The 57671-nt window shown below is 70.0% G+C and carries 40 protein-coding genes and 1 pseudogene (2 of these 41 only partly in view); 26 read left to right on the top strand and 15 right to left on the bottom strand.

All coding sequences use genetic code 11. From position 1 onward, the window contains the following. Positions 1-783, top strand: partial view of a prephenate dehydratase gene (gene pheA / locus CX1_RS07065; protein ID WP_060925474.1) — the 3' portion only. The gene continues 153 nt to the left of window position 1, outside the view; only the last 783 of its 936 coding nucleotides appear in the window; the start codon falls outside the window, past its left edge; the stop codon is at positions 781-783. Next, positions 780-1652, top strand: a complete 873-nt coding sequence (locus tag CX1_RS12820) for a histidine phosphatase family protein (RefSeq protein ID WP_052753071.1) — start codon at positions 780-782, stop codon at positions 1650-1652. Before pheA ends, CX1_RS12820 begins: the two co-directional genes overlap by 4 nt. Positions 1653-2294: 642 nt before the next feature. On the opposite strand, the gene CX1_RS07055 is transcribed toward CX1_RS12820, so the two are convergent. Beyond that, positions 2295-2639 carry a metallopeptidase family protein gene (locus tag CX1_RS07055; protein WP_046649781.1) on the bottom strand — a complete coding sequence of 115 codons (345 nt, stop codon included), beginning with the start codon at positions 2637-2639 and terminating at the stop codon, positions 2295-2297. A 17-nt stretch (positions 2640-2656) separates the two neighbouring features. Next, positions 2657-3742, bottom strand: coding sequence for a septum formation family protein (locus CX1_RS07050; protein WP_046649786.1), 1086 nt, complete (start codon positions 3740-3742; stop codon positions 2657-2659). A 168-nt stretch (positions 3743-3910) separates the two neighbouring features. On the opposite strand from CX1_RS07050, the gene CX1_RS07045 reads away from it, so the two are divergent. From CX1_RS07045 to CX1_RS07030, 4 genes and pseudogenes are all read left to right on the top strand, one after another. Then, positions 3911-4561 carry a LysE family translocator gene (locus tag CX1_RS07045; RefSeq protein ID WP_046649780.1) on the top strand — a complete coding sequence of 217 codons (651 nt, stop codon included), beginning with the start codon at positions 3911-3913 and terminating at the stop codon, positions 4559-4561. A gap of 128 nt (positions 4562-4689) precedes the next feature. After that, positions 4690-5943 (top strand): annotated as a pseudogene (gene serS, locus CX1_RS07040) (serine--tRNA ligase); the annotation flags it as partial. Between the two features lie 80 nt (positions 5944-6023). After that, a complete protein-coding gene (locus tag CX1_RS07035; protein ID WP_082719191.1) occupies positions 6024-7058 on the top strand; it encodes a lysophospholipid acyltransferase family protein in 1035 nt (344 codons plus the stop codon). Positions 7059-7142: 84 nt separating this feature from the next. Continuing rightward, a complete protein-coding gene (locus CX1_RS07030) occupies positions 7143-7964 on the top strand; it encodes a Cof-type HAD-IIB family hydrolase (protein WP_046649784.1) in 822 nt (273 codons plus the stop codon). A 404-nt stretch (positions 7965-8368) separates the two neighbouring features. On the opposite strand, the gene CX1_RS07025 is transcribed toward CX1_RS07030, so the two are convergent. Further along, positions 8369-10798, bottom strand: a complete 2430-nt coding sequence (locus CX1_RS07025; RefSeq protein ID WP_046649783.1) for an N-acetylmuramoyl-L-alanine amidase — start codon at positions 10796-10798, stop codon at positions 8369-8371. Positions 10799-11125: 327 nt separating this feature from the next. Between CX1_RS07025 and glf the strand changes: the two genes are divergently transcribed. Continuing rightward, positions 11126-12328: a UDP-galactopyranose mutase gene (gene glf, locus CX1_RS07020; RefSeq protein ID WP_046651096.1), complete on the top strand. Its 1203-nt coding sequence runs from the start codon at positions 11126-11128 to the stop codon at positions 12326-12328. A gap of 293 nt (positions 12329-12621) precedes the next feature. On the opposite strand, the gene CX1_RS07015 is transcribed toward glf, so the two are convergent. Then, positions 12622-14616, bottom strand: coding sequence for an N-acetylmuramoyl-L-alanine amidase (locus tag CX1_RS07015; protein ID WP_082719190.1), 1995 nt, complete (start codon positions 14614-14616; stop codon positions 12622-12624). A gap of 322 nt (positions 14617-14938) precedes the next feature. Here CX1_RS07015 and CX1_RS07010 point away from each other — a divergent pair, with 322 nt between their 5' ends. The 11 genes from CX1_RS07010 (at position 14939) to CX1_RS12815 (ending at position 33819) form a co-directional block, all read left to right on the top strand. Next, positions 14939-16945 (top strand): glycosyltransferase, encoded by a 2007-nt coding sequence (locus CX1_RS07010; protein ID WP_060925459.1) that lies wholly within the window; start codon positions 14939-14941, stop codon positions 16943-16945. Between the two features lie 106 nt (positions 16946-17051). After that, positions 17052-17576 (top strand): phosphatase PAP2 family protein, encoded by a 525-nt coding sequence (locus tag CX1_RS07005; protein ID WP_046651100.1) that lies wholly within the window; start codon positions 17052-17054, stop codon positions 17574-17576. Between the two features lie 101 nt (positions 17577-17677). Next, the gene (locus tag CX1_RS07000) at positions 17678-18646 is read left to right on the top strand and encodes a decaprenyl-phosphate phosphoribosyltransferase (protein WP_174520156.1); all 969 of its coding nucleotides are present in this window, start codon (positions 17678-17680) and stop codon (positions 18644-18646) included. A gap of 362 nt (positions 18647-19008) precedes the next feature. Then, a complete protein-coding gene (locus tag CX1_RS06995) occupies positions 19009-20043 on the top strand; it encodes an alpha/beta hydrolase (protein ID WP_046651095.1) in 1035 nt (344 codons plus the stop codon). A gap of 828 nt (positions 20044-20871) precedes the next feature. Further along, positions 20872-22941: an alpha/beta hydrolase-fold protein gene (locus tag CX1_RS06990; protein WP_046651094.1), complete on the top strand. Its 2070-nt coding sequence runs from the start codon at positions 20872-20874 to the stop codon at positions 22939-22941. Continuing rightward, positions 22938-23525, top strand: a complete 588-nt coding sequence (locus CX1_RS06985; protein ID WP_052753295.1) for a DUF732 domain-containing protein — start codon at positions 22938-22940, stop codon at positions 23523-23525. Before CX1_RS06990 ends, CX1_RS06985 begins: the two co-directional genes overlap by 4 nt. A gap of 5 nt (positions 23526-23530) precedes the next feature. Further along, on the top strand, positions 23531-24454 hold the full coding sequence (locus CX1_RS06980; protein WP_060925458.1) for a cutinase family protein: 924 nt from the start codon (positions 23531-23533) through the stop codon (positions 24452-24454). A 308-nt stretch (positions 24455-24762) separates the two neighbouring features. Then, complete coding sequence (locus CX1_RS06975) at positions 24763-26598, top strand: FadD32-like long-chain-fatty-acid--AMP ligase (RefSeq protein ID WP_046651093.1); 1836 nt, start codon at positions 24763-24765, stop codon at positions 26596-26598. A gap of 30 nt (positions 26599-26628) precedes the next feature. Continuing rightward, a complete protein-coding gene (gene pks13 / locus CX1_RS06970) occupies positions 26629-31605 on the top strand; it encodes a polyketide synthase Pks13 (protein ID WP_060925457.1) in 4977 nt (1658 codons plus the stop codon). Beyond that, entirely contained in the window at positions 31602-33152 is a 1551-nt protein-coding gene (locus CX1_RS06965) for an acyl-CoA carboxylase subunit beta (RefSeq protein WP_046650509.1), read from the top strand. Before pks13 ends, CX1_RS06965 begins: the two co-directional genes overlap by 4 nt. A gap of 154 nt (positions 33153-33306) precedes the next feature. Continuing rightward, positions 33307-33819 carry a TM2 domain-containing protein gene (locus tag CX1_RS12815; RefSeq protein ID WP_046650512.1) on the top strand — a complete coding sequence of 171 codons (513 nt, stop codon included), beginning with the start codon at positions 33307-33309 and terminating at the stop codon, positions 33817-33819. 120 nt (positions 33820-33939) lie between these two features. Here the strand turns inward: CX1_RS12815 and CX1_RS06955 are convergent, their stop codons facing one another. From CX1_RS06955 to trmB, 6 genes are all read right to left on the bottom strand, one after another. Continuing rightward, positions 33940-35541, bottom strand: coding sequence for a peptide MFS transporter (locus CX1_RS06955; protein ID WP_082719188.1), 1602 nt, complete (start codon positions 35539-35541; stop codon positions 33940-33942). A 178-nt stretch (positions 35542-35719) separates the two neighbouring features. Then, positions 35720-36112, bottom strand: a complete 393-nt coding sequence (locus tag CX1_RS06950; RefSeq protein WP_046650508.1) for a DUF3054 domain-containing protein — start codon at positions 36110-36112, stop codon at positions 35720-35722. 36 nt (positions 36113-36148) lie between these two features. Next, entirely contained in the window at positions 36149-37222 is a 1074-nt protein-coding gene (locus CX1_RS06945; protein WP_046650510.1) for a lysylphosphatidylglycerol synthase transmembrane domain-containing protein, read from the bottom strand. Positions 37223-37227: 5 nt separating this feature from the next. Next, positions 37228-39825, bottom strand: coding sequence for an MMPL family transporter (locus tag CX1_RS06940; protein ID WP_060925456.1), 2598 nt, complete (start codon positions 39823-39825; stop codon positions 37228-37230). A gap of 7 nt (positions 39826-39832) precedes the next feature. Beyond that, positions 39833-40489: an NYN domain-containing protein gene (locus CX1_RS06935; protein WP_046651294.1), complete on the bottom strand. Its 657-nt coding sequence runs from the start codon at positions 40487-40489 to the stop codon at positions 39833-39835. Then, entirely contained in the window at positions 40486-41388 is a 903-nt protein-coding gene (gene trmB / locus CX1_RS06930) for a tRNA (guanosine(46)-N7)-methyltransferase TrmB (RefSeq protein WP_082719186.1), read from the bottom strand. The genes CX1_RS06935 and trmB overlap by 4 nt, the downstream gene beginning before the upstream one ends. A gap of 176 nt (positions 41389-41564) precedes the next feature. On the opposite strand from trmB, the gene CX1_RS06925 reads away from it, so the two are divergent. The 7 genes from CX1_RS06925 to CX1_RS06895 all read left to right on the top strand — a co-directional run bounded on the left by CX1_RS06925 (position 41565) and on the right by CX1_RS06895 (position 48649). Continuing rightward, positions 41565-42095: a hypothetical protein gene (locus tag CX1_RS06925; protein WP_060925455.1), complete on the top strand. Its 531-nt coding sequence runs from the start codon at positions 41565-41567 to the stop codon at positions 42093-42095. Further along, positions 42092-43159, top strand: a complete 1068-nt coding sequence (locus tag CX1_RS06920) for a hypothetical protein (RefSeq protein WP_146780725.1) — start codon at positions 42092-42094, stop codon at positions 43157-43159. Before CX1_RS06925 ends, CX1_RS06920 begins: the two co-directional genes overlap by 4 nt. A 76-nt stretch (positions 43160-43235) precedes the next feature. Next, positions 43236-43769 carry a DUF6802 family protein gene (locus CX1_RS12920; protein WP_052753186.1) on the top strand — a complete coding sequence of 178 codons (534 nt, stop codon included), beginning with the start codon at positions 43236-43238 and terminating at the stop codon, positions 43767-43769. Between the two features lie 110 nt (positions 43770-43879). Further along, complete coding sequence (locus tag CX1_RS06910) at positions 43880-45718, top strand: phosphoenolpyruvate carboxykinase (GTP) (RefSeq protein WP_046650399.1); 1839 nt, start codon at positions 43880-43882, stop codon at positions 45716-45718. Between the two features lie 321 nt (positions 45719-46039). Beyond that, positions 46040-46483 (top strand): Rrf2 family transcriptional regulator, encoded by a 444-nt coding sequence (locus CX1_RS06905; RefSeq protein WP_046650422.1) that lies wholly within the window; start codon positions 46040-46042, stop codon positions 46481-46483. A gap of 197 nt (positions 46484-46680) precedes the next feature. Further along, positions 46681-47895 (top strand): globin domain-containing protein, encoded by a 1215-nt coding sequence (locus CX1_RS06900; protein WP_046650400.1) that lies wholly within the window; start codon positions 46681-46683, stop codon positions 47893-47895. A 316-nt stretch (positions 47896-48211) separates the two neighbouring features. Then, positions 48212-48649: a carboxymuconolactone decarboxylase family protein gene (locus CX1_RS06895; RefSeq protein WP_046650401.1), complete on the top strand. Its 438-nt coding sequence runs from the start codon at positions 48212-48214 to the stop codon at positions 48647-48649. A gap of 219 nt (positions 48650-48868) precedes the next feature. On the opposite strand, the gene CX1_RS06890 is transcribed toward CX1_RS06895, so the two are convergent. The 4 genes from CX1_RS06890 to CX1_RS06875 all read right to left on the bottom strand — a co-directional run bounded on the left by CX1_RS06890 (position 48869) and on the right by CX1_RS06875 (position 54654). Next, the gene (locus CX1_RS06890) at positions 48869-49687 is read right to left on the bottom strand and encodes a GDSL-type esterase/lipase family protein (RefSeq protein ID WP_060925454.1); all 819 of its coding nucleotides are present in this window, start codon (positions 49685-49687) and stop codon (positions 48869-48871) included. A gap of 410 nt (positions 49688-50097) precedes the next feature. Continuing rightward, positions 50098-52302 carry a 3-hydroxyacyl-CoA dehydrogenase NAD-binding domain-containing protein gene (locus tag CX1_RS06885; RefSeq protein ID WP_060925453.1) on the bottom strand — a complete coding sequence of 735 codons (2205 nt, stop codon included), beginning with the start codon at positions 52300-52302 and terminating at the stop codon, positions 50098-50100. 92 nt (positions 52303-52394) lie between these two features. Beyond that, the gene (locus CX1_RS06880) at positions 52395-53630 is read right to left on the bottom strand and encodes an acetyl-CoA C-acetyltransferase (protein ID WP_046650402.1); all 1236 of its coding nucleotides are present in this window, start codon (positions 53628-53630) and stop codon (positions 52395-52397) included. 154 nt (positions 53631-53784) lie between these two features. Then, positions 53785-54654 carry a class I SAM-dependent methyltransferase gene (locus tag CX1_RS06875; RefSeq protein WP_046650423.1) on the bottom strand — a complete coding sequence of 290 codons (870 nt, stop codon included), beginning with the start codon at positions 54652-54654 and terminating at the stop codon, positions 53785-53787. Positions 54655-54753: 99 nt separating this feature from the next. Between CX1_RS06875 and CX1_RS06870 the strand changes: the two genes are divergently transcribed. Beyond that, positions 54754-55926 (top strand): glycosyltransferase family 4 protein, encoded by a 1173-nt coding sequence (locus CX1_RS06870; protein ID WP_046650403.1) that lies wholly within the window; start codon positions 54754-54756, stop codon positions 55924-55926. A 248-nt stretch (positions 55927-56174) separates the two neighbouring features. Here CX1_RS06870 and CX1_RS06865 read toward each other — a convergent pair whose 3' ends face one another. Beyond that, a protein-coding gene (locus tag CX1_RS06865) for an MmpA family trehalose lipid delivery protein (RefSeq protein ID WP_060925452.1) crosses the window boundary here: on the bottom strand, positions 56175-57671 show its 3' portion. It continues 234 nt past the right edge of the window; 1497 of the gene's 1731 nt are visible here — the last part of the coding sequence; its start codon lies off the right edge, out of view — the gene reads right to left on this strand; its stop codon occupies positions 56175-56177.

Genomic DNA, 57671 nt, shown 5'->3' with positions numbered 1-57671 from the left:
AAGGGCGAGGCCGACTTCGCGTGCGTGGCCATCGAAAACAGCGTCGACGGGCCGGTGACGCCGACGTTCGACGCGCTGACCATGGGCCCCGAGCTGCAGATCTACCGCGAGGCCGAGATCGGCGTGGAGTTCTCGATCCTGGTGCGGCCGGGCACGGATCCGGCGTCGGTGCGCAGCTTTACCACGCATCCCGTCGCGTATCCGCAGGTCAAGCAGTGGGTCGACGCGAACCTGCCCGGGGTGGACTTCCACTCGGCGACGTCGAACGCGGCGGCCGCGCACTTGGTCGCCGACGGCGTGCATGACGCGTGCGCCGCGCCCGCGCGGGCCGGTGAGCTGCTGGGGCTCGAGGCGATCGCGGAGGGCGTCGCCGACGTCCGCGGCGCGCGCACCCGGTTCGTGCTGGTCGGGCGGCCGGGCACCCCGACGCCGCGCACCGGCGTCGATCGCACCAGCGTCTCCTTCACCCTGCGCAACGAGCCGGGCACGCTGATGCGCTCGATGAACGAGTTCGCCGTGCGCGACATCAACCTCACCCGCATCGAGTCGCGGCCGACGCGCGAATCGATGGGCGCCTACCGGTTCCACATCGACGTCGCCGGGCACATCGACGACCCTGCGGTGTCGTCGGCGCTGGCGGCGTTGCACCTGCGGGCCGCGGACCTGCGGTTCCTCGGGTCGTGGCCCGCGACGCCGGGGTCGGTGACCATCGACGCCGGGCCGCCGGACGTCACCGACGCGCTGAACTGGGTGGCCGAGCTGAAGGAAGGGAAGCGACGATGACCATGTTCGACGGCAACTTCGCCGCAGGCGAGGACCATTCGCTGGAGGAGTCGGTGGGCCGCGCCCACCGCGGCGAGGATCGGCTGATCCTCATCCGCCACGGCCAGACCCACGCGAACATCGCGCGGATCCTGGACACCGCGTTGCCGGGTGCGCCGCTGACGGATCAGGGAATCATCCAGGCCCGGCGGCTGGGGCGGGTGCTGTTGCCGTCGCGGGAGCGGATGACGGAGATCGTGACCTCCCATGCGCTGCGCGCCCGCCAGACCGGTGCCGGAGCGGTGGCGGGGCTGCATCATCTGGTCGGGCCGGGCGTGCGCCTGCGCCACGAGGCCGGGTTGCACGAGGTCCAGGCCGGCGAAATCGAGGGCCGCAGCGACTTCGACGCCCACCGCCGCTTCATGGAGATCTTCCACGGCTGGTTGCACGGCGATTTCGGCGCGAAGGTGCCGGGCGGCGAGTCCGCCGACGACGTCCTGGCCCGCTACCTGCCGGTTTTGCGCGCGCTGGTCGCGGAGGATTCCGCTTTCCCGCTTGACGACGCCCACGCCTCCTCCGATTCGGCCTCCACGCGCGGCCCGGCGGACGCCACTGGCTCGGCCTCCACGCGCGGCTCGGCGGACGCCCTCGATTCGTCTAATTCCCGCGATGGCGGCCGCAACATCGTCGTCGTGAGCCACGGAGCGGCGATTCGCCTGATCGCGCAGCATTTGGCGAACATCGAGGGCCAGTTCATCTTCGACAATCCGCTGCCCAATGCCGCGCGCGTCGAGCTGGTGCGCGATGTCGATGCCGGCGACGGCGACAAGGCGGGGTCCTGGAAGTTGGCGCGCTGGGGCGAGAAGAGCAACGAGCCCGAGGCCGAATAGCCCGGGCGTCCCCTGACCCGATCCGCCGGGCCGCCTTCAACCGGTCTCCCCTCATCCTGATCTCTTCTGTCGGGCCCACTTCAACCGGTCTCCCCTCACCCCGATTTCTTCTATCGGGCCCCCTTCAACCGAGCTCCCCCGCCCCGATCCGCAAGTACACGTCGAATGGACAGGTACACCTCGCAGGAGAGACGTGTACCTGTCCATTCGACGGGTATCTGTGTGAGCATGAGCCATCGGCGCGGTGATCGTGGCGGACGTGGGCCGTCGTAAAGCATGCCGCGTGACTGGCGCCGCGCGATCGGCATCGCACGACTGGCACCGTGCCTGCTCGCCGTCGCGCGATCGGATCTGCGCTCGCTCGCCCTGTCCGCAGCGCAGAAAGATGTCTGGCTGCCAGAAAGATGCGGTACACCACGTCTTTCTGTCCGCACCACATCTTTCTGCGGGGAGGGGGCGCGCCGGGGCGGCGAGATGGCGGGAGACGGTGCGGGTGCGGGGAGGGGGCGCGCCGGGGCGGGGAGATGGCGGGAGACGGTGCGGGGACGGGACGGGACGGAGCTACGGGGGCCTAGTCGGGAGGGGACGAGGGCCGGGTCGGGAGGAGGCGCGGCGGAAGGTGAGGGGAGAGCCCCGCCCGGGCTACCCGTAGCCGAGCCGGTCGAGGTCGTCCTCGTCCATGCCGAAGAAGTGCCCCACCTCGTGGAGCACGGTGACGCGGATCTGCTCCACCAGCATCGACTCCGACACGCAGTAGTCGCACAGGGCGTCGCGGTAGATGTGGATGCAATCCGGCGGGCCCCAATGGTCGGCGGTCCGCTCGGTCAGCGGCACCCCCTCGTACAGGCCCAACAGCGTGGGCACGTCGGGGTTGCGCGGGGCGACGAGGATCACCACGTTGCCCATCATGTCCAGGAACTCGTCGGGGATCAGGTCGATCGCCTCGTCGACGAGCTCGTCGAAACGCTCCTCGGAAACGTCGATCACGGTCGCTGCCCCCGTCCTCAGTAACCCGTCGCGTTCTGCCCGTCCACCGAACCGGTCGGCGCGCCCGCGCCCGGGGCGGTCTGCTGCGGCTGCGGCGCACCGTCCTCGCGCAGGGGGTTGCGCGGCGGCGGGTCGACCTTCGGCTCGCCGTTGATGGTGAACGGGCCCTTCGCCGACCCGGCCAGCGACGAGAATCCGCCGTAGCCGTTGTCCTTCATCAGCCAGCAGTTCACGGAGTGCGTGCCGGCGTCGTAGGACTCGGGGGAGATGGTCATCCAGAACGGCAGCAGCGTCGACTGGTACAAGGCCTCGTTGCCGCCGAGGTACTCCTCGGCGGCGGCGACGCACGCCTGGTTGAGGTGCTCGTTCTGTTCCTCGATCGTCGGGGTGCGGTCGGGGAACGTCGCGCGCAGGTCGACGAGCCCGACGGCCTCGAGCAGGTGCGGTTCGGCGCAGTCGATGGGCTGCAGGCCGCCGGAGTCGTCGAGCGCCACGCATTCGCCGACCTGCACGACGTTGGCCTGGTCCTGTTCGGCGGCGCGGCCGGTCGCCTGTGCCGGGGTGCCGTCGGGGGCGGTGGGCTGCAGGCCGCACAGCATGGTGCGGTCGCCGTCGGCCCACGATTTGCTGGGCGGCAGGATCGGCGCGGGCACGAATCGGCCCATCGGGTCGAGTTTGCCGTCCATGTATTCGAGCACGGGGTCCTGGCACACCCAGTCGCGCAGCTGCAGGAGGGTGTCCTGGTCGGGTTCGGGGGCGTCTTCGTCGAATTGGCCGACCCATTCCTCGACGTTGCGGAGGTCGACGCGGTCGGCGACTTCGTAGCGGTGCTCTTCGTCGCATCCGACGACGGTGAAGTTGCTGACGGCGCCGTCGTCGGCGATGTCCCACGTCAGGCAGTCGCCGACCTGCGCGCTGGTGAATGCCGCGGCGTCGACGTCCTTGACCTTGGTTTCGCGGGTCTGCTCGGTCGGTTCGGGTTCGGGTGCGTCGATGGGCCCTTGCCACCAGGCGGCCAGTCCGGCGCCGACGAGCATCGCCACGGAGGTGACCCGCAGGCCCCATCCGTCGCGCATGCCGTTTTTGATCCGTCGCTCAGCCATCGCCACCATTGTGCATCACGTGGGGTGGCGGGCATGCACGGCTATGATTCCGGCTATGCCCATTTCGCCGCTGATGCCCCGTCCGACCCCCATTTTCGGGGTGGCTTCGGGTCCCGGCGGCGGCTTTGGCTTTGCGACGGCCCGCCTCTCCTCCGTTGGGTGCGCCCGATGAACTGGGCGGCTTTCACGGCGATGCTGGGCATCCACGTCGTCGGCATGACGTCGCCGGGGCCGGACATTTTCCTGATCCTGCGCATGGCCACGCGGTCGCGCAAGCATGCGTTGGCGGCGGTGGCGGGCATCGTCACGGGGTCGACGGTGTGGGTGACGTTGACGGTGGTGGGCGTCGCGGCGGTGTTGTCGACGCATCCGACGTTGATGGGCGCGATCCAGCTGCTCGGCGGCGCGTATCTGACGTACATGGGTGCGCGGATGCTGCTCGGCGCGGTCCGCGGCATCCGCGAGCTGAACGCCGGCGGGTCCCCCGCGGTGGGGGCGGCGGCGCTGGGCAGCTTGGGCGGGGCGTTTCGCCAGGGGTTGCTGACCAACTTGTCGAACCCGAAGATCGTCCTCTTTTTCGCGGCGGTGTTGTCGCAGTTCATGCCGGTCGGCGCGCCGGCGTGGGTGCAGCTGGTCTACATCGCCGCGCTGCTGGTCACGTCGGTGCTGTGGTTCGGGTTCATCGCGATTACGGTGTCCACGGAGATCGTCGTGCGCCGGGTGGTGTCGGCGGGGCCGTGGATCGATCTGGTGGCCGGCGTCGTCTTCGCGGCGCTGGGCGTTTCCTTCGTGTGGCAGGGCGTGGCGACGCTGACCTGATCGCCGTCCGCCGAATGCCCCGCGGGCGCGCGCGGGGAAAAGGCCGCGGGAGGTGCGGCGGGCCGTCGTCAAGCGCGGATCCCCCGGTTGCCGCGTAGACGCCGGCCCCCTGCGGGTACCCTGGGCACGTGATCGATCTGAAATTCCTCCGCGACCACCCCGACGTCGTCCGCGAATCGCAGCGCACCCGCGGCGAGGACCCGACCCTCGTCGACCAGCTGCTCGACGCCGATGCGCGCCGGCGCGACGCCATCGCCTCCGCCGATGCGCTGCGCGCCGAGCACAAGGGCTTCGGCAAGAAGATCGGCGCGGCCTCCAAGGAGGAGCGCCCCGCCCTGCTGGAAGAGGCCAAGGCCTTCTCCGGCCGCGTCAAGGACGCCGAGAACGAACAGCGCGAGGCCGAGGCCGCGGTGCACGAGCTGCAGATGAAGCTCGGCAACGTCGTCGCCGGGGCGCCCGCCGGCGGCGAGGACGACTACGTGGTCCTCGAGCATGTCGGCGAGGTCCCCGAGTTCGACTTCGAGCCGAAGGACCACCTGGACCTGGGCGAATCGCTCGGCCTGATCGACATGGAACGCGGCGCGAAGGTCTCCGGATCGCGCTTCTACTTCCTCACCGGCGCCGGCGCGATGCTGCAGCTCGGCCTGCTCAACCTCGCCGCGCAGAAGGCGACGCAGCACGGCTTCCAGCTGATGATCCCCCCGGTGCTCGTCCGCCCCGAGACCATGGCCGGCACCGGCTTCCTCGGCGCGCACGCCGACGAGATCTACCACCTGGAGGAAGACGACCTGTACCTGGTCGGCACCTCCGAGGTCGCGCTGGCCGGCTACCACGCCGACGAGATCATCGACCTGTCCGACGGCCCCGTGCGCTACGCCGGCTGGTCGTCCTGCTTCCGCCGCGAAGCCGGCTCCTACGGCAAGGACACCCGCGGCATCCTCCGCGTCCACCAGTTCGACAAGGTGGAGATGTTCTCCTACTGCAAGCCGGAGGACGCCGCGGCCGAGCACGAGAAGCTGCTGGCCATGGAGCGCGACATGCTCGCCGCCGTCGAGGTGCCCTACCGCATCATCGACGTGGCCGGCGGCGACCTCGGCTCGTCGGCCGCCCGCAAGTTCGACACCGAGGCGTGGGTGCCGACGCAGAACACGTACCGCGAGCTGACGTCGACGTCGAACTGCACCACCTTCCAGGCCCGCCGCCTGAAGACCCGCTACCGCGACGACAACGGCGGCACCCAGTTCTGCGCCACCCTCAACGGCACGCTGGCGACGACCCGCTGGCTCGTGGCGATCCTGGAGAACAACCAGCGCGCCGACGGTTCCGTCGTCGTGCCCGAGGCGCTGCGCCCGTTCGTCGGCCGCGACGTCCTCGAGCCGGTGGCCAAGCCGAAGAACGCGGCCAAGAACTCCAAGAACGCCGCCAAGTCCGCGAACGCGAAGAAGAAGGGCTGATCCCGACGATGACCTTCGATGCCTCGAAGTACACGAAGATCAAGGGATTCACCGTCCCGAAGTCCTTCACCCCGGCGCCGCTGACCGCGGAGGCCAAGGAGTGGTTCTACGGCCGGACGATCCTGCCCGCCGCCATCGGCTACATGCGGTTCCAGGGCCTGGACATCACGGTCGAAGGCGCCGAGAACATGCCCGTCGACGGCGGCGCGATGGTCGCGGTGAACCACACCGGGTACTTCGACTTCGTCTACGGAGGCATCCCGGCGTTCCTCAACGGCCGCCGCCTGGTGCGGTTCATGGCCAAGAAGGAGATCTTCGACAACAAGATCGCCGGCCCGCTGATGCGCAAGATGAAGCACATCGAGGTCGACCGCTTCGCCGGCCGCGGCGCCTACGAGGAGGCCGTGCGCCGACTGCGCGCCGGCGCTCTGGTGGGCATCTTCCCGGAGGCGACGATTTCGCGGTCCTTCGAGATCAAGGAGCTCAAGACCGGCACCGCCCGCTTGGCCGGCGACGCCGGCGTGCCCATGGTCCCCGTGATCATGTTCGGCTCGCAGCGGGTGTGGACGAAGGGCCACAAGAAGCACCTCGGCCGCGTCAACGTGCCCGTGTGGATCCGCGTCGGCGAGCCGATCGCCACCACCGGCGATGCGGCCGCGGACACCAAGACGCTTCACGACGCCATGGCCGAGCAGCTCCACCAGCTGCGCCTGGACTACATCGACCGCTACGGCGACGCGCCCGGCGCCTACTGGATGCCGGCGTCGCTGGGCGGCTCGGCGCCGACGCTGGAGGAAGCCAACGTCATGGACGAGAAGCTGCGGCTGGAGCGCATCGCCAAGCGGGACGCCAAGCTGATCGCCGAAGGCAAGGAACCGCTGGGCGACACGAAGCTCAACGACGCGGCCGCCCGCGGCGGTGACGGTGACGGGGGTTTCGGCGACGGCGGGGGAAACGGCCGCGCCAAAGGAACCAATGGCTCCGACGGCACGACCGGTGATTCCGGCGCCGGCGATTCAACCGCCGGCTCCCCGGAGCGCTGACCCGACGTGACTTCCGAGGTTCCCCGCGCACCCGATGCGGACGCCGCACGGGGTGGCGGCGGGGCGTCGCAAAGCAAAGGGGGCCTGCCCCCGCTGCTGGTGGCCTCCGACATCGACGGCACTCTGCTCGATTCGCGTGACCGCGTGTCGCCGCGGCTGAAATCCGCGCTGAGCCGCATGATCCGGCGCGGTGTGCCGCTGACCCTGGCCACCGGTCGCCCCGCCCGCTGGCTGCAGCCCGTGCTGGAGCAGCTGCCCGTGCAGCCGGTGTGCGTGTGCGGCAACGGGGCGGTGCTGTACGACTCCGGCCGCGACGTGATCCTCGCCGACCATGGGCTGCCGTCGGACGTGCAGGCCGAGGTCGTCGCCATTGCGCGCTCCGCCATGGCCGACGTCGGGCCGGTGGGCGTGGCCGTCGAGCGCGCAGGCCGATCGGCGCTGGACCCGGCCGAGGAATTGTTCGTCGTTGGCCCGACCTACGCCCACGCGTGGGAGTCGACCGAGCACGGCATCTGCGAGGAGCTCGAGATGATGTCCGAGCCGGCGACGAAGATGCTGCTGAGCAACCCCGGAATGGCCAGCTCGGAGCTGCATGCGATCATCGCGCCGCACATCCCCGAGGATCTGGCGCACGTCACGTACTCCATGCCGGAGGGGCTGATCGAGGTGTCCGCCCCCGGCGTGACCAAGCGGGCGGGGCTGGAGGAGCTGGCCTCGCTGGTCGGGGCCGGGCCGGCCGACGTCGTCTGCTTCGGCGACATGCCCAACGACATCGAGATGCTGCGCTGGGCCGGCATCGGCGTGGCCATGGGCAACGCGGTCGACGAGGTGAAGGCCGTCGCCGACGAGGTCACCGCCACCAACGACGACGACGGCGTGGCGAGGGTCCTCGAGCGCTGGTTCTAGCCGCGCCGCCCCTCGCGCCCGGCCGCTTCCTCGCGCCCCGCGTTGCCCGCGCCGCCCACACTCGTGCAACTCCGCGCCTGTTCACTCCCATCGCGCCCCTCGCCCCCGCGTCGCCGGCTGATTGTCGGCCGGGAGTCGGCTGGCTATCCATCCCTGCACCTAACCCCGGACGCTTCGGCCGATTCATGCAACGAAATCGCCGAAGCGTCCGGGGTTAGGTGCAGTGGCGGGCCCGCCGTGTCGGGTTCGGCCCCTTCGGGAGGATTCGCCCGTGGTGGGGGAGCGGGTGGGCGTCGTGAAGCAGCTTTGCGACGCCGACGCCACCCGCCCACCAGGTGCGAAATGCGAAGGAGCGCGCACCGGATTGAACCGGTGCGCGCTCCGTCGTCGTGCAGGTGACGCCGCTACTTCAGGTCGACCGTGACCTCGCCGGTGGCGGGATCGAAGGTGATGGTGCCGTTCTGGAACTCGGCCTTCTCCACGCCGTCGACCGTGGTCTGGGACTTGGTCGGGGCGCCGAGCTTGCCGATCTCGAAGCCCTGCTTCGCCCACGCGTCGGCGATCTCGTTCCAGAGGGCGACCGAGCCGGTCGTCTCCGAATCGGTGATGATGCCGTTCTCGAACTTCACGTAGCGCAGCGTGTCCGCGCGGCCCTGCGGGTTCGCGACGGTCGCGCCGGTCTGGATGCCGGTCTGCGCCTCGCCCAGGACATCGCCGAACTGCTCGACGACGCTGGCCCACTCGGCGGCGAGGTCGTTCTCCTCGTCGATCTCGAGGATCTTCTCCGCCAGCACCGGGATGTCGTCGATGGACGGGCCGTCCTCGATGGACTTGCCCAGCGCGTCGAAGATCGCGTCGGCCGACTGGCCCAGGCCCGGGGTGCCCAGCACGCCGAACGCCGCCGCCAGAATGGAACGCGCGCCGGAGATCACGGTCATGGCGTCCTCCTCGGACACCGAGCCCGAGACGTCGGTGCCGCCGGTGCCAGTGCCGGTTCCGCCCGTGCCGGTACCAGTGCCGCCGGTGTTGTTACCGCCGGTCGTGCCGCCGGTGTTGCCAGTGCCCGTGCCCGTTCCGGTGTTGGTGCCACCCGTGTTGCCGGTGCCCGTACCCGTGCCCGTCCCGGTGTTGGCGCCGCCGGTGTTGTTTCCGCCGGTGTTGCCCGTGCCCGGGGTGACCCCGGTGCCGATGCCGTCACGGCCCGGAATGTCGATGGTGATGCCGGTGTCGCCCGACGGCTTCTCGTTGTTGATCTTGCCGTTGGTCAGATCCTTGTACTTCGCGTCGGCGATGTTGCGGATGTTGTCCATCTGCGCGTAGCCGGCGTTGCCGGGGCAGGACGTGTTGCCGACGTCGCGGTGCGCGAAGATGTTCGGCAGCTTCACCTGGGTGCCGTAGGGGTACTTGGTGTACGACGAACCGCCCGAGGTCAGCGTGGTCGTGCCCTTGGGGGCGACGCCCGCGACCTTGTGGCGCCAGCCGAGCATCTCGCCGACCGACTTGATCATCGCCTGGGTCGGCTGGACGGACGAGTAGTCGCCCATCATCGAAATGCCCCAGGTGTTCTTGTTGAAGCCGCCGGCGTGGGCGCCCTGGACGTTCTTGTCCAGGCCGCCGTAACGGCCTTCGTAGATGTTGCCGTACTTGTCCACCATCGCGTTGTAGCCGACGTCGCACCAGCCCAGCGTCTGCGCGTGGTACTGGTACACGCCGCGGACGATGCCCGCCGCCTGCGCCTGCGTGTAATTGTTCGAGCCCGCCGTGTGGTGGACGGTGGTCGCCTTGACGGAATCGTCGTAGGTGGCGTTGCGGCAGCGTGCGCCCTCGTTGGCGCCCCAGCCCGCGCGGGTGATCACGCGCGGCATGCCGGTCAGGTTCTTCGCGTCGACGATCGGGTCGATCGCGTCGCCCTCGGCGGCGTTGCCGTCGATGAACACCGCGTCGACCGAGTCGAGCGGCACCTCGTCGTTGACGGCCTCGATGTCGCGCCAGGCGGGGAGGTCGTTGATGGTGCGGCCGTTGGCGCCCGGGGACTCCTCGACGTCGCGGGCACGGGTCCCGGACGAGCCTGCCCCGCCGATCTCCTCGGGCTGGCCCAGGCTGCCGGCACCGCCGGGCACGCCGGCGCCCCCGGCGGAACCGGTGCCGCCGACGGCGTCGTCCTGCTCCTCGGAGCTGCCCGCGCCGCCGATGGCGTCGCCGATCGCGTCGCCGGCATCGCCCGCGCCGCCGCCGGAACTGCCGGCGCCGAGGAAGTCCTCGAGGCGGCTGCGCTCGTCATCGTTGAGCTCGGACGAACCCTCGATGTCGTCGACGGTCACGCCGGAACCCGGGCCGAACACGTTGAGGCCGTGGGTGGACACCTGCACGGCGGTGGTCGGCTCGACATAGACGAGCTCGGTGCCGTTGATGCCGTTGCCCTCGCCGTCGGCCGGGTAATGCGGCTCGGCGCCGTACCACTCCGACCAGGTGCCGTCGGGGCGCAGCGCACGGAAGTAGCTGGCGACGTCGGCCGAACCCTGCCAGGTCAGCGCGAACATGGAGAACTCCTCGTCGCGGCGGAGTTCCTTGACCACGCCGCGATTCGGGTGCAGCTCGTCGGCCACGGACTGCGTGGCGATGGCGGCGTCCTCCACCAGCACGGACGAACCGGCGGTGAGGGACATCTTGTCGATGAGCGCGTCGATCGGCCCGCGGCCGTTGTCCTCGACGAGCTCGATGGCCGCGCCGCCGCCGAGTGCGACGAGCGGCGCGGCGATGAGCGCGGACACCATTCCGAAGATGAGTGGGCGTCGCGCGCCGGGGTTGGCGCCGATGCGTCGTCGGTTCAACAAGGTAGTGACTCCAAAGCTCGGGTGCAGGTCGTCCGTCGGGCCCATCGCCGACACCCGATTCCGCAGGTCATGCGGATTTCGGGCACAGGCGATCCATGACGGATGTGCAATCTGTTACGAATGTTACCAATGTTACGAGAGTTGTCCATAGTTGTTGACGTGACAGGGGTGTGTCGTCCATCGCGTTTCGCCCCAGCGCATGGGCCCGCCGGCTCCTGACGCGCCGCCCCTTGGCCCGCCGGGTGGCCGTCGCAAAGCACGCGCCCGCCCCACCCCGCCCGGCCCGTCGCCGCGATCCCGCCCGCCCCACCCGTTAGGCTGGCGCGCGTGAACACTGACACCACGTATGACCTTTTCGTCGTCGGCTCCGGCTTCTTCGGGCTGACCGTCGCGGAGCGCATGGCCGAGCAGCTGGGCAAGCGGGTCCTCGTCGTCGAGCGCCGCGACCACATCGGCGGCAACGCCTACTCCGAGGCCGAACCCGAAACCGGCATCGAGGTGCACAAGTACGGCGCGCACCTGTTCCACACCTCCAACGAGCGCGTGTGGGAATACGTCAACCGCTTCACCGACTTCACCGGCTACCAGCACCGCGTCTTCGCCATGCACAAGGGCACCGCATACCAGTTCCCCATGGGGCTGGGCCTGATCACGCAGTTCTTCGGCAAGTACTACAGCCCCGACGACGCGCGCGCCCTGATCAAGGAACAGGCCTCCGAGATCGACGCCGACGCCGCCGCCAACATGGAGGAGAAGGCCATCTCGCTGATCGGCCGCCCGCTGTACGAGGCGTTCGTCCGCGACTACACCGCCAAGCAGTGGCAGACCGACCCGAAGAACCTGCCGGCGTCGAACATCACCCGCCTGCCGGTGCGCTACACCTTCAACAACCGCTACTTCAACGACACCTACGAGGGCCTGCCCGTCGACGGCTACACCAAGTGGCTGGAGAACATGGCCGACCACGAGCTCATTGACGTGGTCACCGACACCGACTGGTTCGACGTCCGCGACGAGCTGCGCGCCGCCAGCCCCGACGCCCCGGTCGTCTACACCGGCCCGCTGGACCGCTACTTCGACTACTCGGAGGGGCAGCTCGGCTGGCGCACCCTCGATTTCGAGACCGAGGTCCTGCCGACCGGCGACTTCCAGGGCACGCCGGTGATGAACTACAACGACGCCGAGGTCCCCTACACCCGCATCCACGAGTTCCGTCACTTCCACCCGGAGCGCGGCGAGTACCCGGCGGACAAGACGGTGATCATGAAGGAGTACTCGCGCTTCGCGGAGGGCTCCGACGAGCCGTACTACCCGATCAACACCCCCGACGACCGCGACATGCTGGCGAAGTACCGCGAGCGCGCCGCCGCCGAGGCCCGCGACAACAAGGTGCTTTTCGGTGGCCGCCTGGGCACGTACCAGTACCTGGACATGCACATGGCCATCGCGTCGGCGCTGACCATGGTCGACAACAAGCTCGTGCCGTTCTTCACCGAGGGCGTGGCCCTGGAGCAGGAGCGCGGCCACTAGTCCTGTTGCTGCGTGGCCACGTCCGCGCGTGCTTCCGCGTGCGCGCGGAGGTGCGGCCTCTGGTCGAGGACGCGACAAAGGAGCTTTACGACGGCCCGGCGGGAACGCCGGCACGTCGTGAAGCTCCTTTTTGCCGTGAGTGCCCCGCGAAGCCCGCTAACCCACCCTGAATGGTGTAACCCACCCGCTGTAACGGGTGGGTGACGCTATTCGGGGTGGGTTAGCCGGGGAGGGCCGAGGCTGGGCGGCGTGGCGCCGGGCCGGAGCGCTCGGGCCCGGATGGAGGCCGTCGCCTACGCGTAGGCGACGTCGACGGCGCGGGTCACGCCATCGCGGGTGATGCTGCCGCCCTGGAAGTCCGCGCGGTCGGCGCCCCAGTTCGGGGCCTGGGTGGTGGTCGGCGCGCCGAGGCGGCCGATCTCGAAGCCCTGCTTCGCCCAGGTTTCGGCGACCTCTTCCCAAATGGCGTGGGTGCCGGTGGCCAGCGTAGAGACGATGATGCCGCGCTCGAACTTCACGTAGCGCACGGGGTCGGCCTCGCCGGTCTGGTTAGGCACGGTCGCGCCCTGCTGGACGCCCGTGACCGGCTGGCCCAGGACGTCGCCGTACTCGTCGGTGACGGCACGCCACTCGGCGGCGAATTCGTCATCGCCGTCCTTCGTGGTCGTCGGCTGCACCAGCACCGGGATGTCCGCCAGCGACGGGCCCTGATCGGCGTTGCGGCCGACCGCGCCGAGCACCGACTCGGCGTCGTTGCCCAGGCCGGGCGCGCCGGCCAGGCCGAGGGACGCCGCCAGGATCGAGCGGCCGCCGGAGAAGGTGTCCACCTGCTGCTCGCCCTGCGCCATGGCCTGCAGGCCCGGGATCGCCGCGATGGCCTCCGGCGGGATGTCCAGGCCGTCGATGATCGATCCCAGGTCGCCGTCGGCGATGGCCCCAGGCAGGTCGGCGCGGATGTCCGTGGCGCCGTCCGGGCCCTCGTTGACGATGAGCCCGTCGCCCAGCCCCGACGACTTCTGCGCCGCGATCGAGCGAATGCGGTCCATCTGGGCGTAGCCGGCCGCGCCCGGGCACGTGGTGTCGCCGACGTCGCGGTGGGCGAAGATGCTGGGCAGGGTCGCCTGCTGGCCCGCGCCGTACTTGGCGGTCTTGTAGCCTTGGGACGTCAGCGTGGCCTTGCCGGAGGGGTCGAGGCCGGCGATGCGCATGCGCCAACCGATCATCGCGCCGACCGAATTGATCATCGCCGGGGTCGGGTGGGCGGTGGAGTAGTCGCCCATCATGGAAATACCGAAGGTGCCCTTGTTGAAGCCGCCGGCGTGGGCGCCCTGCACGTTTTTGGTCAGGCCGCCGTACCGGCCCTCGTAGATGTTGCCGTATTTGTCCACCAGGGCGTTGTAGCCGATGTCGCCCCAGCCCAGGACCGCTGTGTGGTACTTGTAGATGCCCCTTACGATGCCCGCGGCCTCTGCCTGCGAGTAGTTGTTCGCGCCGGCGGTGTGGTGAACGGTGGCCGCGACGAGCTTTTCGTCGTACGTGGGGTTCTGGCTGCGGATCGATTCGTCGGCGCCCCAGCCGGCGCGGGTGATCACGCGAGGCATGCCGGTGACGTCGGAGTCGTCGGCCACGGGCTCGATGCCCTCGGGGGTTACGCCGCCGTCGATGAACACGCCCTGCACGTCGTGCAGCGCCACGGGGCCGAGCAGATCGGCCAGGCCGGCGAAGTCCCCCGCGCCGGCTCGCTTGACGACGTCGACGAGGTCCTCGAGGCTCTCTCCGAAGACGTTGAGGCCGAACGTGGAGACCTGCACGGCGGTGGTGCGGCCGACGTAGACCGGCTCCGTGCCCAATAGCCCGTTGCCCTGCTCACCGGGGGCGTTCTGCGCGTCCGCGGCGAACCACTCGGACCAGCTGCCGTCCGGGCGCTCGGCGCGGAAGAAGGCGGTCACCTCGGGGGCCTCGCGCCAGGTCAGGGCGAACATGGAGAATTCGCGGTCGTGGCGCAGTTCCTTGACCAGGCCGCGGTTGGGGTGGAGGGCCTCGATCAGTCCGCGGGTGGCAATGGCGGCGTCGTCGACGAGAACCGCGGCGGCGTCGGAAAGCGCCTGGCTGGCCAGGTGCACGTCGACGGGGCCGGCGGCGGGGGTCTCCAGGAGGCGCAGGCCGGAGCCCACGACGCCGGAGTTCGCGATGGCCGCGGTGGACGCGGCTGCGGTGGTCACCGCCAGTCCCGCCAGGAAGGGGCGACGGCCGATCGCGGTGGAATTGATGCGACTACGAGTCGGCAAGAGGGCACTCCAAACTGAGAAAAATGAGACGAAACGCGATTGGTGAGGCGAATGTTACTCGTGTGGCTGGTGGTTGTCAGCCCGCCGCGTCGTGTCCGCCTGCGGAGATTTGCCCGGATCCCGGTGGTCGCCGGTGAAAGGGGCGGTGAAACACCGTTTCCCTGAAAATCGATCGGCCGGGGAGGCGTCGGGAATGGCCGGGGTTGCCCGCGGGGCCGCACGCCGGGGTCCGTCAATGCCGACGGTCCGGATCGCCACCATTACTATTCGGGGTACGTGACCCACCGGTTACGAGTCGACCCCGAAAGCCGTGATGCCACCCATGAGCACTGACGTACAGAACGGAAGCCTCGCCGTCGAACGATTGCAGCGGATCCTGCTGCCCAAGCAGGGCGAGCCGCGCGACGTGAGGTCCCTGTACCTCGTCGAACCGGACACGAACTCCGTCCGGGTGTCCGCACCGACGCGGACGACGGCCACCGTCACGGCCGGCGATGAGGTCAGCTTCGAGACCTACTTCAACGCCTTCCCGGCCAGCTACTGGCGCCGGTGGACGTCGCTCGACGAGGTCGTGCTGCGCCTGGAGCTCACCGGCGTCGCCCGCGTCGACGTGTACCGGTCCAAGATCGACGGCGCCCGCATCGCGGTGACCGGCCGGCTCGCCGGTGATCCGGCCGCCCCGGACGCCGTCACCGTCGTGGAGATCCCGGTGTCGCTGGCCCCCTTCGAGGACGGCGGCTGGATCTGGTTCGACCTGACCTGCGAAACCGACGTGACCATCACGGCAGGCGGCTGGTACTCGCCGGTGGCCGCACCCGACCAGGTCCACCCCGACGGCACGGCGCATCCCGCGCCGGAGGGCCGCGTCACGGTGGGCATCCCCACCTTCAACCGTCCGGACGACGCCGTCGCCGCGCTGGAGGCCCTGGCCTCCGACCCGGAGGTCGACGGCATCATCGACGCCGTCCTCATGCCCGACCAGGGCACCCGCCATCCCGCCGACGAGCCCGGGTTCCCGGCCGTCGCAAAGCATTTCGGTGACCGGTTGCGCATGTTCCCGCAGGGCAACCTGGGCGGCTCCGGCGGGTACTCGCGCATCATGTACGAGGCGCTCGGCGGCCCGGACTCCGATCCGGCCCGCGCCACCGACAGCCCGTTCATCCTCTACATGGACGACGACATCGCCATCGAGCCGGATTCGATCCTGCGCGCGGTGGCGGTGGGGCGGTTCGCGAAGTCCCCGATGCTCGTCGGCGGGCAGATGCTCAACCTGCAGGAACGCAGCCATCTGCATTCCATGGGCGAGGTCATCGGCCGCCACGACTTCATGTGGACCTCCGCGCCGCACGTCCATTACGACCATGACTTCCACGCGCACCCGCTGCGCGACCGCGGCGAGCACGGCGTCAACGCCACCGGCGAGACCATCGACTCGAAGGATCTGCACCGCCGCATCGACGTCGATTACAACGGCTGGTGGATGTGCCTGATCCCGCGCGTCGTCGCGGAGAAGATCGGGCAGCCTCTGCCGCTGTTCATCAAGTGGGACGACGCAGAGTACGGGCTGCGGGCGGGCAAGCACGGCTTTCCGACGGCCACCTGGCCCGGCATCGCGATCTGGCACATGGCTTGGTCCGACAAGGACGACGCCATCGACTGGCAGGCGTACTTCCACCTGCGCAACCGGCTCATCGTCGCCGCGATCGACCACGAAGGGCCGGTCGACGGCATCGTGAAGTCCATGCAGAAGGCCACCGCCAAGCACCTGCTGTGCCTCGAGTACTCCACCGTCGCCATCCAGAACGAGGCGATGAAGGACTTCCTGGCCGGCCCGGAGAACCTGTTCGGCATCCTGGAGACGTCGCTGCCGCGCATCAACGCGCTGCGCAAGCAGTTCCCCGACGCCCGCGTGCTGCCGACGGCCGGCGATCTGCCCAAGCCCACCGGCATCCCCGGCGTGCCGACCAAGGACATCGGCGGGCGCCTGGCGCCGGTGAAGAAGTCGGTGTGGCTGGCCAAGGGCCTGCTGCACAGCCTGCGCCCCCATGACCCGGCGCACCACGAAACCCCGCAGGCGAACCTCACGCCGTTGGAGGCCCGCTGGTTCTCGCTGTCGCGCGTCGACGGCGCGACCGTCACCACGGCCGACGGCCGCGGCGTGGTCTACCGCCAGCGCGACCGCGAGAAGGCGAAGGCCCTGCTGGCCGAGTCGCGCGCGCTGCAGAAGCAGGTCGCGGACCGCTTCGACGAGATGCGCCGCCGCTACCGCGACGCGCACCCCGAACTGACGAGCCGGAAGAGGTGGGCCGATGTCTTCGAGCAGCAGTAGCGGCCCCGCCGGTAACGCCGCGGCCCGCGCCGACGATGCGGTGACCGTGGACGCAGACGACAAGACCGTGACCATCGCACCCGCCGCCGGCGAAGTGGCGCTGCTGATGGCGATCCAGGACAAGCTCACCGACGCCCCCGGCGTGCTGCCGGTGGCGAAGGCGATGAGCTACTTCGGCGAGCACGCCGCCGGGTGGATGGGGCTGGCCGTCCTCGGTGCGGCGGTCGACGCCGACCGGCGCCGCGGCTGGGCCGCCGTCGGCGCGTCGGCGTTCACGTCGCATGCGGCGTCGGTCATCATCAAGCGAGTGGTGCGCCGGCGCCGCCCGCATCACCCGGGCATCCGGGTGGGCGTGGGCACGCCGTCGAAGCTGAGTTTCCCGTCGTCGCACGCCACGTCGACGACGGCGGCGCTGGTGGCCCTGTCGCGGATGGGCTTCGGCCCGGCGCCGCTGGCGGGGGTGCCCGCGATAATGCTGTCGCGACTGGTACTCGGCGTTCATTACCCCACGGACGTGCTCGCGGGGGCGGCGCTCGGTTGGACCACGGCGACGATCACGGACAAAATCCTCGGCGGCGCCGCCGACGCGGCACCGGCGACTCCCGCCGGAGAAGGAAGGACAGCCCAGTGACTGACGATCGAGTGAAGGACCCCGACGGCACCGCCCGGGATGCCGCACCCGCGGCGGGACATGCGGTGCGCGAGACCCGCGACGCCGACCGCCGGGAGGGCCTGAACCTGGGCTCCGAGCCGCACACCTACGGCATCGACGAGCCCGCCAACCCGCAGGGCCATCCGCCGAAGAACCTGCTCGACGGCATGTACAAGGCCCTGCGCCCCAAGCAGTGGGTCAAGAACGTCCTGGTCATCGCCGCCCCGGCCGCCGCCGGTGCCGAGGCGCTGACCGATACGCGCACCCTGGTCGACGTGCTCATCGCTTTCGCGGTGTTCTGTTTGGCGGCGTCGTCGATTTACCTGGTCAACGACGCCCGTGACGTCGAGGCCGACCGCGCGCACCCGACCAAGCGCTTCCGTCCCATCGCGGCCGGCGTGCTGCCGGTGCCCCTGGCCTACGCCATGGCGGTAATTCTCATCGCCGCGTCGATCGGCCTGTCGTTCCTGGCGTCATCGGGCCCTGGCCTGGCCATCGTGGTGTCGGTCTACATCGCACTGCAGCTGGGCTACTGCTTCGGCTGGAAGCATCAGCCGGTGATTGACATCGCTCTGGTCAGCTCCGGTTTCATGTTGCGCGCGATGGCGGGCGGCGTCGCGGCGTCGATTCTGCTGTCCCAGTGGTTCCTGCTGGTCGCGGCGTTCGGTTCGCTGTTCATGGCCGCCGGCAAGCGCTACGCGGAGCTGCTGTTGGCGCAGCGCTCGCAGAAGAAGATCCGCAAGTCCCTGGAGGGCTACACCGCCACGTACCTGCGGTTCGTGTGGACGCTGTCGGCCACCGCCGTGGTGCTGGCGTACTCGCTGTGGGGCTTCGAGATGGGCAACCGCGCCGGTGGCGCCGCCGCCGTCTGGTACCAGATCTCCATGGTCCCGTTCACCGTCGCGATCCTGCGCTACGCCGCCGACGTCGACCGCGGCACGGCGGGCAGCCCGGACGAGATTGCCCTGCACGACCGGGCGCTGCAGGCGCTGGCGCTGCTGTGGATCATCTCCATCGGCATCGCGGTGTACGCCGTTCCCGCGTTGTAGCCGCCATTCCGGCACTCCGGGTGGCCGTGATCTCCGTCTCGGTACGGGGGTTGCGGCCATCTTTACGTTGCGGTTCCTTTGCTTTGCGACGCCCCTTTCCGCCCGTCGCAAAGCATTCCCCCGGAAACATTGCCTTCCGAACCGACGAGGGGGATTCGATGGGGGGATGTCGCATGATTGCAGCCTGATAACGGTTTGAGAAATTGTCGCGGAACGGTAACGTTAGCGGCCATGTGCCCGATGAACCCATCGGAATGTGCGCCCCATCCCGAATCTCCCGGGTCACCGCCGGCTCGGCCGACGGATGATCGCCGGAACGCTTCGTGGTGCGGCGGACACGTAGGACGTCAACGAGGAGAAACATGAGCTTCACCGCAATTGCGCGCGGATGGAAGGCCAAGGTCGTGGCCGCGATGGTCGCCGTCGCCACCATCTTCGGCATGATGCAGTTCGCCGCGCCGGAGGAGGCCAACGCCCACCGCGGTTGGCTGCGCCCCGGTTGCAGCTGGGACACCTACAACTACTGGCTGCAGTACTGCCAGGTGTACTCCCATGCCATGGGCAAGGACATCACCGTCCAGATCCGCCCGGGCATCGCTCCCGGCAGCCCCGGCCTGTACCTGCTCGACGGCCTCCGCGCCCGCGACGACTGGTCCGAGTACGTCTGGACGGCTCACGCCCCGGCCCTGTTCGAGCACGACAACATCACGCTGGCCATGCCGGTCGGCGGCGAGGCGTCGTTCTACACCGACTGGAACGGCCCGGCGATCAACAGCAAGGGCGAGATCCGCAATTACAAGTGGGAGACGTTCCTGACCCAGGAGCTGCCGCACTACCTGGACGTCCACTTCCAGACCAGCCGCACCAACAACGCGGTCGCCGGTCTGTCCATGGGCGGTTCCGCCGCGATGTCGCTGGCCTACAACCACCGCGATCAGTTCCGCCAGGCCTCGGTCTTCTCCGGTTACTTCCAGGTCTCCAACCCGGTCATGTCCACCGCCATCGCCGGCGCGCAGATCGACCAGGGCTACGAGCCGACCGCGATGTGGGGCCCCCCGGGCGTCCCGACCCCGGGCCACGTGCGCAACGATCCGTCCATGAACCTGGACAAGCTGCAGGGTCTGCCCATGTTCATCACCTCGGCCAACGGCTACCCGTCGCACTGGTCCACCCCGGAGGCGCTGCTGGGCGCGCCGGCCGAGCTGCCGCAGATCGGCATGGGCATCGCCCTCGAGGGCCTGTCCCGCGCGTCGACGCAGATGTTCGAGTCCCAGGCCCGCGCCGCCGGCCTGAACCCGACCATGCACTACAGCCCCGACGGCATCCACGCCTGGTCGCTGTGGAAGAACGACCTGGCCATGGCCCGCCCGCACATCAAGGCCGCCCTGGGCGTCTAGCTCACGCCGACCCCTCCGGTTTCGCGCAGCCGCGGTAACGCCGGCCCGCCGCACCGCTCCTCGTGTGCGGCCCCGCGCCGGAGGGGATCGTCCCGAAACCCGCCCCGACCGACAGGTCCGGGCGGGTTTTCGCATGCCCGGGTCCCCGTTTCGCATGCGCGGCACTCGTTTCGCATGCCCGGTCCCCGTTTCGCGGAGAGGGCGGCGGTGATGCACCCGGTGGCGAGGTCCCCTGTGTGTCGGCCCCGCATGCCGGCTCCCACGAGATCGCGTTTGGCGGTCTGGATCATGATCTCGTCGGAAGCGCGACAGGTCCGCGCCGACGAGATCGCGATTGGCGGCCTGGATCGTGATCTCGTCGGATGCGCGGCAGGTTCGCGCTGACGAGATCGCGATTGGCGGCCTGGATCGTGATCTCGTGGGGAATGGGGCGGGGAGTGCGGGGCGGGTCGACGAAAGGACCGGCGATGGGTGGGGATGGGAGCGACGGGTGGGGAAGTGCGGGGCGCGGGGAGTCCCGTGCATGCCGGCGCATGCTCGTGCATGCCCGGGCGGGTTTTCGCATGCCCGGGTCCTCCCTTCGCCTGTACGGGGTTGGGTGCGTGGTGTTTCCGCGCCCCAAACCCTAAAGTTGAACTTAAACCTGAGGTTCGTGGCGCGTCGCGTCGGATTCGGCCCCCCGAGCGGGTAAGAATCAGGAACGAAGCGGCGGCTGCGCCGAGGCCCGAAGCATCCGGGGGAGGGGAACCCCCGGGACAGGGCGACGATGCCGCCACCACGCCGACGTACCCGACGAATGAACGTTTATCTGAAGGGGTAGCCCTCATCATGCGAGATACCGCACACTCCCCCCGGGGCAGCCTGTCCCGGGTGCTCGCCGCAATCACGGCGATCCCGCTGGCGCTGACGCTCGCCGGGGTCCCGGCTTCGGCGTCCCCCGCCGACGGTGACTCCGGCTCCACCGCCGCCTCCACCTCCTCGGCCGCCGATGCGGGCGACTCGGGTGCGGCGGAATCCGGCGATGCGTCGACCCCGGCGACGTCGGCGTCGGAAAGCGAGACCGGCGACGACGTGACCGCCGTGCCGCTGCAGTCCTCCCTGTGGACCCCCGCGCCCGAGCCCGGCCGCGAGCCGACCCCCATCCGCGAAACCGAGCAGAACCTGCCGAACCTGCCCGGCGACGTCGAGGTGGAGAAGGTGCAGTGGCTCACCGAGCGCCGCGTGATGCTGCACATCAAGTCCGCCGCCATGCCGGACGCCCCGGTCAAGGTGGACATGCTGCTGCCGCGCGACTGGAACCGCGACCCCGGTCGCACCTTCCCGACGGTTTGGCATCTCGACGGCATGCGCGCCCGCGACGACTGGAACGGCTGGACGCTCGAGACGAACATCGAGCAGTACTACGCCGACAAGAACGTCCTGGTGGTCATGCCCGTCGGCGGCGAGTCGTCGTTCTACACCAACTGGAACGCGCCGGACAACGGCAAGAACTACCAGTGGGAGTCCTTCCTCATCCAGGAGCTGATCCCGGTGCTGCGCGAGGGTTGGCGCGCCAACGAGGACCGCGCCATCCTGGGCCTGTCCATGGGCGGCACCGCGGCGTTCAACCTCGCGGCGCATCACCCGGAGCTCTTCCGCTTCGCGGGCAGCTTCTCCGGTTACCTGGACACGTCGTCGACCGGCATGCCGCAGGCGATCGGCCAGGCGATGAAGGAAGCCGGCGGCTACGACGCCACGAAGATGTGGGGCCCGGCGAACGATCAGCGCTGGAAGGACAACGACCCGAAGCTCAACGTGGAGCGGCTCAAGGGCGTCTCGCTCTACGCCTCCGCGGGCAGCGGCAACACCGGCCAGTGGGACACCCCGTCGGTGCAGAACCCGCGCATCCCGGAGAACACCGCGGGCTTCGGCCTCGAGGTGCTGTCGCGGATGACCACCGACACCTTCGCCCAGCGCGCCCGCCGGGCGGATGTGCCGGTCACGCTGCAGCTTCGCGATTCCGGCACCCACTCCTGGCCGTACTGGCAGTTCGAGATGAACCAGGCATGGCCGCAGATCGCGGACTCGCTGCAGCTTTCCGACGACGACCGCGGAGCCAATTGCGTCGTCTCGGGGGCCATCGGCGAGCGCATCAAGGCCTTCGACAACATGGGTTCGTGCCTGTCGCCGGAGTACGAGGCCGGCAACGGCGGCGTGGCGCAGGACTTCACCAACGGCCGCGCCTACTGGCACCCGGCCACCGGCGCCCAGTTCGTGTGGGGCCGCATCGGTGCCCGCTACCACGAGGCCGGTGGGCCGCAGTCGCCGCTGGGGTACCCGAAGACCAGCGAGATGGCCACGCCCGACGGCAACGGCCGTTACGTCCACTTCGAGCACGGCTCCATCTACTGGACGCACGAGACCGGCGCGTACCTGGTCATGGGCGACTTCATGAACCTGTGGGGCAACGAGGGCTGGGAGAAGGGCCGCCTCGGCTACCCGACCTCCGACCGCCGCGACATTCCGGGCGGCGTGGTCCAGGACTTCCAGGGCGGGCAGATCGTCAAGCCGACCGCGGGTGCGCCGCAGATCGTGCTCGGCGCGATCGGCGCGGCCTACCGCGCGGGCGGCGGCCCCGAGGGATCGCTCGGCTTCGCCACCACCGGCGAGCTCGACATCCGCGGCGGCAAGTTCCAGCGCTTCGAGCACGGCTCCATCTACTGGTCGCCGGAGTCCGGCGCCCACGCGGTGCCCGACGGCGCGATCATGGACCACTGGGGCTCCACCGGCTGGGAGACCGGCCCGTTCGGTTACCCGGTCGGCCCGCAGAAGCAGATCCCGGCCGGCGGCCTGGAGCAGGAGTTCCAGGGCGGCTGGATCCGCCAGATCAACGGCAAGATCGAGGAGGCCCGCCGATGATCGCTCGCGGCAGGGGCACCGTCGGCGGCGGCGGCGGCCGCTCGGGTGGCAGCGGCCGCTCGGCCGACGGCGGCAGCTCGATCGGCGTGAAGGCGCGTGCGGCGACGATGGCGCTGATCGGCGCCGGCGCCCTGGCGCTGGCGGCGTGCGGCGGTTCGACGGTCGAGTCCTCCGAGGTCACCGACACCACCACGACGACGGCGGAAAGCTCGGCGTCCGAGACGAGCACGTCGGAGTCGTCGACGACCCGCACCTCCGAGCGCGCCGACGGCGAGCGCGACATCACCGAGCCGGGGGCGGCCCGCGCCAGCGACGCCCCGGATGGTCGGATGCCGCTGTCGGGCGACGACGAGGACTTCCTCGATGCCCTCATCGCCGACGACATCGACGTCGAGGGCACCGAGGACCAGCTCATCGCGGCGGGCCACGTCCACTGCGATGCCGGGGCCGACGGCGGTACGCCGGAAGATGCGCTGGTCATCGACGCGGTCGCCGGCCAGCTGGTGGCCCAGGAGCGCACCGACAAGGACGAGGCGGCAGTGACCGAGGCGATTGCGAAAGCGGCCGAATCGGCGTATTGCTAACGGGCATGCGCAAAACGCTCACCCTGCTCGCGGTCATCGTCCTCGTCGTCGCCATCGTCGCCGGCGTGGGGCAATGGCTGCGGCAGTCGCAGGTCGGCGAGCCGGGCATGCCGGGGACGCCGCCGACTGCGCAGCAGCCCGAGTGGTGCCCGGCCGTCGAGGTGATCGCTGCTCCCGGCACGTGGGAATCCCGGGCCGACGATGACCCGATCAACCCGACGGCGAACCCGAATTCGCTGATCCTGAAGTCCTCCGCGCCGCTGCAGGCGGCGTACTCGCCGGACGACGTGAAGGTGTGGACGGTGCCGTACACGGCGCAGTTCCGCAACTTCAACGCCCAGCACGAGATGTCGTACGACGACTCGCAGGCCGAGGGCCGCGCCCGCATCCAGGAGGAGATGGCGGCCACGCACCGCGATTGTCCGCTGACCGGCTTCGTGCTCATGGGCTTCTCGCAGGGTGCGGTGATCATGGGCGACATGGCCTCGCAGATCGGCAACGGCAACGGACCGGTGCCGGCGGACAACGTCCTGGGGGTCGCTTTGCTTGCCGACGGCCGCCGCGAACCCGGCAAGGGCATGGTGCCGGGCAACCCGGTCGCCGGCGTCGGCGCGGAGGTCGCGCTGGCCCCGGTCAATCTGCTGGTGCAGCCGATCGTGCCGGGCGCGACGATGCGGGGCGGTCGCCCGGACGGTTTCGGGGCCCTCAACGACCGTGTGCAGGACATCTGCGCCCCCGGCGACACCGTGTGCGACGCGCCCCCGGGCATCGGCGATGCGGTGGCGCGCGCCCAGGATTTCGTCGCCGCCAACGGCGTCCATGCGACGTACGCGGACAACCCCCACATCATCCCGGGCACCACGGCCGTCGCGTGGACCGAACAGTGGGCCCGCGGCCTCATCGACGGGGCGCTGGCCAACGCCGGATAGGGCACGCGTGCGGTATGCGTACGCCGGGATCGGCGACGTGGCCGCTTTACGGACCACGTCCGTCCGTCGCAAAGCAATCGTTCCTTGCGTAACGTGAGTCCCATCAGTCACACCCGTTTACGCCCTTAACGTGACGTACGGCACGCCGACCGCGTACGGTTTTTAGCGGTGAAAGTAATTTGCGATACCGTGGGCCACCGCCTGAACCGCCCCGCGGCGCGCCGCCGACGCTGAAAATAACGGGTCGGTAACGTTGTGTCCCCGAGGCACGACATACCACGACGAACGAACGAACAACGAGGAGCACCATGGACCTGAGCATGCTGATGGGCCAGTTCATCGATGCCGAAGGCAACTTCGCCTTCCCCGACGACATGTCCGTGCCGAATCTGTCCGAGATGATGTGGCAGATCAACACGATGAAGGGCGAGCTCGACCAGCAGCAGGTCGCTTTCCACGACTACTCCAGGTCCCGCGAGGGCGAGCTGGTCACCTACACCCGCGCCGAGGTCAACCGCCGCATCAAGGCCGTCGCCGCCCGCCTGCAGCAGGTCGGCGAGCCCGGCGACCGCGTCGCGCTGCTCATGGGCAACAGCCCCGAGTACCTCTTCGGTTTCCTCGGCGCCCAGTACGCCTGCCAGGTGGCCATGCCGCTGTACGACCCGACCGAGCCCGGCCACGGCGACCACCTCAACGCCGTCCTCGAGGCCGCCAAGCCCAACGTCGTGCTGACCAACAAGAGCTCCGCAGCCGCCGTGCGCTCCATCTTCGCCGCCCGGCCCGCCGCCGAGCGCCCCCGCGTGCTCACCATCGACGCGCTGCCGGACTCGCTGGCCGACAACTTCGTCTCGCCCGCCGACGACGCCAAGTACGCGCCGCAGCTGGAGAAGGACGCCGTCCTGCTGTTCACCTCCGGCTCGTCGCGCACCCCGGAGGGCGTCCGCATCGCCGGCCGCTCCATCCTGTCCAACGTCTTCCAGGTGCTCTCCGCCGCCCACCTGCAGCTGCCGCTGCGCCTGGTGACGTGGCTGCCGCTGCACCACAACATGGGCATCGTCCTCGGCGCGTTCGTCACCGCCCTGGGCCTGCCGTTCGACATCATGTCCCCGCGCGACTTCATCCAGCATCCCGAGCGCTGGATCGAGCAGTTGAACAAGCGCGGCGACGACGAGGTGAACATCTACACCGTCGTGCCCAACTTCGCCCTCGAGCTGGCCAACCGCTTCGCCGTGCCGGAGGATGGCGCCGACCTTGACCTGTCCCACGTCGACGGCCTCATCGTCGGTTCCGAGCCGGTCACCGAGAAGGCGACCCGCGAGTTCCGCGCCAACTTCGAGAAGTTCGGCCTGCCGGCCAACGCCATCCGCCCCGGCTACGGCCTGACCGAGGCGACGCTGCTGGTCACTCTGCCGCAGGGCGAGGTGCGCCCGCGCGTGACCTGGGTGTCCCGCGAATCCCTCAACGACGGCGAGCCCGAGCGCGTCGAGCCGAACACCGCGGATTCCGTGCCGCTGATGTCCAACGGTTCGGTGGCCAAGCCGCAGCACCTCATCGTCGTCGACCCGGAGACCCGCACCGAGCTGCCCGACGGCAAGATCGGCGAGATGTGGGTCCACGGCGACAACATCCCGCTGGGCTACCTCACCGACCTGGAGCAGAGCGAGAAGGTCTTCGGCAACGATCTCGCCGCCCGCCGCGACGGCGACTCCCGCGCGGAGGGCGTCCCGGCGGATGCGAAGTGGATGGCCACGGGCGACCTCGGCGTCTTCCTCGACGACGAGATCCACATCACCGGCCGCATCAAGGACCTCATCGTCATCGCCGGCCGCAACCACTACCCGCAGGACATCGAGGCCACCGTCGACGAGGCCACCGATCACGTCCGGCCGGCCGTCGTCGCCGCGTTCTCCATCGAGGGCGACGACGTGGAGAAGCTCGTCATCGTCGCCGAGCGCGATTTCCGCAAGGACGCCTCCGGCGACGCCGCGGCCATCGACGAGATCCGCGCCGCCGTCACCAAGGCCCACGGCATCCAGCCGGAGGACGTGCGCATCGTCGGCATCGATGAACTGCCGCGTTCGTCTGCCGGTAAGATCGCGCGACGAGTGGCCCGCGCCGCCTACCTCGACGGCGGTTTCGAGTAACACCACGAACTATTAAGGACAAAGCCCACGATGGATGACAACAAGGGACGATCCGGCATGACGGTCGCCCAGATGCGCGACTGGCTTCGCGACTGGGTGATCACCACCACCGGCCTCACGCCGGAGGAAGTCACGCCGGAACGCCCGATGGAGGAGTTCGGGCTGTCCTCCCGCGACATCGTCATCCTCTCCGGCGAGCTGGAGGGCCTCCTGGACGTCCGGCTCGACGCGACGATCGCCTACGAGTACCCGACCATCGCGAAGCTCGCGGTGCGCCTGGTCGAGGGCGACGTCGACAACGCCGACGATTCGGCCTACGACGCCTTCCAGACCGGCGCCGAGGCCGCGCGGTCGCGGCGGCTGCGCGACGAGAAGCTCACCGACATGGACATCGCGGTGGTCGGCATGGCCGCGCGGTACCCGGGTGCGCCGAACATCTCCGAGATGTGGGATCTGCTGGTGTCCGGCCGCGCCGGCACCGGCGACCTGCCGGAGGGTCGCTGGTCCGAGTTCGCCGGCGACGCCGACCTGGCCGCCGAGATCGCCGAGTGCGACACCCGCGGCGGCTACCTCGACGACGTCGTGGGCTTCGACAACGAGTTCTTCGGGCTGTCCCCGCTCGAGGTCGAGAACATGGACCCGCAGCAGCGGATCCTGCTGGAGCTGACGTGGGAGGCGCTGGAGAACGCGCATCTGCCGGCCTCCGAGCTGCGCGGCGAGTCCGTCGGCGTGTTCGTCGGCGCGACCACGAACGACTACGCCATGCTCATGGCCTCCGACCCGTCGACCGCGCACCCGTATGCGCTGACCGGTTCGTCGCCGTCGATCCTGGCCAACCGCATCTCCTACGCCTTCGACTTCCGCGGCCCGTCCATCACCATGGACACCGCGTGCTCCTCGTCGCTGGTGTCCATCCACCAGGCCGTGCGCGCCCTGCGCGACGGCGACGCCGACGCGGCCGTCGCCGGCGGCGTGAACCTCCTGGTGTCGCCGCATGCGACGCTGTCGTTCGGCAAGCTCGGGGTGTTCTCCAAGACCGGTGCCATCCACGCGTTTTCCGAGGATGCCACCGGCATGATCCGCGCCGAGGGCGCCGGCGTCGTGGTGCTCAAGCGCCTGGAGGACGCCGAGGCCGACGGCGACGACGTCCTGGCCGTGATCAAGGGCACCGCCGTCACCTCCGACGGCCGCTCCAACGGCCTGACCGCCCCGAACCCGGACGCGCAGGTCGACGTGCTGCGCCGCGCCTACGCCGACGCCGGCATCCGCCCGCAGGACGTGGACTACATCGAGGCCCACGGCACCGGCACCATCCTCGGCGACCCCATCGAGGCGTCCGCCCTGGGCACCGTGCTCGGCCGCGGCCGCGACGTGGCCAACCCGACGCTGCTGGGCAGCGCGAAGACGAACTTCGGCCACACCGAGGCCGCCGCCGGCGTCGCCGGCGTGATCAAGGTCGTGCTGGGCATACGCAACGACGTCATCCCGCCGTCGCTGCACTACGCCGGCCCGAACCCGTACATCGATTTCGACGGCGGCCGCCTGGAGGTCGTCGAGGATCCGCGCGAGTGGCCCGAGTACTCCGGCCGCAAGGTCGCCGGCGTCTCCGGCTTCGGTTTCGGCGGCACCAACGCCCACGTGGTGCTGACCTCCCCGCCGGCGCCCGCGCCGCGCGAGGAGCCGACCGCACCGATTGACCCGGCCGCCGCCCGCGAGGCCGGCATGCCGGCGCTGCTGCCGGTGTCCGGGCTGCTGCCGTCGCGCCGCCGCCTGGCCGCCGAGGATCTGACGACGTGGCTGGAGTCCAACCCGAACGCCGACCTGGGCGACGTCGCCCGCACCCTGGCGTCGCGGTCCCGTGGCCGCTCCAAGGCCGTCGTGCCGGCCACCGACGTCGCGTCGGCCGTCGAGGGCATGCGCCGCGTGGCCGAGGGCAAGTCCGGCCCGGGCATCGTGTCTGCGGACGCCCCGCTGGCCCAGGGGCCGGTGTGGATCTACTCCGGCTACGGTTCACAGCACCGCAAGATGGGCAAGGACCTGCTGGCCCTGTCCCCGGTGTTCGCCGAGACGCTGGCCAAGTGCGACGAGATCATCGTCGATTCCGTCGGCTGGTCCCTGCTGGAGCTCATCGCCGACGACGAGCGCACCTACGACCTCGAGTCGGCGCAGATCGGCATCACCGCCATCCAGGTCGCGCAGACCGACATGATGCGCGCGCTGGGCGCCGAGCCGGCCGCCGTGGTGGCCATGTCGATGGGCGAGATCGCAGCGGCCTACGCCGCCGGCGGCCTGACGCTGGAAGAGACCATGCGCGTCGCCTGCGCCCGCTCCCGCCTGATGGGCGAGGGCGAGTCGATGCTGGCCGAGGACGAGCAGGGCGGCATGGCCATGGTCGAGCTGTCCGTCGACGAACTCGACGAGCTGCTGGCCGCCCACCCAGAGTTCGCCGGCGTCGAGCCGGCCGTGTACGCGGCGCCGAGCATGACCACCGTCGGCGGACCGAAGCCGGCCATCGCCGCGCTGGTCGAGTTCCTGACCGGCGAGGGCAAGATGGCCCGTCCGCTGGCCGTCAAGGGCGCCGGCCACACGTCCGCGCTCGACCCGCTGTTGGGCGAGCTGTGGTCCGAGTGCTCCGACGTGGAGCCCACCCCGCTGGCCATCCCGCTGTTCAGCTCCGTCGACCGCGGCGTGACGTACCAGCCCGGTGACGTCGTCCACGACGCCGACTATTTCGTGCGCTGCACCCGCCAGTCGGTGTGGTTCTCCGATGCCGTCTCACGGGCCTGCGCCGCCGGCTACACCACCTTCGTGGAGTTCGCCCCGAACCCGGTCGCGCTCATGCCGACGATGGCCACCGCGTTCGCCGCGGGCCTGCCGGACGCGCAGCTGGTGCACCTGCTCAAGCGCAAGGAGCCGGCGGGGGAGTCCCTCGCCGCCGCGTGCGCGACGCTGTACGCCCACGGCCACGACATCGACCTGTCCGCCCTGGCCGGCCCCGGCGACTTCGCCGACCTGCCGGGCATCCACTGGCGCCACCAGCGTTTCTGGACGGCGGCGCGCCCGTCGTCCGGCGGCCGCGCGAAGCTGCCGGGCGCCCGCACCACCCTGCCCGGCGGCGACGTCGCCTACGCCGGTGACGCGGGGTCGGCGCCGTCCATCCACGCCATCATCGACGCCGCCGTCGCCGACGCCGTACCGGGCGCGACGGTGCTGGCCGTCGAGGAATCCGGCTCGCTGCCGGCTTCCGGCGAGCTGACGACGATCGTGTCGCACCACCCGGGCGGCGCGGTGATCTCGGTCTACGCCGTCGAGGGCGGCGCCACCGAGCTGCTGGCCAAGGCCGGCGTGGCCACCGTGCCCGCCCCCGCATCGGCGACCGGCGCATCGGCCTCGCCCGCAGCCGCCCCGGCCGGCGCGGGCACCGTCTCCGAATCGACCGCCGCCGGCGCCCCCGCGGGCTTCGGCGCCGCGTCGCGCACCCCGGCCGCCCCGGGCATGCCCACCGCCGCCGGCGCGGGATCCCCCGACGCCGAGCCCGGCTGGTCGCCGGAGTCCGGCGTGCCGGTGGAGGCGCACCTGCGCACCATCGTCGGCGAGGCCATGGGCTACGACGTCGACGATCTGCCGCTGGAGCTGCCGCTGATCGACCTCGGCCTGGATTCGCTGATGGGCATGCGCATCAAGAACCGCGTCGAGCACGACTTCTCCATCCCGCCGCTGCAGGTGCAGGCGCTGCGCGACGCGTCCGTCGCCGACGTCATCACCCTCGTCGAGGATCTGGTCGCCCAGTCGCACGGCGCCCCCGCCGCCGATTCCGCCGACCCGGCTGCCGGCACCGCCGCCGACGCCGTGGACGAGGCATTCGCCGCTGCGGAAGGTGGAGGGACCGTCGCAAAGCAGGGCATTTCCGTGGCGCCCCGCGACGCCTCCGAACGCATGGCGTTCGGCACCTGGGCCACAGTGGCCGGGGCGGGCGTCGGAGGCGTGACCGACGAACTGCCGGCGCTTGACGACGCCACCGCGGAAGCCATGTCCGCCCGCCTGTCCGAGCGCACCGGCGCCGCGATCACCGTCGACGACGTCCGCGCCGCCGGCACCATCGCGGACCTCGCCGAAACCCTGCGCCCCCACCTCGAAGTCGAGGTCGAGGGCAACATCCGCGTGCTGCGCGAACGCCCCGAAGGGTCCCGCACCCCCGCGGTGTTCCTGTTCCACCCGGCCGGCGGGTCCTCCGCCGTGTACCAGCCGCTGGTCCGCCGCCTGCCCGACGATGCCCCCGTCTACGGCGTCGAACGCCTCGAGGGCGACATCACCGACCGTGCCGCCGCCTACATCGACGACATCAAGGACCGTGCCGCCGGCCTGCCGATCGTCCTGGGCGGCTGGAGCTTCGGCGGCGCCCTGGCCTACGAGGTCGCGCACCAGCTGATCGGCTCCGACGTCGAGGTCGCGCAGATCATGCTGCTCGACACCGTGCAGCCGTCCGAGAAGGTGCCCGACACCCCGGAGGAGATGCATGCCCGCTGGGACCGCTACGCGGACTTCTCCAAGCGCACCTACGGCCTGGACATTCCCGTGCCCCACGACCTGCTGGACCAGCAGGGCGAAGAGGCGCTGCTGACCATGCTCGAGCAGTTCCTGGCCACCGCCGACTCGTCGCAGCACGGCCTGTCCGGCGGCGTCCTGGAGCACCAGCGCGCCTCCTTCGTGGACAACCGCATCCTCGACCAGCTGGACATGTCCCGCTGGGCCGACGTCGACGCGCCGGTGGTCCTGTTCCGCGCCGAGCGCATGCACGACGGCGCCATCGAACTGGAGCCGCGCTACGCGACGATTGATGACGACGGCGGCTGGTCCGCTATCGTCGAGGATTTGGAGATCGTGCATCTGCGCGGCGACCATCTCGCCATCGTCGATGAACCGGAGATTTCCAAGGTCGGTTCCTGGCTGGGGGACCGGCTGCAGAATCTGGACGCCGCAACCCGGAATGGACAGCAATCGAAGTGACTCTCAACACCACCGCCGAAAAGCTCGCCGACCTGAAGGAACGCCTCGCGGAAGCGCAGGACCCGGGCAGCGAGCGGGCCAAGGCGCGCCGTGACGCGGCCGGGCTGACCACGCCCCGCCAGCGCATCGCGCGGCTGGTCGACGCGGGGTCGTTCGTCGAGACCGGCCAGCTCGGCCGCACCCCCGACGAGGACGGCGCCCCCTACGGCGACGGCGTGGTCACCGGCACCGCCCGCATCGGCGGCCGCCCGGTGGCGGTGTACGCCCACGACAAGTCGGTGTACGGCGGCTCGGTGGGCATCACCTTCGGCAAGAAGGTCTGCGATCTGATGGACCTGGCGACCAAGGTCGGCTGCCCGGTCATCGGCATCAACGACTCCGGCGGTGCCCGCATCCAGGACGCCGTGACGTCGCTGGCCATGTACTCCGAGATCTCGCGCCGCCAGCTGCCCCTGTCCGGGCAGTCGCCGCAGATCTCCATTCTCCTGGGCAAGTGCGCCGGAGGTGCCGTGTACGCCCCGGTGACCACCGACTTCCTGGTCGCGGTGAAGGACCGCACCGAGATGTTCATCACCGGCCCCGAGGTCATCCGTTCGGTCACCGGCGAGGACATCACCTCCGCCGAGCTCGGCGGCGCGGAGCAGCAGGCCCGCAACGGCAACGTCTCCTACGTCGCCGACGACGAGGAGGACGCGTTCAACTACGTCCACGATCTGCTGGATCACCTGCCCAGCTCCGTCCACGAGCCGCTGCCGCCGTATTGGGCGCCGCCGGAGGACGTCACCGATCGCGACCGCAGCCTCGACGGCATCATCCCGGATGACCCGAATGCCGGCTACGACATGATGGAGGTCCTGACCAGGATCTTCGACGACGAGGACTTCGTCGAGGTACAGCCGGATTACGCGCCGAACCTGATCACCGGCTTCGCCCGCGTCGACGGCCGCACCGTCGGCGTGCTGGCGAACCAGCCGATGCACCTGGCCGGTTGCCTGGACGCGGATTGCTCGGAGAAGGGTTCGCGGTTCTCCAACATCTGCGACGCCTACGACATCCCGATCATCTACGTCGTGGACACCCCGGGCTACCTGCCGGGCGTGCAGCAGGAGAAGTCGGGCATCATCCACCGCGGCGCGAAGCTGGGCTTCGCGCTGGCGCAGGCCTCGGTGCCGAAGGTGACCGTCATCGTGCGCAAGGCCTTCGGCGGCGCGTATGCGGTGATGGGCTCGAAGAACTTGGGCGGCGACCTGAACTTCGCGTGGCCGACCGCGCAGATCGCGGTGATGGGCGCGGAGGCCGCCGTGGTGATGATCCAGGGCCGCCAGCTGGCCGAGATGCCGCCGGAGCAGCAGCCGGCCATGAAGAAGATGTTCATGGACTTCTACAACGAGAACATGACCAGCCCGTACGTCGCCGCCGAGCGCGGTTACGTCGACGCCATGATCATGCCGTCGGAGACGCGCGTCCAGCTGCGCCGCGCGCTGGATCAGCTGCGCGACAAGGAGCTGCCGCAGGTGCGCAAGAAGCGCGAGATCGCCCCGATGTAGTCGCGGTCGGTCACCGCATTGCTTCACGACGGGCCGCCCGACATCTTTCTTCCGGGGGAGCGTCGAACATGTTTCCGTGCCCCCGAGAGGCGTCCGATCCGCCCGCGCGGCTAGGCTTTGCCCTGCGAAACGGACTTTCTAGGAGCAGATGGCGATGACCAACCCGTATGACAACCCCTTCGGCGACCAGGGCGGCGTCGATCCGTTCTCCCAGCAGGGTCAGCAGGGTCAGCCCGGCCAGTCGCCGTACGGCCAAGCCGACTACGGCCAGCAGAACTACGGCCAGGCCGGTTACCAGCAGGGCTTCCCGCAGCCGGGGGCGAACGGCCCTGCGTATGGCCAGGTCCAGCCCTACGGCCAGCAGCCCATGCAGCCGATGCAGGCGTACGGCGCCAACGGCCTGCCGCGCGCACCCAAGTCCAAGATTCTCGCGGCGGTCCTGGCCTTCTTCCTCGGTGGTTTGGGCGTGCACAACTTCTACCTCGGCAACACCAGCCGTGGCGTGACGCAGCTCGTCTTGACCGTGATCGGCTGGGTCACGTCGATTCTCCTCATCGGCTTCGTCTTCCTCGTCGCCGTGGGTTTCTGGGTGTTCATCGAGTTCATCATGATTCTCGTGGGCAGCGGCGGTTACGAACGCGACTCCGACGGCTACCCGTTGCAGTAGTTCGCCCGGCGCCCCTTTTCGCGCGGGGCCGGCACGGGAGAGGGGCCGATGCGTCGTGAAGCACACGACGCATCGGCCCCTCGGCCGTTCCCCGGGCAACCCCGGGGGAGCGGGATACGGTCAGTGCACGCCCTCGAAACGGGCGACGATCCACTTCTTGCCCAGGATCAGGGCCGCGCCGATGACGATCGACAGGCCACCCAGGACGATGAAGAAGTTGGACTCCGCCGACGCGTCCTCCGGGTGGTAGTAGCCGGCCAGGGTGCCGGCCAGGGAGGTGCCCATGGCGACGGCCATCATCCACACGGCGAACATGCGGGTCGGGTAGGCCTCCGGCGCCAGCTTCGTCGCCAGCGAGTTGCCCACCGGCGACAGCAGCAGCTCGCCCATGGTGAACAGGAACAGGATCCACACGATGACCAGCAGCGGCGTCGAGTTCGCGCCGCCGCCGACGAACGGCAGGAAGAAGAACAGCGAGATGCCGATGATGATGTTGGCGACGCCGAACTTCACCGGGTAGGTCCACTGGCGCTTGCCCAGCTTCGTCCACATCGCGGCGAAAATGCCGGAGAAGATGATGATGAAGATCGGGTTGATCGACTGCACCCACGCCGGCGAGAACTCGAAGGAACCGATCATGCGGTCCAGGCGCTGGTCGGCGTAGATCGCGATGACCGTGAACTGCTGCTGGAAGATGCCGAAAAACAGCACGCCGGCGACGAACATCGGGATGAAGCCGATCAGGCGCCGCTTTTCGACGGCGGTGGTGCGGTCGCTGGCGTACATCTGCGTCCACAGCACCACCGCGGCGATTCCGGCGAGGACGGTGACGATCGTCGCCAGGGACTCGAGCGGGACGATGCCGGTGGCCACCAGCGCAACGAGGACCGCCACGACGATGACGGCGCCGACGAACGTCGGCAGGTACTTGGCCTTCGGCAGCGGATTCGGCACGTCGTGGCCGGCGGCGCCGATGGTGGACTTGCGCATGAGCACGTACTGGATCAGGCCGATGGCCATGCCGACGGCGGCGAGGCCGAAGCCCCAGTGGAAGCCCTTCATGTCCCACAGCAAGCCGGTGAGCAGCGGGCCGAACAGGGCGCCGATGTTGACGCCCATGTAGAAGATGGAGAAACCGGCGTCGCGGCGCGTGTCCTCGCGGGAGTACAGCTGGCCGAGGACGACCGACGCGGTGGTCTTCAGGCCGCCGGAGCCGAGGGCCACGAAGACCAGGCCGATGGCCAGGCCGGTGACGCCGGGCAGCACCGCCAGCGAAATGTGGCCCAGCATGATCAGGATCGCCGAGTAGAACAGCGTCTTCTCGGAGCCCAGGAGGCGGTCGGCGATCCACGCGCCGACCAGGGCGGCCATGTAGACCAGGCCGCCGTACGCGCCGACGATGGAGGTGGCGACGCCGCGGTCCATGCCCAGTCCGCCGTCGGTGACGGCGTAGTACATGTAGAAGACCAGGATGCCCTGCATGCCGTAGAAGCTGAAGCGCTCCCACATCTCCACGCCGAACAGGTTGGCCAGGCCCCAGGGCTGGCCGAAGAACGTTCGCTCCTTGCCGGAACCGGCGTTCGCGCCGCCGTCGATGGTGTTCACCGCGGACGTGTGGTCCCCGGCGACGTGCTGCTGCGCGGCGGCCGGCTGGTCGGCGGCCGCGCCATCATGGTGGCCTGGGGAGGTGTTGTCCCCGGCCGAGTCAGGTGAATGTGCCATGCGCCCGATTATTCGCCGTTGCAACGCGAATGAAAAACCGGATCCGTGACCCCGGGCGGCTCGGGCCCGAATTGAGGTGAACGTCACTCCCTGGTGGGGCGGCCCGTTCAGTTCGGTGTCGCGTCCATTCGTCCCGCGCCCGTTCACCCCGCGGCTCAGAGCGCCGCGCCGTATCCGGTCAGCGCCGCGCGCCCAGGGCGTCGTACTTGTCCTTGAGCACCATCTTCGCCACCAGGCGGGTGCCCAGCAGGAGCAGGCCGCTCATGACGGTGGCGACGATGATGAACGACCAGTGCGGCATCTCGCCGTTGCGCAGCGCCCAGATGCCCAGGCCGGTGATGGCCGTCGCCAGCCACACGATGACGCCGCCGGGTGCGATGGGCAGCGGGTGCTTCTTGGCCGCGGCGCAGATCGCGTGGCCGATGGCGCCGCCGACGAGGAAGGGCCACAGGGTGTTCAGGACGTTGGTCAGCGTGAACGGGTCGGCTTCGGTGTTGTGGGCCATGCGGGCGAGCACGGCGAACGCGAAGATGGCGAAGAAGTCCATGACGATCGTGCGGGTGACGGACACTGTTGCTCCTGTGTTTCGGTGGTGTCGGGCTCGAGTCTATTCGGTGCTTTGCGACGGCCCGCGGTCCCCGGGACCGGCCGTTTCGTGCGCTTCGGCGTCGCCGCGGCGGTCGGAGCCGATCAGGTAGATGATCCAGCCGACGATGGCGGGCAGGATGAAGGACACCAGACGGTAGATGAGCACGGTGGCCACGGCGTCGGTGCCGACCATCCCGGCGGCGACGAGGGTGCCGGTGAGCACGGCTTCGACGGGGCCGACGCCGCCTGGCGTGGCCTGGATGAAGCCGGCGACCTTGCTGAAGACGAAGGCCATGAGGATGGTGTTGATCGACACGTCGTCGGCGCCGACGGCGCGCATCGCGGCGTAGAGGCACGCGACGTCGGCGATCCAGTTGAGCAGCGACCACCCGAAGGCGAGGATCATGCGGCCGGGCCGTAGCTCCACGCTGGTCAGCTGGCGGATGGTGTCGCGGACCCGGTCCTCGTCGGCGTCGGCGGGCTTGCGGCGGATCTTGTTGACCGCCCGCAGCACCGGCATGGCCACGCCCTCTATGAGGGCGGTGTTGCGCGAGAACCACCACAGCAGCCCCGTCGCCCCGAGGACGGCGGCACCGGCGGCGACGAGGCGCACGGGTGCGGCACCGCCGAGGAAAAACAGGGCGCCGATGGCCAGCACCGCCAGGCCGAGGAAGCTCAGCGCGCCGGACAAGAGGATGAACCAGCTGACGATGACGGGCGTCGCCCCCCACTGCAGCTGCCTGCGCACCTGCAGCGCCGTGGAGAATGCCACGCCGCCGGGCACCGACACCGACCACGCGTTGGCGGCCAGGACCAGCGAGTTCGTGGACCGGCGAGTGGCCAGGCGCACGTCCGCGGCGCGCAGGAGCAGGCGCATGACTTCCGCCATGGCGAACAACGCGAGGGCGACGGTCGCCGCGGAGATGAGCACCCATCCGAAGTCGGCGCGGAGGAACGTGCGCCAGCCGTCGGTGACGCTGTCCCAGTTCTGCAGGGCGAACCACAGCGCGACGCCGAGGATCACCAGGGTCAGCGCCCATCGGATCCAGGAGGCCGAAGCGGCGGACGCCGCCGACCTTGCGGCGTCGCGCATGCGGGTCATCGGGTATCGCCCGTGCCGGGGCCGAGGGCCTCGCGCTTCTCCCATTCCAGGCGCAGCATGATGTCGCGCACGGTCAGGCGGCCCTCCGGAACCTCGATGGGCTCCTCGTCGGGGACGCCGGCCCCGGCACCGTCGCCGAAGCCGTCGCCGTCGCCGTCGAAGCCGCCATCCGCGTAGCCGGCGACGAGATCGTCGTCCGGGTCGTGGCCGCCGAACTCCGCCGCCGGGTCATGGTCGACGAGCTCGCCCTCGTAGATCGGCTCGCCGAGCTCCGTGCGCTCGCGCACGGCGGGAACGTGTGCCGCCCCCTGCTCTTCGGTGGAAACCGGTTCGGCATCTCGCCACGTGTCCCGCTCCTCGGCGGGGCGGCGGTCGTCGTCAAGCGAAGGAGCCGCAGCCCCCGCCGCGGCCGCACCCGAACCGGCGGCGACCCCCGCACCCGCCATCGCGGGCGCGCGGCCCACCGCCGACGGCGCGGCCGACCCGTGGCCCAGGCGCGCCGACATGCGCTTGACCCAGCGCGGCGCCCACCAGCAATCGTCGCCGAGGAGCTTCATCACCGCCGGGACCAGCAGCATGCGGATGATCGTCGCGTCGAGGAACAGGGCGGCGATCATGCCGAAGGCGATGTACTTCATCATCACGATGTCGGAGAAGCCGAACGCGCCGGCCACCACGATCATGATCAGCGCCGCCGCCGTGATGATGCCCCCGGTGTTCGCGGTGCCGAACTGGATCGCGTGCGGGGTGGAAGCGCCGTCGTCGCGGTCCTCCACCATCCGGGACACCAGGAACACCTCGTAGTCCGTGGACAGGCCGTAGATGATCGCGATGATCAGCACCAGCACCGGGCTCATCAGCGGGCCCGGCGTGAAGCCGAACAGGCCCGCGCCGACGCCGTCGACGAACATGGCGGTGAGGATGCCCAGCGTCGCGCCGAGGCCCAGCGCCGTCATGATGATCGCCTTCGCCGGCAGGATGATCGACCCGAACACCAGCGCCATCAAGATGAAAGTGGCCACCACCATGTAGAGGATCATCCACGGCAGCTTGTCGAACAGCGCCTCGATGGACTCCACCTCCATCGTCGGGGTGCCGCCGATGTAGACCGTCGTGCCCTCGGGCACGTCGATGTCGCGCAGCTGCTCGACCACGCGCGTGTTGTCGTCGCGGTCGGCGATGCCCGCCGACAGGACCGTGACGCCGTCCTTCGTCGGCTGCGAGATCTTGAACCGGTCCGTCAGACCGTCGACCTGGTTGGCCTGCTGGAACACCTCGCCGACGGCGCGCGGATTGCCGCCGTCCTCGATGACCAGCTTCACCGGGTCGGTGCGCATGGTGGGGAAGTTCTCGTCGAAGCGCTCCTGCGCCGTGCGGGTCTCGTTCGTCGGCGGCAGGTAGGTCTCGTTGATGCCGCCGAACTTGATGCCGATCAGCGGCAGCGTCAGCGCCAGAAGGCCCAGGCAGACGGTCACCGTCACCAGCTTGGAGTGCTTCATGGCCCACGCGGGGATGCGGCCCCACAGCGAGTTCATGGACTGCTCGCGGGTGCGTCCCGCGCGGCGCACGCTCCACTTGTCGATGTTCGGCCCCAACAGGCCGAACAGGGCCGGCAGCACCGTCAACGACAGCAGCGCCGCCAAACCGACCGCCGAAATGGCACCGTAGGCCACCGATTTCAGGAACGCCTGCGGGAACAGCAGCAGGCCGGACAGGGCCACGGCGACCATCGCCGCCGAGAACACCACCGTCTTGCCCGCCGTGGCCGTGGTGTGGGCCACCGCCTGCGGGACGGGCACCCCCTCCGCCATCTCCTCCCGGAAACGCGACACCATGAACAGGCCGTAGTCGATGGCCAGGCCCAGGCCCAGCAGCGTGACGACGGACTGCGCGAACGCGTTGACCTGCGTCACCTGCGCCAGCATCGACAGGATGCCCAGCGAGCCCGCGATGGACAGGATGCCCACGATCAGCGGCATCGACGCCGAGACCACGCCGCCGAACACCACGAGCAGCAGCAGCGCCACGATCGGCAGGCCGATCAGCTCGGCACGCCAGATGTCGTCGGCCATGCCCGAATCCAGGGCACCGGCCACGGGGGTCGCGCCGGCGACCTCCATGTCCACGCCTTCGATCTGGAGCTGGTCCTCGATGGCCCGGTAGTTCTTCAGCACGTCGTTGCCCGTGCCGGCCAGGCCGACCGCCACGAACGCCGTCTGCTTGTCCTCCGTGGCCATCACCGACTGGTTGTTGGCGAAGTAGCTGGTGACGTGGTCGACGTACTCGGGGTTGTCCGCCGCCAGTCGGGCGAAGTGGTCGTTGACGCGCTGCGCCAGCGCCGGATCGTCGACGGTGCCGCCCTCGGGGGCGTCGACCATGACGATGACGTCGCCCGAATTGTCGCGGCCGAAGGTCTCCTCCTCCAGCACGGCGGCGGCGGTGGAATCCGACCCCGGGTCGTCCCAGCCCTCCTGGTCGAGCCGGTCGCCCAGCTTCGTCCCGGAGAAGATGAACAGGGCCAGCAGGCCGACGACCAGCACCAGCGGCGTGAGCACGCGGTGCCGGTACGCGAAGGAACCCCATCGATAGAACATGTGCGGGTCAGCGCTCCTTGAGCAGGGACATGAGGGAGCGGAACGGCTGCAGCCAGGCACCCTCGTCCGGCAGGTTCTCCAGGTCGATGCGCGGCAGCGGCTCGCGGAAGACGCCCGGGATGTCCTCGAGGTCGACGAACTCGATGATGTCCGAGTTCACCGCCCACGCGGCGTGCTCGCGGAAACCGATCACCGTCGTCGGGATCCGCGAGTTCTCCAGCTCCTCCAGCATGTCCTGGAAGTTCTGGCCGTCGGCGGAGGCGACGACGACGCCCTCGAGGATGCCCTCGTCGCGGCGGCGGCGGATGTGGTCCAGCATGTCCGGGTCGACGTCGGAGTCGTCGCCGATCTTCGGCTTGGCGAACACCGCGAAACCGACGTTGCGCAGCGCCTCCACCCACGGGCGGACGATGTCCGCCGAACCCGGGGCGATGTTGGTGAACACGGTGGCCTCGGGCTCGATGTGCGTGCCGACGTCGTCGGCCAGGTCCATCGTGCGCTCCACCAGCCAGCGGCCGACCGCGTCGAAGCGTGGGCGGTGCGCCGCGGTGGGGCGGGAGCCGAGGATCGCGCCGAGGCCCATGTCGATGTTCGGGGCGTCCCAGACCAGCAGCAGGGTCGGGGTGGTCTCCGGGGATTCGGAGTAGTGGTGGGTGCCGCTCATCGGGCGTCCTCTCGGGTGGCGTCGGCCGGGTCGGCGGCATCGGCGGAGTCGGCCGCATCGGCCGCGTCGGCGCGCTTGCGCCACACGAACTCGTGGATGTCGTGGTCCAGGTTCAGGCCGCGGTTCTCGAACTTCGTGGTCGGGCGGTCGAGCAGCATCGGCGACTCGGGCCACGGCCAGGCGATGGGCTCCAGGGCCGGTTCGACGTCGCGGAGCTCCTCGATCCACTCGGCGTAGCCGGCGTGGTCGGTGGCGGCGTGGAAGATGCCGCCGGGCTTGAGGCGCGACGCGATCAGGCGCAGGGTGCCCGACTGCAGGATGCGGCGCTTGTGGTGGCGGGCCTTGGGCCAGGGGTCGGGGAAGAACAGGCGCACGCCGTCGAGGGACTCGGGCGCGATCATGCGCTGCAGGACCTCGACGCCGTCGCCGCGGACCATGCGGATGTTGTCGACGCCCTCGCGGGTCATCGCCGACAGCAGCTTGGCCAGGCCGGGCTTGTACAGCTCCACGGCGATGATGTTGTGGTCGGCTTCCTTCGGCGCCATGGCGACGGTGGAGGTGCCGGTGCCGCAGCCGATTTCGACGATGGTCGGGCCGGTGCGGCCGAACCACTCCTCGACGTCGATCTTTTCGTCGGAAAGCACCGTGCCCACCCGGTCCCAGTGCTCGTCCCAGATCGCGGACTGGCCGGGGGTCAGGGTGCCGCGGCGGAAGCTGACGCCGCCGATGCGCGGGTACTCGAGGCCGTCGTCGAATTCGGTCTGCATGGGGCGCCCGTAGGGCAGCGCGCCCTTGCCGAAGTCGGGCACGCGCGTGGCGTCGGCCGCCGGATCGGGGTGCGCGGAAGCGGTGCCGTCCCCGGCGGCGATGTTCGTATCAGGGGTATCAGAATTAGTCATCGCCCCCATTGTTCACGACGGGCGGGGGAGGTCAATAATCCCGCGCGCGTGATTCGCGCCCGCGCAGGGGCATGTTCGGCGTCGGCGGATCTGTTGCCGGCCTCCGGTGCCCGTGTTCTACTGGGCGCGTTCGCCGGCGTCGGCCGGATGTGGATCGGGGGATTCGGGGGCGGGACATGCGTGGAGCGGGGCCGGGCGGCCGGTTGTGGGACGGGGTCGTCGACTGGTTGGCGGGCGCCGATGTGGGGGAGCCGGCGGCGGTCGACATGGCGGAGCTGCTCGACTCGGTCTCCGGGCCGCCCATCGTCGCGGTGCGCGGTGCCGTCGGGATCGGCGTCGCTTCGGTGGTGGCGGCGCTGCGGGCCCATCCGGTGGGGCGCGCGTGGAGCGTCGTCGCCGACGAGGGCCCCGCGCCGCGCGTCGACGCCGATGCCGTGGTGACGGTGACCAACGATCCGGGGGCCGTCGCGCGGCCGGGCGAGGTCGTCGCCCATCCCCGGGGCCGCGCGGGGTCGGGCATTTCGCTTGACGACGCCCACGGTCCCGCATCGGGGGCCGTCGACCCATTGGCCGCGGCGGTATCCGCGTTGGTGGCCGCCGGGGTGCTGGAGGACGTCCGGCGGCGACGTTTGGAGCGGGGCGTGGCGGCCATCGCGGTGGCCCGCCCGGTCGTCCGCGATGAGCTGGAGGATCTGCTGTGGCCGTGACGGGGGACGCCGATGCGGCGCTGTTGGAGCCGCCGTTGGAGCCGCCGCTGGAGGTGACGCGCACGGGGCCCGCCGCGGCGTGGGCCGATGCGTCGGCGCTGGAACGCGAGGGCATCCGCCTGGTCGAGGCGCGCACCGCGGTGGTGCTCGTCATCGTCGACGGCCGGGTGCCGCCCACCCGCGGCGACGTCGCGCTGGTGGAGGCCGTGTCCGGGGCGACCGGCCGCTGCGCCGTGGGCCTGGACCTGGACCTGGATCCGGGTTCGGGCCCGGGCCCGGGTTCGGATCCGGCTGCGATGCCCGGCCCGAATCCGTCCCGCGACGCCGGGTACCTGGACCGGTGGCGGGACGCGGTGCACGTCGACGTCGTCGTCGGTCCCCTCGACGCGACCATGGCCAGGACGCTGAAGCTGCTCGCCGCCGGGCCCGCACGGCCCATCACCCCGACGCCCGGACAACGCCGGCGTGCGTTGTTGGGGGCTCAATTGGCGGCCGATCGCGCCGGGAGGGCGCGGGCCGTCGACAAGCGGATCAGGGAAATGCGGGCCGCCGTGCCGCACGCCATCGCCGATTCTCTGGAATCCGTCGCGCGCCGGGCGGGCGATCATGCCCCGGCCGAGCTCGACCGGGCGGTGGAACGGGCGGCGGGGCGGGTCGCCGACGCGCTGGACCTGCCGCGGGCCCCGGACTGCCCCTCGGCGCCGGACCTGCCTCGCACCGGTGGGCTGATGGAAGCGGGGGTCGGGGTGCTCACGCTCGGGGCCGCCCTCGGTGCCGGCGGGCTGTTGGGGGCTCCGCTGCGGTGGGCCGGGTTGCCCGGGTGGGCCGTCGGGGCGATCACGGTGCTCGCGGGAGTGTCGCTGGCGCTGGCCCTGGCCATCGGGGCGCGGCGCCGGCGCATCGAGCGGGAGCGCGCGGCGTGGGCGGCCGCTCACCTGGCGAAGGTGCGGCGCGGCTGGGACCGCGAGATCGCGGCGATGCTGCGGGACGAGGCGCGGCCCCCGCCGGATGGATGGCGGGCCCGGCACCTCGCCGGAGCGCTGCGGGCGGAGACAGGCGGATGAGCGGAGTGCAGATGGCGAACACGGTGCGGCAGACGAAGAAGCTGTCGAAGAAGCAGAGGAAGAAGAGGAGCGAGACATGGACGGCATGATCGGCGGGTTGCCCGGAGGGGCGGGGTACGCGGGACCGTCGGGGCAGGAGGGCCCGGCGTCGGCGTGCGGGCTCGACGGGGCGGACGCGCTCGGCGGCGCAGTGCCGTTCGATCGGGTCGCCGGTGAGGGGATGATCGTCGAAATCGGCGGCGAATACTTCGATCTGGGGCCGGGGACCGCGGATACGGACGGTGACGGGATCGCCGATTCGGTCACGCTCGCCGACGACCGGGGGCTGAGCATCTTCTCCGACGTCGACGGCGACGGGGCCGTCGACCACGTGACCACCGTTCTCTTCGACGGCACCTACGAGACGTGGACGGCGGCGTCGGCAGACGCCTCGGAAGAGGTCCCGGAAGACGCCTCGGGTGCGACTTCGGGCGCGGCATCGGGAATCTCGGCCGGAAATTCCGGGGGCACCTCATCGGGGGTGAGCGGCGATGCCGCCGAAGCCGGAGGTTCGCCGTCGACCTGGGGCGTTCACGAGTGGGAACGGGGCGAAAGAGGGCGGTGGGCCTGAATTTCCGCGTTTCCGCCGCTGTGGGGTTCGTCTCATGCTCGTCGGCGGCAAGTTTCGGGTTCCAACGGTAGCCTGATAACGAGACGCGAAACCCATAGTCAGGAGTACAGATGTCCGCACCTTCCATCCCGGGTCTGCAGGGTCAGGCCCCGACCGAGAACGCCGAGCTGCTTCGCTGGATCGCCGAGGTCGTCGAGCTCACCACTCCGGATAAGGTCGTCTTCGCCGACGGCTCCCAGGAAGAGTGGGATCGCCTGTCCCAGGAGCTGGTGGACAAGGGCACGTTCGTCAAGCTCAACGAAGAGAAGCGACCGAACTCCTTCCTGGCCCGCTCCAACCCGGCCGACGTCGCGCGCGTCGAGTCCCGCACCTACATCTGCTCCGAGAAGGAGGAGGACGCGGGCCCGACCAACAACTGGGCGGACCCGGCCAAGATGAAGGAGGAGATGACCGAGCATTACCGCGGTTCCATGAAGGGCCGCACCATGTTCGTCGTCCCGTTCTGCATGGGCCCCATCGACGACCCGTCGCCGAAGCTGGGCGTTCAGCTCACCGACTCCGAGTACGTGGTGCTGTCGATGCGCATCATGACCCGCATGGGCAAGGACGCGCTGGACAAGATCGGCAAGGACGGCGACTTCGTCCACGCCCTGCACTCCGTGGGCGCCCCGCTGGCCGAGGGTGAGGAAGACTCCACCTGGCCGTGCAACGAGAACAAGTACATCACGCACTTCCCCGAGACCAAGGAGATCTGGTCCTACGGTTCCGGCTACGGCGGCAACGCCATCCTGGTCAAGAAGTGCTACGCCCTGCGCATCGCCTCGGTCATGGCCAAGGAAGAGGGCTGGATGGCCGAGCACATGCTCATCCTGAAGCTCACCGATCCGTCGGACAAGGTCTACTACGTCGCCGCCGCGTTCCCGTCGGCCTGCGGCAAGACCAACCTGGCCATGCTGACCCCGACCATCGAGGGCTGGAAGGCCGAGGTCGTCGGTGACGACATCGCGTGGCTGAAGTTCGGCGAGGACGGCCGCCTCTACGCGGTCAACCCGGAGAACGGTTTCTTCGGCGTCGCGCCGGGCACCAACTACGACTCGAACCCGAACGCGATGAAGACCCTGGAGAAGGGCAACTCCATCTTCACCAACGTCGCGCTCACCGATGACGGCGACGTCTGGTGGGAGGGCCTCGAGGGCAAGCCGGATCACCTCATCGACTGGAAGGGCAACGACTGGACCCCCGAGTCCGACGAGCTGTCCTCCCACCCGAACTCCCGCTACTGCACCCCGATCGACCAGTGCCCGGTCGCGGCCCCGGAGTTCAACGACCCGGCCGGCGTTCCGCTGGACGCCATCCTGTTCGGTGGCCGCCGCCCCGACACCGTGCCGCTGGTTTCCCAGGCGCTGTCCTGGAACCACGCCACCTTCATCGGCGCGACCCTGGCTTCCGGCCAGACCGCCGCGTCGGCCGAGGCGAAGGTCGGCTCGCTGCGCCACGACCCGATGGCCATGCTGCCGTTCATCGGCTACAACGTCGGCGACTACCTGCAGCACTGGGTTGACATGGGCAAGAAGGGCGGCGACAAGATGCCCGAGGTCTTCCTGGTCAACTGGTTCCGCCGCGGCGATGACGGCCGTTTCCTGTGGCCGGGCTTCGGCGACAACTCCCGCGTCCTGAAGTGGATCATCGATCGCATCGAGGGTCGCGTGGAGGCCAAGGAGACCGTCGTGGGCTACACCGCCCGCGCCGAGGATCTGGACCTGTCCGGCCTGGACACCCCGATCGAGGACGTCAAGGAGGCGCTGAAGGCGCCGGCCGAGAAGTGGCAGGGCGACCTCGCGGACAACGAGGAGTGGCTGAAGTCGCTCGGCGACCGCATGCCGCAGGAGATGTGGGACGAGCTCGATGCTCTGAAGGCCCGCGTCAAGGAGCGCGAGTCCAAGAAGTAGGACTCCGCGCACCGGAGGCCCGGGCGGTTTGACCGCCCGGGCACCGCAACCGCGTCCACGACCCCCGTCCACCACCGGCCTCACGCCGGCGGTGGGCGGGGGTCGACGCATGCGCCGAGACGGGCGGTGGGGCAGCGCATTTCGTCGCCCGGAACTTGGTCGCGTGACCAAAACGACAGGAGCCGGTCTATTTGCGCAGCACCGTGTCGGATAAAATCGGGGGGAGGCGAATTATTGCGTGGAATCCGGCACGCGGATCTCATGAGCCGTTCGGGCGGGCGGTGACCCTCCACCGCCCGCAGTGGAAAGGTTGTGGTGGGCATGCAGCTCACGGTGTTCTCCGACTTGAGTCTGCGGATCATCATGCGGATGGCGGCCGGTGAACGGGGGCAGAAGTTCACCGCGGGGACGGTGGCCGACGAGCTCAATGCGTCGCGGGCGCACGTCGCCAAGGTCGTGACCCGTCTGGTCGAACTCGACCTGGTCGTGGCCGTGAAGGGGCGCTATGGCGGCATCTACCTGGCCGATGGGGCGCTGGAGAAGTCGGTGGGGGCGATCCTGCGCGAGCTCGAATCGGGGGAGGTCGTGGATTGCGTGGGCACCAATTGCCCGCTGCTGCCGGCGTGCCGTCTGCGCACCGCGCTGGCCGACGCTCAGGAGGCGTTCTTCGCCCATCTCGACCCCATCACAATCGGCGAGCTCGTGGGGGACTCCGCCGATCGGGATGCCCCGCGTCATCTGCTGAAGCTGATCGCCACGACGTAGCGCCCGCCGTGGTTCCGGGCTTCTGATTCGGAGCGGCCGGACGGGGTTTGGGGGTGCCGTCGCAAAGCCATTTCCTGCTGTTTCCGATCCCGCCGGAAACAGACCGCACCCCCGCGCCCAATAATGCGCAAAACGGATACGCATTACATGCTAGCGTTGTCCGCGACCCCCGAAACGACACCCGACAGGGAGCTTCCATGGCAACGATCGACGTCAAGAAGACCGGCCTCACCGACGACCAAGCGGACATCATCCGCCAGACTCTGCCCGTCGTCGGCGCGAACATCGGCGACATCACCCCGAACTTCTACCGCCGCATGTTCACCGCCCACCCGGAGCTGCTGGCCAACACGTTCAACCGCGGCAACCAGAAGCAGGGCGCGCAGCAGAAGGCGCTGGCCGCGTCGGTGGCCACCTTCGCCGCGACCCTCGTCGATCCCGACGCCCCCGCCCCCGAGGAGCTGCTCGCCCGCATCGGCCACAAGCACCTGGCCACCGGCATCGTCGAGGAGCAGTACCCGATCGTGCACAAGCACCTGTTCGACGCCATCGAGGAGGTCCTGACGCCCGAGGTGTTCCAGGGCGCCGTCCGCGATGCGTGGGATGCGGTGTACCTGGAGATGCAGCGCGTGCTGGTGGACTTCGAAAAGCAGCTTTACGACGAGTCGGGCGTCGCGCCCGGCGACGTTTTCCGTGCCGCCGAGGTGGTCTCCCGCGAGGACCTGTCCGACGACATCGTGGTCTTCGGCGTGCGCGGCAAGGCGGAGGAGCTGCCGGGGTTCACCCCGGGGCAGTACATTTCCGTGCGCCAGACCATGGCCGACGGTGCCGGCCAGCTGCGCCAGTACTCCCTGGTCGGTGTGCCGGGTGACGGCGTTCTGAAGTTCGCGGTGCGCCGCGTCGGCGCGGATGAGGTCGCCGGCCTGCCCGCCGGCGAGGTGTCCAACAAGCTGTGCGACGACGTCCGCGTCGGCGACGAGATCGAGATTTCGCTGCCCGCCGGTGATCTGGTGCTCGACACCGAGTCGGATGGGCCGGTCGTGCTGGTGTCCGCCGGCATCGGCGCGACGCCCATGGTCGGCATGCTCAACTACCTCGCCGCGAATGGCTCGCAGCGCCGGGTGCTGTCGGTGCACGCCGACCGGTCCGAGGCAGCCGACGTTCTCGCAGCGGAGCGCACCGCGGCGGTCGAGGCGCTGGCCAACGGCACCGAGAAGCGCTGGCTGGAGCCGGACTTCATGGACCTGTCCGACAAGGGCGGCGTCGAGCTGCCCGAGGGCGCCGAGTTCTACATCTGCGGCGGCAATGGTTTCCTGCAGCACGTCCGCGACCAGCTGGCCGAGCGTGGCGTCGACCGCTCCCGCATCCACTTCGAGCTGTTCAGCCCCAACGACTGGCTGCTCGACGCGTAAACGGCGAGGCCGTGAGGCGGCGCGGCGCTGATGGGGCCGCGCCGCTCTCGCCCAGGCCTCCCTCGCCGGCGGTCGGCCGCTAACCCACCTCGAATGTCTTAACCCACCTGCTGCAACGGGTGGGTTAAGACATTCGAGGTGGGTTTGCGAGATTTGACGGTCGTTCCGGGGTGTTTGGACGGAATGGGCGGCGGGTTGTGATGATAATGAACGCACCTCAGTTGCCCGGCGATGCCCGTGACGCAGCACAGCGGGCCACTCGGCAGCGCAGATCAGGGCACGAGACGAGAGCACGACGAGAAGGAGCGGGATTCACATGACCGATCAGCACTCCGAGGTTTCCGGCGGCACCGGCAGCACTGACGATGGGCGGTTCGACGCCGGCATCCGCGTCCGCCGCGAGGTGATGGGCGACGACTTCGTCGACGCCGCCCTCGAGCGCAACGCGGGCACCGACGGCGAGGACCTGCAGCGCCACATCACCGAGACCGTCTGGGGTTCGGTGTGGACCCGCGACGGCCTGGAGAAGCGCGACCGCAGCCTGCTCAACATCGGCATGCTCGTCGCCCTGCGCGCCACCGGAGAGCTGCGCGGCCACGTGCGCGGCGGCCTGCGCAATGGCTTGACCCGCGAGGAGATCACCGAGGCGGTCATCCACACCGCCGGCTACTGCGGCGCCCCCGCGGCGCTGTCCGCCATGAAGGTGGTCCAGGAGGTCCTCGTCGAGGAGCTCGGCCCGCTGCAGGGGGAGTAGCGGCCGCTTCGCCGCGCTCCTCTTCGCCACCGCCTACTTCGCGGCCGGCTGGTTCGAGGACCGCCGCTAGGCTGCCATCTCCGGCCTCCCGGCCGGGCCGGGCCGTGCCCTGAGACGGGAAGAACCCGCCTTCCTCTCGGATGGCGGGTTCTTTCGCGTCGTGCGCGCGTCCGGGGCGTCGTCGGTCCCCGGGCGCGGTGTACGCCTCGGACGTGCGTCTTAGGCGCGGCCGATGTGGTGGCCGACGGTCTGGACGCCGTGGTTGGTCATGTGGACGAACAGGTTGTAGTCGCCGATGCTGTCGTCGACGACGCCGACGACCCAGTTGTCGGCGTCGCAGGTGCCGTGGCCGGCGGTGATGCCCTTGAGGCCGACGAACTTGGCGCCGGTGTCGCCGGCGGCCTGGGCCAGGCCGGCGTCGAGGCGATCCTCGATCTCGCGGAGGTTCACGGCCGGGGTTGGCAGGCCGACGCCGGCGGTGTTGACCAGGCAGACCTCGCCGTTGGGGCCGGAGACCGTCGGGTAGCCGGCGATCTTGATCTGGGCGTTCGGGGCGACCTGCTTGGCGCGGTTGATGGCGTCGCGGGCGGCAACGCGCAGGTTCTCCTGGATCTGCGGCATGGGCATGCGGTCGTTCAGGATGTACGGGTAGGTGTCGTTCGCGCCGGCGAGGATGACCACCTGGCGGGTGCCGGCGTCGAGCGCGCCGGTCTCGGCGGCGCGGTTGATCTGGTCGATCACGCGGATGCCACCGGTGCGGAACGAGGAGCCCGCGCAGGTGTAGTCGGCGATCGGGGTGCCGTTGCCGGCGCCGACGGCGCCGGAGAACAGGAAGTCCGTGCCGCAGCCCATCTCGTTGACGCGGCCACCGGGGACCGGGGCGCCCTTGGCGGTCAGCCAGTCGCCGGCGGTCGGGTTGGCCGGCAGGGAGTCGCCGAAGACGACGGTGTTGCCGGGTGCGGCGGTGGCGGCCATCGGGAGGGTGACGGCGGCGACGGCGGTCGCGGCGAGGGTTGCCAGAACGGTACGGATTCGCATTGAGCTGCCTTCGGGGTGACGACGAACGCGACCGGCTCGTTCCGGCCACGCAACAACGTTCACAGTCTAATCGTTGCCGAGCCGTTATAAAAGTCGGACGGGCGGAATGTCCTCCCACTTTCCACTTTACGACGAACTGCATCGTGCAGGTGCGTGGATTCCACGCGGGCGTCGAAAAGCAGGGGCTGACGTGATCAGGCTGTGAACTTATGTGCTCCATGTGGCCAAAGGGGTGCATGGGGCTTGTGGTGCGAGCTTACCGCGTGCGTGCGGCATTGGCCGGGGAACGACGAAACCGGCCACCCGCGGAGTGCGGGTGGCCGGTGCGGCGTTGCGTCGGCCCGTGGCTTTCAGTCGGCCCATGAGTCGCGCGTCAGCTCATGGCATCGCGTCGGCTCGGGAACGCTGCGTCAGCCCTTCAGCGACGCCGGCGGGGTGAAGCGCTCGCCGTACTTCGCCGCGAGCTCCTCGGCGCGGGACACGAAGCCCGCCACGCCGCGCTGCTCGGAACCATCGGCGGCGGTGCCGTCGTAGTTCTTGATGAACTGGCGCGTGCCACCGGTCCACGCCGGGTAGCCGATGCCGAAGATCGAGCCGATGTTGGCGTCGGCGTCGTGGAGCACCACGCCCTCGTCGACGCACTTCTGCGTCTCCACGGCCTCGATGAACAGCATGCGGTCGACCAGATCCTGCATGACGACGTCGTCGGCGTCGATGGAACCGGCGCCGAGCTCGGTGCGCAGGCCGTCCCACAGGCCCTGGCGGCGGCCGTCGGCGTACTCGTAGAAGCCGCGGCCCTCGAGCTTGCCCGGGCGCTCGAACTCGTCGATCATGCGGTTGACCAGGGCGGACACGCCGCCATCGTCGACGGTTTCGCCGCGATCGCGCGCGGCGGCCTCGTTCTCCTCGCTGATCTTGCGCATCAGCTTGAGGTTGAGCTCGTCGGCCAGCTGCAGCTGGGCGGCCGGGTAACCGGCCTGGCGGGCGGCGGCCTCCACGGTGGCGGGCTCGTAACCCTCCGCGACCATGCGGATGGCCTCGTTGATCACGGTGCCGATCACGCGCGAGGTGTAGAAACCGCGGGAGTCGGTGACCACGATCGGGATCTTGCGGATCTGCACCGCGAAGTCCAGCGCGGCGGCCAGCGTCTTCGGGTCGGTCTCGTCGCCGGAGATGATCTCCAGCAGCTGCATCTTGTCCACGGGGGAGAAGAAGTGCAGGCCGATGAAGTCGCCCGTGCGCTCCACGTGGGAGGCGAGCTCGGTGATCGGCAGGGTCGAGGTGTTCGAGCCCAGGATCGCCGTCTTCGGCACCGCGGCCTCGATCTCGGCGTGGACCTTGTGCTTCAGGTCGGTGTTCTCGAAAACCGCCTCGATGACCAGGTCGACGTCGGAGAGATCGTCGTAGGACTCGGTCGGGGTGATGCGGCCCAGCAGCTGCGCCGACTTCTCCTCGGTGGTGCGGCCGCGCTCCAGCGTCTTGGCCTCGAGCTTCTCCGAGTAGTTCTTGCCGCGCTCGGCGTTCTCCAGCGACACGTCCTTGAGCACGACGTCCATGCCGGCCTTGGCGCAGACGTAGGCGATGCCCGCGCCCATCATGCCGGCGCCGACGACGCCGACCTTCTTGAACTCGGTCTTCGGGTACGGCGTGCCGTCGGCCTGCAGGGGGCGGGAGCCGCCGCCGTTGCAGTGGTTCAGGTCGAAGAAGAACGCCTGCATCATGTTCTTCGACTGCGAGCCGGTGACCAGCTCGGTGAAGTAGCGCGACTCGATGGTCAGGGCGGTGTCGACGTCGACCTGCGCGCCCTCGACCGCGGCCTGCATGGCGCGGCGCGGGGCCAGCATCGGCGAGCCCTTGAGCTGCTTGGTCAGGTTCGCCGGGAAGGACGGCAGGTTCGCCGCGAAGCGCGGGTTCTTCGGGTCGCCGCCCGGGATCTTGAAGCCCTTGACGTCCCACGGCTGCTCGGCGACGGCGTCGTCGGACAGCAGCCACGCGCGGGCGCGGTCGAGGAGCTCCTCGGGGGCGACGACCTCGTCGACCAGGCCGGTCTTGAGGGCCTTCTCCGGGTTCATCTGCGCACCGGTGAGGATGACCTTCATCAGCGCGTCCTGGATGCCGATCATGCGGACGACGCGGGTGATGCCGCCGCCGCCCGGCAGCAGGCCGAGCGTGACCTCGGGCAGGCCGATCTTCGAGCCGCGGGCGTCCGCGGCGATGCGGTGGTTCGCGGCCAGCGCGACCTCGAGGCCGCCGCCGAGCGCGGCGCCGTTGATCGCGGCGACGACGGGCACGGGCAGCTTCTCGATGCGGCGCAGCGACTCCTTCATGTGCTGCACCATGTCGTACATCGACTGCGCGTCCTCGGGGCCGACCTGCGACATCTGCTTGATGTCGCCGCCGGCGAAGAACGTCTTCTTGGCCGAGGCCAGGATGATGCCCTTGATCCCCGCGGCGTCCGGGCCGTCGGCAAGCTCCTGCTCGAGCTTTTCGACGGTCGCGCGGATGTCGTCCTGGAACGTCTGGTTCATGGTGTTGACGGGCGCATTCGGGTCGTCCATCGTCAGCGTGACGATGCCGTCGTCGGCGCGGTCCCATCGGAACATGTTGTCGGTCATGTGGTGATCTCCCTTGATCCCTGTGGTCCTGGAATTCCTGTGTTCTGCTTCTCGTGTTCCGCTTTTCGCGAAACCGAAAAAGGGGACCGGGCCTAGACCCGCTCGATGATGGTGGCCACGCCCATGCCGCCGCCGATGCACAGCGAGATCAGCGCGTAGCGGCCGCCGGTGCGGTGCAGCTCGTCGATGGCCGCGCCGGTGATCATGGCGCCGGTGGCGCCCAGCGGGTGGCCCATGGCGATGGCGCCGCCGTTGACGTTGAGCTTCTCGTCGGGGATGCCGAGCTTCTGCTGCGCGTGGAGGACGACGGCGGCGAAGGCCTCGTTGATCTCCCAGACGTCGATGTCGTCGACGCCGAGTCCGGCCTTGCCCAGTACCTCGCGGACGGCGGGCTCGATGCCGGTGAGCATGATGGTCGGCTCGACGCCGTTGACGGCGGTGGCGACGATGCGGGCGCGCGGGGTCAGGCCCATGTCGGCGCCGGCCTTCTCGGTGCCGACCAGGGTCAGGGCCGCGCCGTCGACGATGCCGGAGGAGTTGCCCGGGTGGTGCAGGTGGTTGATCTGCTCGATCTGGGTGTACTTCTTCAGCGCGACGGCGTCGAAGCCGCCCATCTCGCCCATCTGGGCGAAGGAGGGGCGCAGGCCGCCGAGCGACTCGACGGTGGTGCCCGGGCGGACGGTCTCGTCGTGGTCGAGGATGGTCAGGCCGTTCTGGTCGACGACGGGGACGACGGAATCCTTGAACCGGCCCTCGTCCCACGCCTTCTTCGCGCGCTCGTGGGAGGTCACGGCGAGCTGGTCGAGCTGCTCGCGGGTGAAGCCGTCCAGGGAGGCGATGAGGTCGGCGGAGATGCCCTGCGGCACGAAGTCGGTGGAGAACGACGCCTGCGGGTCCATGGCCCACGCGCCGCCGTCGGACATCATGGGCACGCGCGACATGGATTCGACGCCGCCGGCGAGGACGAGCTCGTCCATGCCGGAGCGGACCTTGGCGGCGGCCATGTTGATGGCGGTCAGGCCGGAGGCGCAGAAACGGTTGATCTGGACGCCGCCGACGCGGTTGGGCAGGCCGGCCACCAGCGCGGCGGTGCGGGCGATGTCGGCGCCCTGGTCGCCGACGGGCGTGACGCAGCCGATGACCATGTCGTTGATGCGTTCTTCGTCGAGGCCGGGGTTGCGGCGGCGGATCTCCTCGACGAGTCCGACGAGCAGGGTCAGCGGGCGCACCTCGTGGAGGGAGCCGTCCTTCTTGCCCTTGCCTCGGGGGGTGCGGATGGCCTCGTAGATGAAGGCCTCGCCACCCGCGGGGATGATGGCATTGGTCATGGTGTGTCGTGTCCTCACATGTCGGCGAAGAGTGTCTCACGTCACTATAACGACATATCTGAAAATATCCACGGCTCTGGCCAATTAACCGCGATTAACGCCGTTGCGGGTGCCCCCGTCGCCCCCGCCGAGATCGGCCGCGCACCCCGCCGCGCTACTTCTTGCGCATCACCAGCACGAGGTTCGACACCGCCACCTCGCGCAACACGGGCACCTTCGTCATCCACCACGCCCACCACGGGTGATACCGGGGGAAGGCGGCCAGCAGTTCCGCGTGGCCGGCCCGGTCCATCTCGCGGCCCCACGCCAGGCCCTCGGCGCAGCCGACCTCGAACAGGGACTCGCCGTAGTAGTTCTTGGGGCGCTTGCCGTGCTTCTTCTCGTACATGCGCCGGGCCCGGTCGCCGCCGAGATAGTGCGTCATGCCCATCTCGTGGCCGCCGAACGGCCCGTGCCACACGGTGTACGAGTAGACGATCAGCCCGCCGGGCGCGGTGACGCGCAGCATCTCGCGGCCCATGCGCCACGGCTCGGCGACGTGTTCGGCGACGTTCGACGAGTACGTCAGATCGAATGCCCCGTCGCGGAACGGCAGCTCCAGGCCGGATCCGCGCACCGACGAGTCCAGGCGGATGCCCGCGGCGGCCATCTCTCCGACGTCGGGCTCGCACGTGTAATACTCCACGCCGCGCTCGGCGAACGCGCGGCCGAAGTACCCCGGCCCTCCGCCGACGTCGAGGATCCGGGTCCCGGTCAGCGGGGAGGCCCCCGCTTCGCCGCGCCCCTTTCCGCTTGACGACGTCCTCGCGTCCCCGCCATCCGTCGTAAAGCCGGGTCCCGCCGACTTCGTCGGACCGGCGCCCGCCGCGATGCCCTCGAGCAAGGCGACGGTGTCCTCGGCGAGGTGGCCGTAGAAACGGTCGGGATCGGTCTGCTCGTACTTGAAGTCGTCGAGCAGGCCGAAAGAACGGCCGAGGGTGCAGTGGGGGCGCAAGGCGGACAGCGCGGGCGGGGTGAAACTCACGAACCGACCATATTCCACGACGGGGCGCGCGCGGGCCGGGGCCGGGGAAATCGCCGAACCCGCCGTGGGGCCCATGGGCGGGGATTATGGTTGCACCCCATGAAGGTTCTCCTGCTGTGCTGGCGCGACACCGGCCACCCCGAGGGCGGCGGCAGCGAGCGCTATCTCGAGCGGGTCGCCGAACACCTCGCGCGGGAGGGGCATCGCGTCGTCTTCCGCACTGCCGCGTACGCCGGCGCGCCGAAGAAATCGGAGCGCGCCGGCGTGCGGTACTCCCGCGGCGGCGGCAACTACTCGGTCTACGTGCGCGGATGGGGCGCGATGCTCGCCGCCCGCCTGGGGCTGGGGCCGATCGCCCGCGCGCTGGGCGGCCGCCCCGACGTCGTGGTGGACACGCAAAACGGCGTCCCGTTCTTCGCGTCCGTCGTGTCGGGCCGGCCGACGGTGGTGCTGACGCACCATTGCCACCGCGAGCAGTGGCCGGTGGCCGGCAAGCTGGTGGGCAGGCTGGGCTGGTTCATCGAGTCGCGGCTGGCGCCGGCGGTGCAGAAGTCCTGCCGCTACATCACGGTGTCGCGGCCCAGCGCCGACGACCTGCGCGGCCTGGGCGTCGACGACGATCGGATCTCCATCATCCGCAACGGCGTCGACCCGGTGCCGGAGGTCGCCGTCGGCGCCGAAAACGCCCCGGCCCTCGACCCGTGTTCCGTCGACGGCGGCCCCCGCCTGGTCACGCTGTCGCGCCTGGTGCCGCACAAGCAGATCGAGCACGCCATCGACGCCATCGCCGCGCTGAACCCGAGGTACCCCGACGCGGTGCTCGACGTCGTCGGCTCCGGCTGGTGGTCCGACGAGCTGCTGGCCTACGCGCAGGCGCAGGGCATCGCCGACCGCGTCGTCTTCCACGGCCAGGTGTCCGAGGAGGAGAAGCACCTGATCCTCGCCCGCGCCTGCGTCCACGTGATGCCGTCGCGCAAGGAGGGCTGGGGGCTGGCCGTCATCGAGGCCGCGCAGCACGGCGTGCCCACCGTCGGTTACCGGTCCTCGGCGGGGCTGCGCGATTCCGTCGTCGACGGCGTCACGGGCCTGCTCGCCGATACGCCGGCGCAGCTGGTGGAGGCGACGACGTCCATCGTCGCGGAACCGGACCTGCGGTCCTTCCTCGGCGCCGAGGCGAAGACCCGTGCCGAGACGTTCAGCTGGGACGCGACGGCCCGCGCGGTGGAGCAGGTGCTTCACGACGTCGCTGCGCCCACCTCCCGCAGTCGCTAGATTTCGGCTGCGTCCCTGATTCAGCGGTGCCGCTTACTCCCCCGCCGCTGCGCCCGCCGCAGCCCCCGCTCCACTGGGCCTATCCGCTGCACCGCCGCGCCGCCTACCTCCTCTCACCGCAAAAAGAGGTCGGGTGGCCAGAAAGAAGTGGTACACCACTTCTTTCTGGCCACCCGACGTCTTTCTGTGTGAGGTTTCATCGCGGGAGGGGCGGGGCAGCGGGTGCGGGTGCGTGCACTCGGACTGAGTCAGGTGCGGGCGCGGGTGCCGGCGGCTGAACGGGTCCGGCCCGACCCCGGGAGCAGCCCCCGCACCGGTCCGGCCAGGGCCAGGGAGGCCCAGGCCAACAGCGCGATCCACGCCAGGGTGCGGTCGGCCCGCTCCGGGCGCTCGATGGCACCGGGCACGCGGTGCAGCGTCAGATGCTCGTCGGAGTAGACCACCTCGAGCCGGGACAGCACCCGTTCGGAGTCGCCCATCTCGCCGGGGGAGTTCTCGACCAGCACCCAGCCGGCGCCGTGGGAGCGCAGGACGTCGATGGCGTGGTCGGGGGCGTCGAGAAGCGTCTTTTCCACCGTCGCCGACGTGGAGCCCTCGCCACCGACGGCCACCCCGGAGACGACGAGGTCGCCGGTGGCCAGCACGGGGGCGGGCAGTGTCTTCACCGCCGGGTCGTAGGTCGGGCGGCCATCGATGATGCGGTACGGGCCGGCGGGCAGGACGGCGACGGCGGTGTCGTCCATGGCGACGATGCCGGACACGGCGCTCCAACCCGGCCACGGGGCGACGGGTTTGACGGGCGCCACGGCACGGGGCAGGTCGGGCACCGCCGCGATGATCACCGTCACCGCGAACAACGCGGCCAACCAACGGCGATGATCGGGGATCTGGCGTGCGACGGTCTCCGCGCCGGCGGCGGCGAGGACCACGTATCCGGGCACCGCCAGCGCGACCCACTTTTGGGCGTCGCGCAGCAATCCCGCACCGGGCACGGTCTCCAGCGCCCATTCCATGAGGGAGATGCCGGGCGGCGTGGCCAGGGCGGCGACGACGATCACCGAGGCCACGGCCAGAACGATGAGCCGCCGACGTGCACCGATGATCGCCGGGTGGCTGGACCCGGGCCGCGCGCGGGAACCCCACGCCATCCGTGCGCCGACGACGAACAGCGCCAGCAACGCGACGACCGCCAGAGCGGCCGGGCCGGCCTCGCGGGCGACGGGGACGGCCTGGCGATTCCAGATGCCGCCGAGTCCTGCGACCGCCCCGAGGGTGCCCACCCATCTCTCCGCCCGCGCGGCGAACGCGGCGGCGCCCGCCGGATCGGACACCCCGGCACCGGAACCGAGGACGGTGGCCACCAGCCACGGCGCCGACACGACCGCACCGGTGCCCAACGCCACCAACCGGTCGCGCCACGTCCGCGCGGCGACGACGGCGACGGCCACCGCCAACAGCGCACCCGTCGGAGTCAGTCCGGCCACGGCCATGGCGGTGGCCCGCCACCAGGGCGCCGCGATGATCGTGGTCAACGCGACGGCCGGCAGCAATGCCATGGCCAGCACCAGCGACCACTGGCCCTGCAACAGCCTCTCGACGACGAAGGGGTTCCACAGCAGCATCGTCACCGCCGCGATCTGGCCGACGACGCCGACGTGCAGCACCCGCCGCACCAGCTCCGCCGCGGCCACCCCGCCGACCGTGAGCCCGCAGAGCATGAGCAACCGCATGACCAGGCCCGCATC

It is taken from the genome of Corynebacterium xerosis NBRC 16721 = ATCC 373, assembly GCF_001552415.1.
In the GTDB taxonomy this organism is placed as follows: Bacteria; Actinomycetota; Actinomycetes; order Mycobacteriales; family Mycobacteriaceae; genus Corynebacterium; species Corynebacterium xerosis.
Note: the sequence above shows the minus strand (reverse complement) of the source record. Positions and strands in the feature narration are given on the sequence as shown.

What these genes read in the sequence shown, in the direction of transcription:
- CX1_RS12820 (WP_052753071.1), top strand. Translation starts at nt 780, where the DNA reads ATGACCATGTTCGACGGCAACTTCGCCGCAGGCGAGGACCATTCGCTG.
- CX1_RS07050 (WP_046649786.1), bottom strand. Translation starts at nt 3,742, where the DNA reads ATGGCTGAGCGACGGATCAAAAACGGCATGCGCGACGGATGGGGCCTG.
- CX1_RS07045 (WP_046649780.1), top strand. Translation starts at nt 3,911, where the DNA reads ATGAACTGGGCGGCTTTCACGGCGATGCTGGGCATCCACGTCGTCGGC.
- CX1_RS07035 (WP_082719191.1), top strand. Translation starts at nt 6,024, where the DNA reads ATGACCTTCGATGCCTCGAAGTACACGAAGATCAAGGGATTCACCGTC.
- CX1_RS07010 (WP_060925459.1), top strand. Translation starts at nt 14,939, where the DNA reads ATGAGCACTGACGTACAGAACGGAAGCCTCGCCGTCGAACGATTGCAG.
- CX1_RS07005 (WP_046651100.1), top strand. Translation starts at nt 17,052, where the DNA reads ATGGCGATCCAGGACAAGCTCACCGACGCCCCCGGCGTGCTGCCGGTG.
- CX1_RS06995 (WP_046651095.1), top strand. Translation starts at nt 19,009, where the DNA reads ATGAGCTTCACCGCAATTGCGCGCGGATGGAAGGCCAAGGTCGTGGCC.
- CX1_RS06990 (WP_046651094.1), top strand. Translation starts at nt 20,872, where the DNA reads ATGCGAGATACCGCACACTCCCCCCGGGGCAGCCTGTCCCGGGTGCTC.
- CX1_RS06985 (WP_052753295.1), top strand. Translation starts at nt 22,938, where the DNA reads ATGATCGCTCGCGGCAGGGGCACCGTCGGCGGCGGCGGCGGCCGCTCG.
- CX1_RS06980 (WP_060925458.1), top strand. Translation starts at nt 23,531, where the DNA reads ATGCGCAAAACGCTCACCCTGCTCGCGGTCATCGTCCTCGTCGTCGCC.
- CX1_RS06975 (WP_046651093.1), top strand. Translation starts at nt 24,763, where the DNA reads ATGGACCTGAGCATGCTGATGGGCCAGTTCATCGATGCCGAAGGCAAC.
- pks13 (WP_060925457.1), top strand. Translation starts at nt 26,629, where the DNA reads ATGGATGACAACAAGGGACGATCCGGCATGACGGTCGCCCAGATGCGC.
- CX1_RS12815 (WP_046650512.1), top strand. Translation starts at nt 33,307, where the DNA reads ATGACCAACCCGTATGACAACCCCTTCGGCGACCAGGGCGGCGTCGAT.
- CX1_RS06955 (WP_082719188.1), bottom strand. Translation starts at nt 35,541, where the DNA reads ATGGCACATTCACCTGACTCGGCCGGGGACAACACCTCCCCAGGCCAC.
- CX1_RS06945 (WP_046650510.1), bottom strand. Translation starts at nt 37,222, where the DNA reads ATGCGCGACGCCGCAAGGTCGGCGGCGTCCGCCGCTTCGGCCTCCTGG.
- CX1_RS06940 (WP_060925456.1), bottom strand. Translation starts at nt 39,825, where the DNA reads ATGTTCTATCGATGGGGTTCCTTCGCGTACCGGCACCGCGTGCTCACG.
- CX1_RS06935 (WP_046651294.1), bottom strand. Translation starts at nt 40,489, where the DNA reads ATGAGCGGCACCCACCACTACTCCGAATCCCCGGAGACCACCCCGACC.
- trmB (WP_082719186.1), bottom strand. Translation starts at nt 41,388, where the DNA reads ATGACTAATTCTGATACCCCTGATACGAACATCGCCGCCGGGGACGGC.
- CX1_RS06925 (WP_060925455.1), top strand. Translation starts at nt 41,565, where the DNA reads ATGCGTGGAGCGGGGCCGGGCGGCCGGTTGTGGGACGGGGTCGTCGAC.
- CX1_RS12920 (WP_052753186.1), top strand. Translation starts at nt 43,236, where the DNA reads ATGGACGGCATGATCGGCGGGTTGCCCGGAGGGGCGGGGTACGCGGGA.
- CX1_RS06910 (WP_046650399.1), top strand. Translation starts at nt 43,880, where the DNA reads ATGTCCGCACCTTCCATCCCGGGTCTGCAGGGTCAGGCCCCGACCGAG.
- CX1_RS06905 (WP_046650422.1), top strand. Translation starts at nt 46,040, where the DNA reads ATGCAGCTCACGGTGTTCTCCGACTTGAGTCTGCGGATCATCATGCGG.
- CX1_RS06900 (WP_046650400.1), top strand. Translation starts at nt 46,681, where the DNA reads ATGGCAACGATCGACGTCAAGAAGACCGGCCTCACCGACGACCAAGCG.
- CX1_RS06895 (WP_046650401.1), top strand. Translation starts at nt 48,212, where the DNA reads ATGACCGATCAGCACTCCGAGGTTTCCGGCGGCACCGGCAGCACTGAC.
- CX1_RS06890 (WP_060925454.1), bottom strand. Translation starts at nt 49,687, where the DNA reads ATGCGAATCCGTACCGTTCTGGCAACCCTCGCCGCGACCGCCGTCGCC.
- CX1_RS06885 (WP_060925453.1), bottom strand. Translation starts at nt 52,302, where the DNA reads ATGACCGACAACATGTTCCGATGGGACCGCGCCGACGACGGCATCGTC.
- CX1_RS06880 (WP_046650402.1), bottom strand. Translation starts at nt 53,630, where the DNA reads ATGACCAATGCCATCATCCCCGCGGGTGGCGAGGCCTTCATCTACGAG.
- CX1_RS06870 (WP_046650403.1), top strand. Translation starts at nt 54,754, where the DNA reads ATGAAGGTTCTCCTGCTGTGCTGGCGCGACACCGGCCACCCCGAGGGC.